Source organism: Catellatospora bangladeshensis (assembly GCF_016862575.1).
Lineage (GTDB): Bacteria > Actinomycetota > Actinomycetes > Mycobacteriales > Micromonosporaceae > Catellatospora > Catellatospora bangladeshensis.
This window is the reverse complement of the sequence record NZ_BONF01000009.1, coordinates 110672-163135: the sequence shown is the minus strand read 5'-3', so window position 1 is coordinate 163135 and position 52464 is coordinate 110672. Positions and strand designations below refer to the sequence as shown.

General features: G+C 73.4%; 64 protein-coding genes, 2 tRNA genes and 1 pseudogene (1 of these 67 running past the window's edge). 30 read left to right on the top strand and 37 right to left on the bottom strand.

Features of this window, described 5'->3' with window-relative positions:
* Positions 1–27: 27 nt before the first annotated feature.
* The 4 genes from Cba03nite_RS08080 to Cba03nite_RS08065 form a co-directional block, all read right to left on the bottom strand.
* Positions 28–100, bottom strand: a tRNA-Asp gene (locus Cba03nite_RS08080).
* A gap of 22 nt (positions 101–122) precedes the next feature.
* A tRNA-Trp gene (locus Cba03nite_RS08075) sits at positions 123–195 on the bottom strand.
* A gap of 202 nt (positions 196–397) precedes the next feature.
* The gene (gene yaaA / locus Cba03nite_RS08070; protein ID WP_203743664.1) at positions 398–1183 is read right to left on the bottom strand and encodes a peroxide stress protein YaaA; all 786 of its coding nucleotides are present in this window, start codon (positions 1181–1183) and stop codon (positions 398–400) included.
* 49 nt (positions 1184–1232) lie between these two features.
* Positions 1233–1655 carry a DUF1801 domain-containing protein gene (locus Cba03nite_RS08065; protein WP_203743662.1) on the bottom strand — a complete coding sequence of 141 codons (423 nt, stop codon included), beginning with the start codon at positions 1653–1655 and terminating at the stop codon, positions 1233–1235.
* Positions 1656–1731: 76 nt separating this feature from the next.
* Between Cba03nite_RS08065 and Cba03nite_RS08060 the strand changes: the two genes are divergently transcribed.
* From Cba03nite_RS08060 to Cba03nite_RS08050, 3 genes are all read left to right on the top strand, one after another.
* Positions 1732–2175, top strand: coding sequence for an NUDIX domain-containing protein (locus Cba03nite_RS08060; protein WP_203743660.1), 444 nt, complete (start codon positions 1732–1734; stop codon positions 2173–2175).
* Positions 2175–3131 (top strand): DUF1152 domain-containing protein, encoded by a 957-nt coding sequence (locus Cba03nite_RS08055; protein WP_203743658.1) that lies wholly within the window; start codon positions 2175–2177, stop codon positions 3129–3131. Before Cba03nite_RS08060 ends, Cba03nite_RS08055 begins: the two co-directional genes overlap by 1 nt.
* Positions 3132–3202: 71 nt before the next feature.
* The gene (locus tag Cba03nite_RS08050; RefSeq protein WP_203743656.1) at positions 3203–3457 is read left to right on the top strand and encodes a hypothetical protein; all 255 of its coding nucleotides are present in this window, start codon (positions 3203–3205) and stop codon (positions 3455–3457) included.
* A gap of 4 nt (positions 3458–3461) precedes the next feature.
* On the opposite strand, the gene Cba03nite_RS08045 is transcribed toward Cba03nite_RS08050, so the two are convergent.
* Positions 3462–3881 carry an HIT family protein gene (locus tag Cba03nite_RS08045; RefSeq protein ID WP_203743654.1) on the bottom strand — a complete coding sequence of 140 codons (420 nt, stop codon included), beginning with the start codon at positions 3879–3881 and terminating at the stop codon, positions 3462–3464.
* 42 nt (positions 3882–3923) lie between these two features.
* Here Cba03nite_RS08045 and Cba03nite_RS08040 point away from each other — a divergent pair, with 42 nt between their 5' ends.
* Complete coding sequence (locus Cba03nite_RS08040; protein WP_203743652.1) at positions 3924–4478, top strand: YbaK/EbsC family protein; 555 nt, start codon at positions 3924–3926, stop codon at positions 4476–4478.
* A gap of 5 nt (positions 4479–4483) precedes the next feature.
* On the opposite strand, the gene Cba03nite_RS08035 is transcribed toward Cba03nite_RS08040, so the two are convergent.
* Positions 4484–5200 carry a hypothetical protein gene (locus Cba03nite_RS08035; protein ID WP_203743650.1) on the bottom strand — a complete coding sequence of 239 codons (717 nt, stop codon included), beginning with the start codon at positions 5198–5200 and terminating at the stop codon, positions 4484–4486.
* A gap of 163 nt (positions 5201–5363) precedes the next feature.
* Here Cba03nite_RS08035 and Cba03nite_RS08030 point away from each other — a divergent pair, with 163 nt between their 5' ends.
* The 3 genes from Cba03nite_RS08030 to Cba03nite_RS08020 are packed head-to-tail and all read left to right on the top strand — an operon-like array spanning position 5364 to position 7873.
* Positions 5364–5813 carry a DUF3307 domain-containing protein gene (locus Cba03nite_RS08030; protein ID WP_203743648.1) on the top strand — a complete coding sequence of 150 codons (450 nt, stop codon included), beginning with the start codon at positions 5364–5366 and terminating at the stop codon, positions 5811–5813.
* A 49-nt stretch (positions 5814–5862) separates the two neighbouring features.
* The gene (locus Cba03nite_RS08025; RefSeq protein WP_203743646.1) at positions 5863–6816 is read left to right on the top strand and encodes an aminoglycoside phosphotransferase family protein; all 954 of its coding nucleotides are present in this window, start codon (positions 5863–5865) and stop codon (positions 6814–6816) included.
* 28 nt (positions 6817–6844) lie between these two features.
* Complete coding sequence (locus tag Cba03nite_RS08020) at positions 6845–7873, top strand: prenyltransferase (protein ID WP_203743644.1); 1029 nt, start codon at positions 6845–6847, stop codon at positions 7871–7873.
* Between the two features lies 1 nt (position 7874).
* On the opposite strand, the gene Cba03nite_RS08015 is transcribed toward Cba03nite_RS08020, so the two are convergent.
* The 5 genes from Cba03nite_RS08015 to Cba03nite_RS07995 all read right to left on the bottom strand — a co-directional run bounded on the left by Cba03nite_RS08015 (position 7875) and on the right by Cba03nite_RS07995 (position 12767).
* Positions 7875–8021, bottom strand: coding sequence for a hypothetical protein (locus Cba03nite_RS08015; RefSeq protein ID WP_203743642.1), 147 nt, complete (start codon positions 8019–8021; stop codon positions 7875–7877).
* 144 nt (positions 8022–8165) lie between these two features.
* Complete coding sequence (locus Cba03nite_RS08010) at positions 8166–8912, bottom strand: succinate dehydrogenase/fumarate reductase iron-sulfur subunit (RefSeq protein ID WP_203744133.1); 747 nt, start codon at positions 8910–8912, stop codon at positions 8166–8168.
* 11 nt (positions 8913–8923) lie between these two features.
* The gene (locus tag Cba03nite_RS08005) at positions 8924–10858 is read right to left on the bottom strand and encodes a fumarate reductase/succinate dehydrogenase flavoprotein subunit (protein WP_203744131.1); all 1935 of its coding nucleotides are present in this window, start codon (positions 10856–10858) and stop codon (positions 8924–8926) included.
* A 2-nt stretch (positions 10859–10860) separates the two neighbouring features.
* Positions 10861–11493, bottom strand: coding sequence for a succinate dehydrogenase cytochrome b subunit (locus Cba03nite_RS08000; protein WP_239125555.1), 633 nt, complete (start codon positions 11491–11493; stop codon positions 10861–10863).
* A 311-nt stretch (positions 11494–11804) separates the two neighbouring features.
* A complete protein-coding gene (locus Cba03nite_RS07995) occupies positions 11805–12767 on the bottom strand; it encodes a helix-turn-helix transcriptional regulator (protein ID WP_203743638.1) in 963 nt (320 codons plus the stop codon).
* Positions 12768–12830: 63 nt separating this feature from the next.
* Between Cba03nite_RS07995 and Cba03nite_RS07990 the strand changes: the two genes are divergently transcribed.
* From Cba03nite_RS07990 to Cba03nite_RS07980, 3 genes are all read left to right on the top strand, one after another.
* Positions 12831–13388, top strand: coding sequence for a DinB family protein (locus Cba03nite_RS07990; protein ID WP_346113948.1), 558 nt, complete (start codon positions 12831–12833; stop codon positions 13386–13388).
* 2 nt (positions 13389–13390) lie between these two features.
* The gene (locus Cba03nite_RS07985) at positions 13391–13822 is read left to right on the top strand and encodes a VOC family protein (RefSeq protein WP_203743636.1); all 432 of its coding nucleotides are present in this window, start codon (positions 13391–13393) and stop codon (positions 13820–13822) included.
* Between the two features lie 198 nt (positions 13823–14020).
* Positions 14021–14956, top strand: coding sequence for a LysR family transcriptional regulator (locus Cba03nite_RS07980; RefSeq protein WP_203744127.1), 936 nt, complete (start codon positions 14021–14023; stop codon positions 14954–14956).
* Positions 14957–15046: 90 nt separating this feature from the next.
* Here Cba03nite_RS07980 and Cba03nite_RS07975 read toward each other — a convergent pair whose 3' ends face one another.
* Complete coding sequence (locus Cba03nite_RS07975; RefSeq protein ID WP_239125554.1) at positions 15047–15859, bottom strand: GNAT family N-acetyltransferase; 813 nt, start codon at positions 15857–15859, stop codon at positions 15047–15049.
* A 130-nt stretch (positions 15860–15989) separates the two neighbouring features.
* Between Cba03nite_RS07975 and Cba03nite_RS07970 the strand changes: the two genes are divergently transcribed.
* Both Cba03nite_RS07970 and Cba03nite_RS07965 read left to right on the top strand, forming a co-directional pair.
* Positions 15990–16763 (top strand): hypothetical protein, encoded by a 774-nt coding sequence (locus Cba03nite_RS07970; protein WP_239125553.1) that lies wholly within the window; start codon positions 15990–15992, stop codon positions 16761–16763.
* A complete protein-coding gene (locus tag Cba03nite_RS07965) occupies positions 16760–17092 on the top strand; it encodes a winged helix-turn-helix domain-containing protein (protein ID WP_203743630.1) in 333 nt (110 codons plus the stop codon). Before Cba03nite_RS07970 ends, Cba03nite_RS07965 begins: the two co-directional genes overlap by 4 nt.
* A 140-nt stretch (positions 17093–17232) precedes the next feature.
* Here Cba03nite_RS07965 and Cba03nite_RS07960 read toward each other — a convergent pair whose 3' ends face one another.
* Together Cba03nite_RS07960 and Cba03nite_RS07955 are read right to left on the bottom strand one after the other, a co-directional pair.
* Positions 17233–17880, bottom strand: a complete 648-nt coding sequence (locus Cba03nite_RS07960; RefSeq protein ID WP_203743628.1) for a nucleotidyl transferase AbiEii/AbiGii toxin family protein — start codon at positions 17878–17880, stop codon at positions 17233–17235.
* Entirely contained in the window at positions 17877–18227 is a 351-nt protein-coding gene (locus tag Cba03nite_RS07955) for a hypothetical protein (RefSeq protein ID WP_203743626.1), read from the bottom strand. Before Cba03nite_RS07955 ends, Cba03nite_RS07960 begins: the two co-directional genes overlap by 4 nt.
* A gap of 79 nt (positions 18228–18306) precedes the next feature.
* On the opposite strand from Cba03nite_RS07955, the gene Cba03nite_RS07950 reads away from it, so the two are divergent.
* Positions 18307–18783: a GNAT family N-acetyltransferase gene (locus tag Cba03nite_RS07950; protein ID WP_203744125.1), complete on the top strand. Its 477-nt coding sequence runs from the start codon at positions 18307–18309 to the stop codon at positions 18781–18783.
* Between the two features lie 131 nt (positions 18784–18914).
* Here Cba03nite_RS07950 and Cba03nite_RS07945 read toward each other — a convergent pair whose 3' ends face one another.
* Both Cba03nite_RS07945 and Cba03nite_RS07940 read right to left on the bottom strand, forming a co-directional pair.
* Entirely contained in the window at positions 18915–19844 is a 930-nt protein-coding gene (locus Cba03nite_RS07945; RefSeq protein WP_239125552.1) for a pentapeptide repeat-containing protein, read from the bottom strand.
* A gap of 65 nt (positions 19845–19909) precedes the next feature.
* Positions 19910–20434, bottom strand: a complete 525-nt coding sequence (locus Cba03nite_RS07940) for a DinB family protein (RefSeq protein ID WP_203743624.1) — start codon at positions 20432–20434, stop codon at positions 19910–19912.
* Between the two features lie 68 nt (positions 20435–20502).
* Between Cba03nite_RS07940 and Cba03nite_RS07935 the strand changes: the two genes are divergently transcribed.
* Positions 20503–20964, top strand: a complete 462-nt coding sequence (locus Cba03nite_RS07935; RefSeq protein WP_203743622.1) for a GNAT family N-acetyltransferase — start codon at positions 20503–20505, stop codon at positions 20962–20964.
* Positions 20965–21031: 67 nt separating this feature from the next.
* Positions 21032–21220: a DUF1918 domain-containing protein gene (locus Cba03nite_RS07930; protein WP_203743620.1), complete on the top strand. Its 189-nt coding sequence runs from the start codon at positions 21032–21034 to the stop codon at positions 21218–21220.
* A gap of 118 nt (positions 21221–21338) precedes the next feature.
* Here Cba03nite_RS07930 and Cba03nite_RS07925 read toward each other — a convergent pair whose 3' ends face one another.
* The 3 genes from Cba03nite_RS07925 to Cba03nite_RS07915 are packed head-to-tail and all read right to left on the bottom strand — an operon-like array spanning position 21339 to position 23333.
* Positions 21339–22097: a MerR family transcriptional regulator gene (locus Cba03nite_RS07925; protein WP_203743618.1), complete on the bottom strand. Its 759-nt coding sequence runs from the start codon at positions 22095–22097 to the stop codon at positions 21339–21341.
* A gap of 49 nt (positions 22098–22146) precedes the next feature.
* Entirely contained in the window at positions 22147–23019 is an 873-nt protein-coding gene (locus Cba03nite_RS07920) for a hypothetical protein (protein ID WP_203743616.1), read from the bottom strand.
* A complete protein-coding gene (locus tag Cba03nite_RS07915; protein ID WP_203743614.1) occupies positions 23019–23333 on the bottom strand; it encodes a PadR family transcriptional regulator in 315 nt (104 codons plus the stop codon). The genes Cba03nite_RS07920 and Cba03nite_RS07915 overlap by 1 nt, the downstream gene beginning before the upstream one ends.
* Positions 23334–23424: 91 nt before the next feature.
* Here Cba03nite_RS07915 and Cba03nite_RS39575 point away from each other — a divergent pair.
* The 4 genes and pseudogenes from Cba03nite_RS39575 to Cba03nite_RS07900 form a co-directional block, all read left to right on the top strand.
* Positions 23425–23841: pseudogene (locus tag Cba03nite_RS39575) on the top strand (ASCH domain-containing protein); the annotation flags it as partial.
* Positions 23836–24519, top strand: a complete 684-nt coding sequence (locus Cba03nite_RS39570) for a maleylpyruvate isomerase family mycothiol-dependent enzyme (RefSeq protein ID WP_239125586.1) — start codon at positions 23836–23838, stop codon at positions 24517–24519. The pseudogene Cba03nite_RS39575 and the gene Cba03nite_RS39570, both read left to right, overlap by 6 nt.
* Before the next feature lie 135 nt (positions 24520–24654).
* Complete coding sequence (locus Cba03nite_RS07905) at positions 24655–25020, top strand: DUF4180 domain-containing protein (protein ID WP_203743611.1); 366 nt, start codon at positions 24655–24657, stop codon at positions 25018–25020.
* A gap of 1 nt (position 25021) precedes the next feature.
* On the top strand, positions 25022–25450 hold the full coding sequence (locus Cba03nite_RS07900; RefSeq protein ID WP_203743609.1) for a helix-turn-helix domain-containing protein: 429 nt from the start codon (positions 25022–25024) through the stop codon (positions 25448–25450).
* 1 nt (position 25451) lies between these two features.
* Here Cba03nite_RS07900 and Cba03nite_RS07895 read toward each other — a convergent pair whose 3' ends face one another.
* Positions 25452–26417, bottom strand: coding sequence for an NsdA family TPR-like regulatory protein (locus Cba03nite_RS07895; protein WP_203743607.1), 966 nt, complete (start codon positions 26415–26417; stop codon positions 25452–25454).
* A 10-nt stretch (positions 26418–26427) separates the two neighbouring features.
* Complete coding sequence (locus Cba03nite_RS07890; protein WP_203743605.1) at positions 26428–27915, bottom strand: peptide MFS transporter; 1488 nt, start codon at positions 27913–27915, stop codon at positions 26428–26430.
* 183 nt (positions 27916–28098) lie between these two features.
* Between Cba03nite_RS07890 and Cba03nite_RS07885 the strand changes: the two genes are divergently transcribed.
* Positions 28099–28437, top strand: coding sequence for an RNA polymerase-binding protein RbpA (locus tag Cba03nite_RS07885; protein WP_203743603.1), 339 nt, complete (start codon positions 28099–28101; stop codon positions 28435–28437).
* A 48-nt stretch (positions 28438–28485) separates the two neighbouring features.
* On the opposite strand, the gene Cba03nite_RS07880 is transcribed toward Cba03nite_RS07885, so the two are convergent.
* From Cba03nite_RS07880 to kdd, 9 genes are all read right to left on the bottom strand, one after another.
* A complete protein-coding gene (locus Cba03nite_RS07880) occupies positions 28486–29010 on the bottom strand; it encodes an FxsA family protein (RefSeq protein ID WP_203743601.1) in 525 nt (174 codons plus the stop codon).
* A gap of 35 nt (positions 29011–29045) precedes the next feature.
* Complete coding sequence (locus tag Cba03nite_RS07875; protein ID WP_239125551.1) at positions 29046–29834, bottom strand: polyprenol monophosphomannose synthase; 789 nt, start codon at positions 29832–29834, stop codon at positions 29046–29048.
* A gap of 12 nt (positions 29835–29846) precedes the next feature.
* A complete protein-coding gene (gene lnt / locus Cba03nite_RS07870; protein ID WP_203744121.1) occupies positions 29847–31457 on the bottom strand; it encodes an apolipoprotein N-acyltransferase in 1611 nt (536 codons plus the stop codon).
* A 520-nt stretch (positions 31458–31977) separates the two neighbouring features.
* The gene (locus Cba03nite_RS07865; RefSeq protein ID WP_203743597.1) at positions 31978–33321 is read right to left on the bottom strand and encodes a glutamate mutase L; all 1344 of its coding nucleotides are present in this window, start codon (positions 33319–33321) and stop codon (positions 31978–31980) included.
* Positions 33318–33722, bottom strand: a complete 405-nt coding sequence (gene kal, locus Cba03nite_RS07860; RefSeq protein WP_203743595.1) for a 3-aminobutyryl-CoA ammonia lyase — start codon at positions 33720–33722, stop codon at positions 33318–33320. The genes Cba03nite_RS07865 and kal overlap by 4 nt, the downstream gene beginning before the upstream one ends.
* Entirely contained in the window at positions 33719–34480 is a 762-nt protein-coding gene (gene kamE, locus Cba03nite_RS07855; RefSeq protein WP_275411562.1) for a lysine 5,6-aminomutase subunit beta, read from the bottom strand. The genes kal and kamE overlap by 4 nt, the downstream gene beginning before the upstream one ends.
* Positions 34477–36069: a lysine 5,6-aminomutase subunit alpha gene (gene kamD, locus Cba03nite_RS07850; protein ID WP_203743593.1), complete on the bottom strand. Its 1593-nt coding sequence runs from the start codon at positions 36067–36069 to the stop codon at positions 34477–34479. Before kamD ends, kamE begins: the two co-directional genes overlap by 4 nt.
* A complete protein-coding gene (locus Cba03nite_RS07845; RefSeq protein ID WP_239125550.1) occupies positions 36056–37600 on the bottom strand; it encodes an amidohydrolase in 1545 nt (514 codons plus the stop codon). The genes kamD and Cba03nite_RS07845 overlap by 14 nt, the downstream gene beginning before the upstream one ends.
* Before the next feature lie 4 nt (positions 37601–37604).
* Positions 37605–38669: an L-erythro-3,5-diaminohexanoate dehydrogenase gene (gene kdd, locus Cba03nite_RS07840; RefSeq protein ID WP_203743591.1), complete on the bottom strand. Its 1065-nt coding sequence runs from the start codon at positions 38667–38669 to the stop codon at positions 37605–37607.
* 157 nt (positions 38670–38826) lie between these two features.
* On the opposite strand from kdd, the gene Cba03nite_RS07835 reads away from it, so the two are divergent.
* Both Cba03nite_RS07835 and Cba03nite_RS07830 read left to right on the top strand, forming a co-directional pair.
* On the top strand, positions 38827–40191 hold the full coding sequence (locus Cba03nite_RS07835; protein ID WP_203743589.1) for a KamA family radical SAM protein: 1365 nt from the start codon (positions 38827–38829) through the stop codon (positions 40189–40191).
* 98 nt (positions 40192–40289) lie between these two features.
* Positions 40290–41045 carry a GNAT family N-acetyltransferase gene (locus Cba03nite_RS07830; protein ID WP_203743588.1) on the top strand — a complete coding sequence of 252 codons (756 nt, stop codon included), beginning with the start codon at positions 40290–40292 and terminating at the stop codon, positions 41043–41045.
* Positions 41046–41053: 8 nt separating this feature from the next.
* On the opposite strand, the gene Cba03nite_RS07825 is transcribed toward Cba03nite_RS07830, so the two are convergent.
* Positions 41054–41914 (bottom strand): methyltransferase domain-containing protein, encoded by an 861-nt coding sequence (locus Cba03nite_RS07825; RefSeq protein WP_203743586.1) that lies wholly within the window; start codon positions 41912–41914, stop codon positions 41054–41056.
* Positions 41915–42132: 218 nt separating this feature from the next.
* On the opposite strand from Cba03nite_RS07825, the gene Cba03nite_RS07820 reads away from it, so the two are divergent.
* The 4 genes from Cba03nite_RS07820 to Cba03nite_RS40220 all read left to right on the top strand — a co-directional run bounded on the left by Cba03nite_RS07820 (position 42133) and on the right by Cba03nite_RS40220 (position 44407).
* Positions 42133–42702, top strand: coding sequence for a histidine phosphatase family protein (locus tag Cba03nite_RS07820; RefSeq protein ID WP_203743584.1), 570 nt, complete (start codon positions 42133–42135; stop codon positions 42700–42702).
* Between the two features lie 19 nt (positions 42703–42721).
* Positions 42722–43363, top strand: a complete 642-nt coding sequence (locus Cba03nite_RS07815; RefSeq protein WP_203743582.1) for an MBL fold metallo-hydrolase — start codon at positions 42722–42724, stop codon at positions 43361–43363.
* Between the two features lie 112 nt (positions 43364–43475).
* A complete protein-coding gene (locus Cba03nite_RS40225; RefSeq protein WP_203743580.1) occupies positions 43476–44138 on the top strand; it encodes a fructosamine kinase family protein in 663 nt (220 codons plus the stop codon).
* Positions 44075–44407 (top strand): fructosamine kinase family protein, encoded by a 333-nt coding sequence (locus Cba03nite_RS40220; protein ID WP_203743578.1) that lies wholly within the window; start codon positions 44075–44077, stop codon positions 44405–44407. The genes Cba03nite_RS40225 and Cba03nite_RS40220 overlap by 64 nt, the downstream gene beginning before the upstream one ends.
* A gap of 55 nt (positions 44408–44462) precedes the next feature.
* Here the strand turns inward: Cba03nite_RS40220 and Cba03nite_RS07800 are convergent, their stop codons facing one another.
* Entirely contained in the window at positions 44463–44987 is a 525-nt protein-coding gene (locus tag Cba03nite_RS07800) for a carboxymuconolactone decarboxylase family protein (RefSeq protein WP_203743575.1), read from the bottom strand.
* Positions 44988–45105: 118 nt separating this feature from the next.
* On the opposite strand from Cba03nite_RS07800, the gene Cba03nite_RS07795 reads away from it, so the two are divergent.
* The 3 genes from Cba03nite_RS07795 to Cba03nite_RS07785 are packed head-to-tail and all read left to right on the top strand — an operon-like array spanning position 45106 to position 47678.
* Positions 45106–46491: a ferredoxin reductase family protein gene (locus Cba03nite_RS07795; RefSeq protein WP_239125549.1), complete on the top strand. Its 1386-nt coding sequence runs from the start codon at positions 45106–45108 to the stop codon at positions 46489–46491.
* Positions 46492–46494: 3 nt separating this feature from the next.
* A complete protein-coding gene (locus tag Cba03nite_RS07790) occupies positions 46495–46917 on the top strand; it encodes an FMN-binding protein (protein ID WP_203743573.1) in 423 nt (140 codons plus the stop codon).
* Positions 46914–47678 carry an FAD:protein FMN transferase gene (locus Cba03nite_RS07785; protein ID WP_203743571.1) on the top strand — a complete coding sequence of 255 codons (765 nt, stop codon included), beginning with the start codon at positions 46914–46916 and terminating at the stop codon, positions 47676–47678. The genes Cba03nite_RS07790 and Cba03nite_RS07785 overlap by 4 nt, the downstream gene beginning before the upstream one ends.
* A 10-nt stretch (positions 47679–47688) precedes the next feature.
* On the opposite strand, the gene Cba03nite_RS07780 is transcribed toward Cba03nite_RS07785, so the two are convergent.
* Genes Cba03nite_RS07780 through Cba03nite_RS07770 form a run of 3 tightly spaced genes read right to left on the bottom strand, consistent with a single transcriptional unit; the run spans position 47689 to position 49615 of the window.
* Entirely contained in the window at positions 47689–48141 is a 453-nt protein-coding gene (locus Cba03nite_RS07780) for an Lrp/AsnC family transcriptional regulator (RefSeq protein ID WP_203743569.1), read from the bottom strand.
* Positions 48142–48151: 10 nt separating this feature from the next.
* Positions 48152–49204, bottom strand: coding sequence for a zinc-dependent alcohol dehydrogenase family protein (locus Cba03nite_RS07775; protein ID WP_203743567.1), 1053 nt, complete (start codon positions 49202–49204; stop codon positions 48152–48154).
* 51 nt (positions 49205–49255) lie between these two features.
* Complete coding sequence (locus Cba03nite_RS07770) at positions 49256–49615, bottom strand: VOC family protein (protein WP_203743565.1); 360 nt, start codon at positions 49613–49615, stop codon at positions 49256–49258.
* 145 nt (positions 49616–49760) lie between these two features.
* On the opposite strand from Cba03nite_RS07770, the gene Cba03nite_RS07765 reads away from it, so the two are divergent.
* Entirely contained in the window at positions 49761–50858 is a 1098-nt protein-coding gene (locus Cba03nite_RS07765) for a LacI family DNA-binding transcriptional regulator (protein ID WP_203743563.1), read from the top strand.
* A 10-nt stretch (positions 50859–50868) separates the two neighbouring features.
* On the opposite strand, the gene Cba03nite_RS07760 is transcribed toward Cba03nite_RS07765, so the two are convergent.
* The gene (locus Cba03nite_RS07760) at positions 50869–51732 is read right to left on the bottom strand and encodes an ATP-grasp domain-containing protein (protein WP_203743561.1); all 864 of its coding nucleotides are present in this window, start codon (positions 51730–51732) and stop codon (positions 50869–50871) included.
* A 67-nt stretch (positions 51733–51799) separates the two neighbouring features.
* Positions 51800–52464: the 3' portion of a hypothetical protein gene (locus Cba03nite_RS07755; protein ID WP_203743560.1), read on the bottom strand. Its footprint extends 331 nt past the window's final position; only the last 665 of its 996 coding nucleotides appear in the window; the start codon falls outside the window, past its right edge — the gene reads right to left on this strand; it ends in the stop codon at positions 51800–51802.

Below are 52464 nucleotides of genomic sequence, written 5' to 3'. Positions count from 1 at the left end.
TTCGCGGCGGTAAACCGTGCGATCTCGCGCCGGTGACGGGAATCGAACCCGCGGCCCCCCGCTCGACAGGCGGGTGCTCTCACCACTGAGCCACACCGGCAGTGCGTATGAAGTTGTGGGAGCACGGGCGGCAGGATTCGAACCCGCAACCGCCGGATTTGGAGGCCGGTGCTCTGACCGTTGAGCTACACCCGCGTGCTCGTGCAAAGCAGAACGCCGCCCGTCCCCGGTGTGCGGGGCGGACGGCGTCGGCCGTTCACGTGGCGCTCAGCGGCGCCGGTCACCCCGGGCAGGCGGATCGGTGTCGCGCCACATGCCTGCCTCCTCGGGATGTTCGTCGTGCTCGCTGACCGGCATACCGTAACGGGGCGGCCCCGGCCGCCACAAAGGATTTTCGCTACAGCTCGGTGACGACGACGTCTAGCTGCCACGGGCGGCCCGCGCGGGCCGGGGCCTGCGTCTCCACGGTGTACTTCAGGTCCCGCAGCGCGCTGGCCAGCTCCGCCGGGTCGCGCGGGGTGCCGCCGTCGGCGAGCAGGTCCCGTACCAGCCGGCCCTTGGTGGCCTTGTTGAAGTGGCTGACCACGGTGCGGGCGCCGTTGCGTTCGTGCAGCACCCGCACGGTCGCGGTGCGGGCGGCGACGTCCCCGCGCGGGGTCCACGCGGGGGTGTACATCGACGAGCGCAGGTCCAGGACCAGGCCGCGTCCGGCGGCCTCGGGCAGCGCCTGGGCCATGGGCTCGCGCCAGTGCGCCGACAGCAGGCCCACCCCGGGCAGGCGTACGCCCATGGCGCAGCGGTACGGCGGGACGCGGTCGTCGATGCGCAGCGCACCCCACAGCCCGGAGAAGATCAGCAGGGTGCGGCGGGCGCGGGTGCGGGCCGCCGGGGGCAGGTCGGCCAGGCCGAGGTTGTCGTAGAGGACGCCGGTGTAGAGCTTGGCGGCGGGCAGCGCGGGCGCGGTGCGCAGCGCGGCGTTGCGTGCCGTCTCCCCCGCCAGGCCGGGGCTGAGGCCGAGCACCTCGGCGGCCTGCACCGCGTCGCCGGAGCACAGGCCGACCAGCGCGGCCAGGGCCTGCTCGCGGGCGGTGCGCAGCGCGGGCAGCGACAGGGCGTCCAGGTCGAGCGGTTTGCCGGAGCCGGACGCGGCCTTGCCCTCCGACGGCGGCAGCAGGATCAGCACCGCCACACCATAGGCGACCGGGCCGCCCCGCCCGGCGGCGGCACGGCGCTCAGCTCGTGATCGTCCTGCCGTGGACCAGGGCGAACCCGGACGAGACCAGCTCCCGCAGCGCGGCGGTGTCGACGCCGTCCAGGCGCTTGACGTACAGGCACGCCTTGCCGGTGGTGACCGGGCCCAGCCGGGCGAGCAGGGCGGCGTCGTCGGCGAAGCCCTCGGCGAGGTAGACGACCAGGTTCTGCTTACGCGGCGAGAACGCCACCGCGGGCCAGTCGCCGGTGCGGCCGGAGGCGTACTCGTAGCGGTACTGCCCGAAACCGACGATGGCGGCGCCCCACATCACCGGCGGCTGCCCGGTGACCTGCTCCATCAGCTCGCACAGGGCCTGGGCGTCGGCACGGCGGCGCGGGTCGGCGACGGCGGCGAGGAACTCCTCGACGCTCGCGTCGTTCCTGGTGGTCTTGGGCTCGGCCATGCGGACAGCCTAAGCCGACCGTACGACGGCGGGCGGGGACAGCGCGGGGGTGACGCGGCGAAGTACGCTTCGCCACATGAGCACCCGTATCGCGCTGACCGCCCTGGTGGGCCGGACCGGTGCCGTGCTGCTGCGCATGCGCGACGAGCAGTCGGCGGTGCGGGCCAACCGGTGGAGCCTGCCCGGTGGTGCGATCCGGCCGGGCGAGACGCCCGTCAACGCGGCCAAGCGGCACATCGCCGAGCAGACGGGCCTGCCCGTCGACGGCGAGCCGGACCTGTTCTGGCACGGCTTCCTGCCCGGCACCCGCGTCGACGTGTACTGCTTCGCCGTCGGCACCCCCGCGTGGGGCCCCGACATCGTGCCGCAGCAGGGGGTGCTGGCCGAGTTCGTGCCCGGCGAGGACGTGCTGTCCGGGCGGGCGTTCACGCCCGCGTCCGGGTTCGTGCTGGGCCGGTTCCTCGACTCGAACGAGTACCTGACGCTGTCCGGCCGGTTCTTCCCCTCCGACCCCGTCTGATGCCTTCGCTGCGCACACCGGGCCTGTTCGAGGCCCTGGCCGGCTGCGAGCGGGTCCTGATCGCCGGGGCGGGCGGCGGGTTCGACGTGTACGCGGGCCTGCCGCTGGCGCTGCAGCTGCACGCCGACGGGGTCGAGGTGCACCTGGCGAACCTGTCGTTCGCCGACCTGACCGCGCTGGACCCCGCCGTGTGGGTGGCCGAGGACGTGGCCGCGATCGGCCCGGACACGAAGGGCCTGGACGGGTACTTCCCGGAGCGGACCCTCGCGCAGTGGCTGGCCCTGCGCGGGCTGCCCGCGACGGTGTACGCGTTCCCGAAGACCGGCGTGCAGCCGCTGCGGCAGGCCTACCGGGAGCTGCTCGGCCGGCTGCGCGCCGACGCGGTCGTGCTCGTCGACGGCGGCACCGACATCCTCATGCGCGGCGACGAGACCGGCCTTGGCACCCCCGAGGAGGACATGACCAGCCTCGCCGCCGTCAACGGCCTGGACGTGCCCGTGCGGCTGGTCACCTGCCTCGGGTTCGGCATCGACGCCCACCACGGCGTCAACCACGTGCAGGTGCTGGAGAACCTCGCCGAGCTGGAACACGCCGGGGCGTACCTGGGGGCGCTGTCCATCCCGGGCGGCTCGCCGCAGGCCCGTGACTACGTCGAGGCGGTCGTGCACGCGCGGGCGCTGACCCCGGGCTGGCCCAGCATCGTCAACGGGCAGATCGCCGCCGCGCTGCAGGGCCTGCACGGCGACGTCCGGTTCACCGCCCGCACCGCCGGCAGCAGGCTGTTCGTCAACCCGCTGATGGCGGTGTACTTCACCGTGGACCTGGCCGGGCTGGCCGCCCGCAACCTGCTGCTGCCCCGGATAGAGGACACGCACCTCATGCGGCAGGTCAGCCGTGCCATCGAGGAGTTCCGCGCCCAGACCGACACCCGCATCCCCCGGATGTTCCCGCACTGAGCGCAGGCCGCACGCCCAATGTGGATGAATGAGCTATCGCCCGCCGGTGGTGCAGCGGCTAGGTTCGGGACATGTCCGGGGACGCGTTGATGATCGGCATCATCGGGGTGCTGCTGGGGCTGTTCGTCGGCCGCCGGTGGCTGAAGATGCAGCAGGCACGCGCCGGATACAAGGGCGCCGTCGCGGGCGTGCCCAAGGCCAAGGCGGCGGTGAAGTCGGCGCGTGCCGCATGGCTGCTGGCCACCCGTGGCGCGATGCTCGCCGCGGTGCTGCTCATCGTGTACTTCCTGGCCACCACCACCGCCGTGTTCCAGACGGCCCGCTGAGCGCTCAGGCTTCGGCCAGCGCGGCCGCGATCGCGTCGGCGTGCTCGCGGGCCTGCGCGTCGTCGGCGTACTTGGTGCGGGGCCAGAAGAAACCACGCAGCCCGTCGCCCTTGCGCCGGGGCACCACATGCGTGTGCAGGTGCGGCACGCTCTGGCTGATCCGGTTGTTCAGCGCCACGAACGTGCCCTGTGCCTGCAGCGCCGACTCGACCGCCCCGGCGATGGCCTGCACCCGCTGGAAGTAGCCGCCGACCGCGTCGGCGGGCAGGTCGTGCAGGGTCGGCACGTGCGTGCGGGGCACCACCAGGGTGTGCCCGGGGAACACCGGGCGGGTGTCCAGGAACGCGACGATGTGCTCGTCGGCGTGCACCACGAACGCCGGCTTGTCGCCGGCGGCGATCTCGCAGAACAGGCAGCCGTCCATCTGATCGCCGAGCCTATCGCGGCCGTGGGTAGCATCGGGCCCATGTCTGCCGCACCGATCGGGAACTTCGAGGCGGCCTGGCCCGCCGTGGACCGCGCCGACCTGCTCGCCGCGCCGGTGGCCCAGGCCCTGGCCGCCTGGACCGGCGCCGAGCCCGTCACCTCGGTGCTGGTCGTCGACACCGATCCCGACCTGGCCGACACCGGCAACTTCGGGCAGGCGTACGCCGTCGCGCCCGAGCTGTCGGCCAACTGCGTCATCGTCGCCGCCAAACGCGGCCAGGACGTGACCTACGCCGCGTGCCTGGTGCTGGCCAGCACCCGCGCCGACGTCAACGGCCTGGTGCGCAAGCACCTCGGGGCGCGTAAGGCGTCGTTCGCGCCGATGGACGAGGCCGTGGCGCTGACCGGGATGCAGTACGGCGGCATCACCCCGATCGGCCTGCCCGAGGACTGGCCGGTCCTGGTCGACGCCGCCGTCGCGGACACCCCGTACGTGGTCATCGGCTCCGGCAACCGGCGCGGCAAGATCCTCGTCCCGGGCAAGGTCCTGGCCGGGCTGCCCGGCGCCACCGTCCTGGAGTCCCTCGGCGTCTGAGCCGCTCAGCCCGGCAGCGCCGCGAGCAGCGCCAGGAACTCCCAGCGCTGCGCCTCGGTGAGCGCCTCGTAGACGGGGGCGTCGCGGCGGTTCGTGTCGTCCTCGACCGCCGCGCGCAGCGGGTCGGCGGCGTCCAGGGCGCGCAGCTCGTCCAGGGTGAGCCCGGCCGCGGCCCACGCGGCCCGGTGCGCGTCGCCGCGGTGGTGGCGCAGCGCCCCCATCCGGGTGCTGACCCGCAGCGCGTACGACGCACCGGCCGGCTCGTACACCGGCGCCGCCGCCGCGAACGCGGGACCGCCGGTGGCCTGTCCCGCCTCCAGCAGCACCGCGAGCAGCTCCGCCAGGCGCGGCAGCGCGGCCAGGCCCGGCATCGTCGCGATGTGGGCGCGCCCCCAGTGCTCCTGCGCGCCGTCGGCGACCGCCTGCTGCAGCGCCAGGGTGAAGTCCCGGCCCCGCGGCGTCAGCGACCAGGTGCCGTGCCCGTCGACGGCCATCACGCCCTGCGCCAGCTCGTCGCTCATGTCGCCGCCGCTGTAGGCGGTGACCGCCGCGAACGCCGCCGCGGGCATCGGCCGGGCCAGCAGCCCGAAGTAGAAGCTGGTGTTCAGGCCGGGCCGCAGGCCCGTCTGCTCGCTGACGCGGCGGCACTGCTCCCGGGCGGCCATCCGCATGGCGCTGTAGACCCGGTCGAGGGCGGGGCGGACGAGCGCGGCGTACTGCATCGACGGACTCCCCGTGTGTCGTGATCCGGACCGGCCCGACACACTACCGAGCGCGCAGGGCGAGAACCAGGTCACATTCCACGCTCACCCCGTAGTGGACGACACATCGAAACTGTCGGCTGGATCGCAGCACCGCAGGCTTCGGCGAGCAACGATGGACGGCATGTCCTCCGTACCCGATCCGCTGGTCGTCGCGCGCGCGGCGACGTTCGCCGTGGTGCTGCTCGTCCTGTACGTCGGGCACCAGCTCGGCGACCACGTCGCGCAGACCGACCGGCAGGCGGAGGGCAAGTCCGCGCCCGGCCGGGGCGGCTGGGCGGCGATGGCCGGGCACCTGGCCGGCTACCACCTGACCGTGACGGTGCTGCTGATCGCCACGACCGCGCTGCTGGAACTGCCGCTGTCGCCGTGGGGCATCGCCGCCGGGCTCGCGTTCTCGGCGGGCACCCACGCGATCCTGGACCGGCGCTGGCCGGTGCGGGCGATCCTGCGGGCCACCGGCTCGCCCCGCTTCGCCGAGCTGACCACCCCCGTATGCGGCATGTACGCCGCCGACCAGGCCCTGCACCTGCTGGCGCTGCTGGTGTCGGCGCTGCTGATAGTCGCGATCTGAGCCGGAACCCGCAGGCGGCCGTGGCAGCCGCGCCGGTAGCCTGCCCGCCATGGACTCCACCGTGGTACCCGACTGGTCACAGGCGCTGGCCTGGATCGACGACACGCTGACCACGGCGGGGCTGCGCCCGACCGGGACGGTCGAGCAGACCCGGGTGCGGCCCTGGTCGGTGCTGGCGAAGGTCCCCGTCGGCGCCGCCACGGTCTGGTTCAAGGCCAACGGGCACTGCTCGACGTACGAGGCGCGGCTGCTGGACGCCCTGGCCCGGTGGGCGCCGGGGCGGGTGCTGGAGCCGATCGCGATCGACGCGCAACGCGGCTGGTCGCTGCTGCCCGACGGCGGGCAGACCCTGCGCGCGGCCGCGCCCGACGACCCCGGCCACTGGGAGCAGCTGCTGTCGCGCCACGCCGAGCTGCAGCGCGACCTCGCCCCCCACGCGGGCGACATGATCGCCCTCGGCGTGCCCGACATGAGCGCGGCCGTGCTGCCGGGCCACTTCGCCGCGCTGCTCGACGACCCGGGCGTGGCCGCCGCGCTGGGTGAGGACCTGGCCCGGCTGCGCGCCCACGAGCCACGCTACGCGGCGCTGTGCGAGCAGCTGGCGGCGAGCGCGGTGCCGTTGTCGGTGCAGCACGACGACCTGCACGACGACAACGTCCTGGTCGGCGACGGGTACCGGTTCTTCGACTGGGGCGACGCGTCGGTCGCGCACCCGTTCGCGGTGCTGCTCGTCGCGCTGCGGGTGGCCGCCGAACGGTACGGGCTCAAGCCCGGCGACCCGGTCCTGGCCCGGCTGCGCGACGCCTACCTGGAACCGTGGGCCGGCCACGGCACCCGCGCCGAGCTGGCCGCCGAAGTCGAACCGGCGATCCAGGCCGCGAAGGTGAGCCGGGCCCTGTCCTGGCAGCGCTCCCTGGCCGACGGCGACGAGCAGGAGCTGGCCAAGTGGGGGCAGGCCGTGCCCGGCTGGCTGGCCGAGCTGCTGGCGCCGAACGTGCTGTGAGCACCGGCGGCGGCGTACAGTCCGGGCCGTGAGCGCCGAATCATCCTCGCTGACGATCCAGGCACGGCTGGCCGCATGGCGGTACGCGTTCATCACCACCAACCCGCCCGAGCAGGGCGTGGTGGACCAGGTGACGCGCTGGCTGGTGGTGACCCGGGCCGGGGTGCTGCCGATGACGCTGACCTCGGGCCTGCTGGCGGTGCTGCTGGCCGCGATCGCCGAGACAGCCGTCGACTGGCTCAACGTCGCCCTGGCCGTGGCCGGCATCGTGGTGGCGCACCTGGCCAACAACCTGATGAACGACCTGGCCGACACGCAGACCGGCAACGACACCGAGGACTATCCGCGGGCCCTGTACGCCCCGCACCCGATCCTGGCCGGGCTGGTCACCAAACGCCAGCTCGTGGCCGGGATCCTGCTGTGCCAGGTCGTGGACCTGGTGATCATGGCGGTGCTGGTGGCGCGGCAGGACTGGTGGATCGTCGCGTTCGCGCTCGGCGGGCTCTTCCTGTCGTGGGCGTACACCGCGCCGCCGCTGCGGCTGAAGCGGATCGGCCTGGGCGAGCTGGACGTGCTGCTCACCTGGGGCCCGCTGATGGTCGGCGGGGTGTACTACGCGGGCACCGGCACGCTGCCGTGGCAGGTGCTCGCCGCGGCGACGGTGTACGCGCTGCTGCCCACCACCGTGCTGATGGCCAAGCACATCGACAAGCTGCCCTACGACGGCCCGGCGGGCACCCGGACGCTGCCGGTGCTGCTCGGCGAGCACGCCGCCAAGCGCCTCACCCAGGCCATGATGATCGCGTTCTACGCGGGGGTGGCCGTGCTCGTGGCGGTGCGGGCGCTGCCGTGGCCCGCGCTGCTGGTCGTGTTCGCGCTGCCGATGCTGGTCAAGGTCGTGCGCGCGTTCGGGCAGCCGGTGCCGGCCGAACCGCCGCCGCAGAACCCGGTGTGGCCGCTGTGGTGGGCGCCGATCGCGTTCCTGCACACCCGCCGCGCCGGCGGGCTGCTGCTGGGGGGCCTGCTCGGCTGGGCGGTGTGGCTGGCGGCGCGCTGACTCAGCGCAGGCTGTGCGGGACCTCGCCGCCCAGGTCGGACAGGCCGCCGATCAGCTCGCGGGCCAGCAGGCACAGCCCCACGGCGAGCAGGGCGGTGAGCAGCGCGGTCAGGATCGCGGCGATCGGGGACATCCGTGGTCGGCTCATACCCGCCCTTCCGGGTCGAGGGGCAACGAACCCGGCACACGGTAGTCAAACCCCGCGCCGCGCACCGCCCCGGACGGCGTACAGCTGCGAAACGGCCCGCTGTTTCGGTCTGAGCCGAAACAGCGGGCCGTGCCTCGTGCAGGGTCAGGACGCCGCGTGCAGGGCCTTGCGGTAGTCCTTGTTGAGCCGGGAGATGGTCTCCAGCGGGATGCCCTTCGGGCACACCGAGGTGCACTCGCCGGTGTTGGTGCAGCCGCCGAAGCCCGCCTCGTCGTGGGCGTGCAGCATGTCGATCACGCGGGTGTCGCGCTCGGGCTGGCCCTGCGGCAGCAGGCCCAGGTGCGTGATCTTCGCGGCGGTGAACAGCATGCCGGACCCGTTCGGGCACGCCGCGACGCACGCGCCGCAGCCGATGCAGGTCGCGGCCTCGAACGCGGCGTCGGCGTCGGCCTTGGGCACCGGCGCGGCGTGCGCGTCGGGGGCCGAGCCGGTCGGCGCGGAGATGAACCCGCCCGCCTGGATGATCTTGTCGAAGGCGCGGCGGTCCACGACCAGGTCCTTCACGACCGGGAACGCGGCGGCCCGCCACGGCTCGATGTCGATCGTCTCGCCGTCGGAGAAGTGCCGCATGTGCAGCTGGCAGGTGGTGGTCGCCTTCTCCGGGCCGTGCGGCACACCGTTGATGACCAGGCTGCACATGCCGCAGATGCCCTCACGGCAGTCGTGGTCGAACGCGACCGGGTCCTCCCCGTCCAGCGTCAGGCGCTCGTTGAGCACGTCGAGCATCTCCAGGAACGACATGTCCGGGGAGACGTTCTGCAGCTGGTACGTGACCATGCTGCCCTTGTCCCGCGCGTCGGCCTGCCGCCAGATGCGCAGCTTCAGGCTCATCAGCTTCTCGGTCACTTGTAGCTCCGCTGGCTCGGGTGTACGTACTCGAAGGTCAGGTCCTCCTTGTGGAGGACCGGGGCGTCGCCGGTGAACTCCCACGCGGCGACGTAGCTGTAGCGCTCGTCGTCGCGCTGGGCCTCGCCGTCCTCGGTCTGGCTCTCGGCCCGGAAGTGGCCGCCGCAGGACTCCTCGCGGTGCAGCGCGTCGATGCACATCAGCTCGGCCAGCTCGAAGAAGTCGGCCACCCGGCCGGCCCGCTCCAGGGACTGGTTGAGGCCCTCGCCGTCGCCGGGCACCTTGACCCGCTGCCAGAACTCGGCCTTCAGCTCACGGATCTCGCTGATCGCCTTGCGCAGGCCCGCGTCGGTGCGCTCCATGCCGCAGTACTCCCACATGATGCGGCCCAGCTCGCGGTGGAACGAGTCGACGGTCCGGTCCCCGTCGATCGACAGCAGCTTCTCGATTCGGTCCTCGACCTGCTTACGCGCCGCGGCGACCTCGGCGTTCTCGCCGTCGAGCTTCGGGAACGGGCCCGCGGCCAGGTAGTCGCCGATGGTGTTGGGCAGCACGAAGTAGCCGTCGGCCAGGCCCTGCATCAGCGCCGACGCGCCCAGGCGGTTGGCGCCGTGGTCGGAGAAGTTCGCCTCACCGATCACGAACAGGCCCGGGATGCTCGACTGCAGGTCGTAGTCGACCCACAGCCCGCCCATCGTGTAGTGCACGGCCGGGTAGATGCGCATCGGCGTGGTGTACGGGTCCTCGCCGGTGATGCGCTGGTACATGTCGAACAGGTTGCCGTACTTGGCCTCGACCGCGTCGCGGCCAAGGCGGCCGATCGCGGCGGCGAAGTCCAGGTAGACGCCCAGGCCGCCGGGGCCGACGCCGCGTCCCTCGTCGCACACGTTCTTCGCCGCGCGCGAGGCGATGTCCCGGGGCACCAGGTTGCCGAACGCCGGGTAGATGCGCTCCAGGTAGTAGTCGCGCTCGTCCTCGGGGATGTCGGCCGGGATCCGGGTGTCGCCCTTGGCCTTGGGCACCCACACCCGGCCGTCGTTGCGCAGCGACTCCGACATCAGCGTCAGCTTCGACTGGTGGTCGCCGGACACCGGGATACACGTCGGGTGGATCTGCGTGTAGCACGGGTTGGCGAACAGCGCGCCCTTGCGGTGCGCCCGCCACGACGCCGTGACGTTGCAGCCCTTGGCGTTGGTGGACAGGAAGAACACGTTGCCGTAGCCGCCGGAGGCGAGCACGACCGCGTCGGCGAACTCGGTGGTGATCTCACCGGTGACCAGGTCGCGCACGACGATGCCACGGGCCCGCCCGTCGACGATGATCAGCTCCAGCATCTCGTGCCGGTCGTGCATCGTCACGGTCCCGGCGGCGATCTGCCGCTCCAGGGCCTGGTACGCGCCCAGCAGCAGCTGCTGGCCCGTTTGGCCCCGGGCGTAGAAGGTGCGCGACACCTGCGCGCCGCCGAAGGAGCGGGTGTCGAGCAGGCCGCCGTACTCGCGGGCGAACGGCACGCCCTGCGCCACGCACTGGTCGATGATCTGCACCGAGATCTGCGCCAGGCGGTGCACGTTCGACTCGCGGCTGCGGAAGTCGCCGCCCTTGACCGTGTCGTAGAACAGCCGGTGCACCGAGTCGCCGTCGTTGCGGTAGTTCTTGGCCGCGTTGATGCCGCCCTGGGCCGCGATCGAGTGCGCCCGGCGCGGGGAGTCCTGGTAGCAGTACGACTTGACCTGGTAGCCCAGCTCACCGAGGGTCGCGGCGGCGGAGCCGCCGGCCAGGCCGGTGCCGACCACGATCACCGACAGCTTGCGCTTGTTGGCCGGGTTGACCAGCTTCGCGCCGAAGCGGCGGCGCTCCCAGCGGGTCTCGATCGGGCCGTCGGGGGCCTTGGTGTCGGCGACCGGGTCGCCGAGGCTGTAGTAGTCCGTCATGGTCACTTCACCAACCCTGTGAGTACGGCGAACGGAACGGCGAGGAAGCCCGCGCAGATCACGAAGGCGACGGCGAACGCGACGGCCTTGAGGACGCGCTCGCGGCGCGCGTTGCTGACCCCGAGGGTCTGCAGCGCGCTCCAGATGCCGTGGCGCAGGTGGAACCCGAGGGTGACCACGGCGAGGGTGTAGAAGGCGGTGACGTACCAGCGGTCGGGGCCGAAGTCGGCGGCGACGGCGGCGTGCGCCTTGCTGGTGTCGGCGACCGGGTTCAGGTGCCGGGTGGTCAGGTCCAGGATGTGGTAGACCACGAACAGGAAGACGATCACGCCGCCCCAGCGCATGGTGCGCGCGGCGTAGCTGCCCTGGACCGGCTTGCGGTGGGCGTACTTGACCGGGCGGGCCTTGCGGGCGCGGATCGTCAGGACGGCGGCCGACCAGATGTGCAGCACGAGCGCGACCAGCAGGCCCACGCGCTGGATCCAGAGGAAGCCGGAGTGCGGCAGCATCGGGGCGCCGATGTCGCGCAGCCAGTGCGCGTAGTGGTCGAACGCGTCGGCGCCGAAGAAGATCTTGAGATTGCCGATCATATGAGCGAGCAGGAACAGCACGAGAGCTGCACCGGAGATCGCCATGATGACCTTTTGGCCGACCGTGGAACGGAAAAGTCCAGGTCGGGAGAGGGTCTGAGTCGCTACTGCCACGTCACGGAGGCTAGGACGAAGTGGATCAGGCGTCCAATGCATCGCTGCGCCGCTCACCATAGCTGCCGACTATGTTGAAGGACCCTGAAGACCTGAACACACGCTGTAAACCCGCACCGACCAGCGGCGGCGTGCCCCACACCACCCCCTGACCTGTGATGCATCACTCACGGCGTGGTCAAACTCACTGCCCGAAAGCAAGGGCACCTTCTTAACGCTTTCCGTAGTAAAAGGTGCCCTTCTTAACCTTCCGCTGCGACGGACGCCCGGTGGGCGGCGGCCAGGTGATCGGCGAGCACGGCCAGCTCGCCGATCAGGTCCGCGGGCTCCAGCACGGTGAACGGATGGCCGAGCAGTGCCAGGTGCAGGGCGATGTGGCCGGGCGTGTGCGCGCCGGTCAGCAGCAGGCAGGTGCCGGCGCTGACGGCCTCCACCACCCCGGCCGACGGCGGCACCTGCGCGGCGACCACCTCGGCCGGGGCGTGCACCAGCACCCGCGCCCGCACCGGATAGGGCGCGGTGGTGACCGCCTCCGCGACGAACGCCGCCGCGTCCGGCGGATCGACGGGCACGAACCCCATCCCGGCCCGGCGTACGTCCTCGATCCGGTCGGCCCGGAAGGTACGCCACGCGTCGCGGTCCCGGTCGCGGGCCACCAGATACCAGCGGCGCCCCGCGTGCACGAGCCGGTGCGGCTCCACGTGCCGCCCGGTCACCGCCCCGTCCCGGCCGCGGTAGCCGAACGCCAGCACCTGCCGTTCCTGGCAGGCCTCGGCGAGCACCGTCAGCACCTCGGCGCCCACCGCCGGGGCGCCGCCGGGCAGCGGCACGGTGGCCTGCCGCAGCGCGGCCGCCCGGCGGCGCAGCCGCGCCGGCAGGATCCGCTCCAGCTTGGCCAGCGCCGCCGCCGCGGTCTCCGCCGGGCCCGCACTGCCCGCCGCGGTACGCAGACTCAGCACCACCGCCACCGCCTCGTCGTCCTCCAGCAGCAGCGGCGGCAGCACCGACCCGGCGCCCATCCGGTAACCGCCCGCGACCCCCGGCGTGGCCTGCACCGGATACCCCAGCTCACGCAGCCGGGCGATGTCGCGGCGCAGCGTGCGCCCCGTGACGTCGAGCCGCTCGGCCAGCTCCGGGCCGGTCCACGCGGCGCGGGTGGGCAACAGTGACAGCAGGCGCAGCAGCCTGGCCGACGTGTCGAGCATGAAACCGATTCTCGCAGCGATTGCGGACCGGAACTGTCCTCGATACGCGTTAGCGTCGAGCCCATGAGCATCGACTGGAACGCTCAGCTCGCCGAGCAGCTCGACTGGCACTGGCAGCAGCAGGCCCGCCCCCGGCTGGACGGCCTGACCGACGCCGAGTACCTGTGGGAGCCGGTCGCCGGATGCTGGAGCGTGCGCCGCCGCGCCGACGCCGGCGCCACCCCGGTGCACGGCGGCGGCGAGTACGGCATCGAGTTCGCCTGGCCCGAGCCCGACCCGCCGCCGGTCACCACGATCGCGTGGCGGCTGGCGCACCTCATCGTCGGCGTGTTCGGGCAGCGCACCGCGAACCACTTCGGCGGCCCGCCGTGCCACCCTGACCGGTTCGACTACGCCGGGTCCGCCAAGCGGGCGCTCGAGCAGCTCGACGAGGCGTACGCCGGCTGGTCGGCGGGCATGCGCGAGCTGGGCGAGGACGGCCTGGCCCGACCGTGCGGCCCGGCTGAGGGCCCGTTCGCCGACTACCCCATGGCCGCGCTGGTCCTGCACATCAACCGCGAGGCGATCCACCACGCGGCCGAGATCTCCCTGCTCCGCGACCTCTACCGAAATCGAGGATGACCATGGCATACGAATTCCAGGTGGTGGTGGACGCCGCCGACCCGCACACCCTCGCCGACTGGTGGGCCGAGACGCTCGGCTGGCAGGTCGAACCCTCCGACGAGGACTTCATCCGCCGCATGATCGCCCAGGGCCACGCGAGCGAGGCCGACACCACCGTCCACCACGGCGTCCTGGTCTGGCGGGAGGGCCAGGCGATCCGGCACCCCGGCGGGCTGGAGCGCGCCCCCCGGGTGCTGTTCCAGCTCGTCCCCGAGGGCAAGACGGTCAAGAACCGGATGCACCTGGACGTGCGCACCGGCGGCGGGGACGTCGCCGAGGTCGTGGCCGCGCTGACCGCCCGCGGCGCGAAGTTCCAGCACGACGGCCGCCAGGGACCGCACACCTGGACCACCATGACCGACCCCGAAGGCAACGAGTTCTGCGTCTCGTAGCGGCGCGGCGATCGGGCGCGGCCGCTGGCCCGCGGCCCGGTGATCGCGGTCTCGCGTCGAAAGCTACGGCCTGACCTCAGCTTTCGACACGAGACCGCGATCGTTGCGCTCGGACCGCACCCACTGGCGAACCGGCAACCTCGCCGCCTCCGTCCCCCGCTCGGGACATCATCGCCGGTGAGTCGATGGCGATAGGCTATCGCCGTGCAGTTGCAGCAGCTCCGGTATTTCGTGGCCGTCGCCGAGACCCGGCACTTCACCCAGGCCGCCGAGCAGGCCGGAGTGACCCAGCCGTCGCTGAGCAAGCAGATCAGCGTGCTGGAGACCGAGCTGGGCGCGCCGCTGTTCACCCGCTCGCGGGGCAACATCATGCTCACCCCCGCCGGGGAGGCGCTGCTGCCCCGCGCCCGGCGCATCCTCGCCGACGTCGAGACCGCACGCCTGGAGGTCCAGGAGCTGATCGGCGTACGCCGTGGCCGCCTGCGCCTGGGCGCCACCCCGAGCCTGTGCACCAGCCTGGTCGCCCCGGTGCTGCGCCGCTACCAGGAGGGCTACCCGGGGGTGCGGCTGCTGCTGGAGGAGGGCGGCTCGCAGGACCTGGTCGGCAAGCTCGCCCGCGGCGGCCTCGACCTGGCCCTGATCGTGCTGCCCGAGCAGGGCACCGACCCGGCGTTGCGGGCCGAGCCGATCCTGCGCGAGAGCCTGGTCGTCGCGTCGGCCGCGACGCTGCCCGCCCCGACCGAGGCCGCCGAGCTGAGCCTGTCCGAGCTGGACGGGCAGCCCTTGGTCATGTTCCGGCCCGGCTACGACCTGCGCGACACCACCCTGGAGGCGTGCCGCCGGGCCGGGTTCGCGCCCACCTTCGCCATCGAGGGCGGCGAGATGGACGCCGTGCTCGGCTTCGTCGAGGCCGGGCTGGGCGTCGCGCTGGTCCCGTCGCTGGTGCTGTCGGGCCGCCCCCGGCTGCGGGCCACCCCGCTCGCCCCACCCGGCGTGCAGCGCACCATCGCCCTCGCACACCGCCGCGACGTCACCCCGACCCACGCCGCCCGCGCCCTGCGCGAGGTGCTGCTCGCGTACGTACACGAGGAGTCGGCCTGGTCCCGCCTGCCCGCCGGCGTCGAACCCATCTGAAGGAAGGGCACCTTCCTCGGCACGCGAAGCGTGACGAGCAGCAGCTCAGCGCGCTATGCGTAGAGGAAGGCGCCCTTCCTCACGCGGCGGTCAGGCGGCCGGCTCCGCGATGCAGGCCGTGGCGACGCGGTCGAAGCCCTGCCGCTCGTACACCCGGGCCACGTCGTCGGAGGCGGCGGACAGGAACACCGTGCGCACGCCGTGCTCCAGCGCCTGGCGGGCGAGCAGCGCGGTGACCGCGCCGGCCAGGCCGCGGCGGCGCGCGGCGGGCAGTGTGGCCACGCCGGCGATCTCGGCGACGTCGCCCGCGCGCTGGGAGATGCCGCTGGCCACGATGCCTTGACCGGGCAGCTCGGCGTAGGCGTACGCGCGTACGCCGCTGCGGATGTCGTCCAGCTGCCTGGCCAGCGCGCTCTCATCCGGGAGCTTCAGGGCGGCGTCGCGTTCGGCCGGTCCGCCGTCGCCCGTGGTGGTGCCCGGCGCCCCGAAGCCGACCTGCGCCACGGCCGCGACGGCGGCGAGCAGCGCGGCCGCGTCGGGCGCTGCGGCGGCCACGATGCGGGCCGTGTCGCCGGGATCGGCCAGCCGTGCCGGGTCGAGCACCAGCAGCGGCGCGCGCAGCACGGACAGGCCCGCGGCCTCGGCGATCGGCAGCAGGCCGGGGGTGGTCTGGTCGACCCACTCGAACGACTCGGGCTGGCCGAGTTCGCGCTGGCGGGCGCGTACCGCGGCCAGGTCGGCGGCGGTCGGCGGGGGCCCGCCGAGCACGGGGCGGGCGTAGAACGGGTACGGCGTGCCCTGGTTGAGGAACAGCTCGAACGTGCCGTGCCGCTCGACGGCGGCCCGGTCGCGCGGCACCGCGTCGTAGAAGCGTTCCAGGCGGCTCAGCAAGTCTTCGGTCACGCCGGGCAGGCTACCGGCTGCCCGGTCCGGGGTCGCCCGGTTTAACGCGGCACGCCCCGGCACTTGCTGTACGCGTGTACTTTGCGCTACAAAGTTGGTGCCGCGCACATACACGAGGGGAGATCTTCCGATGACGACACCCGTGACCGCCGACCCCGGCGCGATGCTCGACGAGGTACGCCGCCTGCGCGAGCAGGCCCGCCGCCGCGCCCGGGCCGGCGCCTGGTTCCCGGTGGCCGCCCTCGCCGCGCTGCTGCTGGCCAGCATCGCCCTCTACCGGGTGCCATTCGCGCAGGCCGACCTGATCATCACGGACGCGCCCTGGGCCGGGCTGCCCGACATGCAGCGCAGCACGCTCGCGTCCTACCTGTTCTGGTTCATCGGCACGCCGCTGACCATCGCCCTGATCGGAGCCTGGTACCGGCTCCGCGCCCGGCGCGTCGGCGTACGCGTGCCGTGGCGCTGGTTCGCGATCACCGCGCTGGGCGCGCTGCTCGCGCTCGCGGTGCTGGCCGCACTGCCGGTCGACCGGCCCGCCGACGCGGACGTGGTCAAGATGTACGTCGACCCGCCGCTGCTGGACCAGGTGCGCTGGGGCCTGTACACGCCGCTGCTGCCGATCGCGCTGGCCGTGATCGTGCTGGGCTGGGCCGAGCGCAGCCGCGCCCTGATCCTGTCCGGGCTCTGGGTCGGGCTGGTCACGTTCTGGCAGTGCTCGCAGGGCATGGGCTACCTGCCCGGCTGGGCCACGTGGGTGCTGGGCGGATTCGAGGGTCCCGCACTCGGCGGGACGTGGACCCTGTTCGGCCTCAACCGGCCGGGCCCTACGCTGATCCTCATGGCGCTGCCGCTGCTGGTGTTCGCCGCCGTCCGGGCTGTACGCACCGGCGGCGGCCTGCGATGACCGACGGACCGCCGGCGCATCCGGCGCTCGCCCTGGACGAGACGGTGCACCAGCGCATCCGGCTGGGCATCCTGACGGTGCTGGCCGAGACCGCCGAGTGCGCGTTCACCACGCTGCGCGACCAGCTTCAGCTCAGCGACGGCAACCTCAGCCGCCACCTGCGGGTCCTGGAGGAGGCGGGCCTGGTCGAGATCCGCAAGGGGTATGAGGGCCGCAAGCCGTGCACCTGGCTGAAACTCACCCGCCAGGGCGGCGCCGCGCTGCGCCGGGAGATCGCCGCACTGGAGCAGCTGCTGGAGCGCATGCGCACCACCGACGCGCTGGAGTAGCACCGTGGCCGCCCGCGCTGCGGGCCCCGGTCGCGAAGGGCACCTTCGCCGGTTCGCATCCGCCGGACGGGCTCGGCGCCCAGCTGGCGTTAACAAGGGCACCTTCCTCTACGGAAAGCGTTAAGAAGGTGCCCTTGCTTTCAGCGGGGCCAGTCGGTGAAGGCCTGACGGACGGCGGCGCAGGCCTGCGGGGTGAGGCCGTACAGCTGTCGCCAGACGATGTCGTCGAGGCGGTCCAGGCGGGTCATTGCGGCGGCGAAGTCCTCGTCGGCCAGCAGCGGGTCGGCGCGGCGGCCCAGTTCGAGCAGCTGCTCGCGGCTGTAGCGGCGCAGCGCCCCGGCGACGTCGACGTAGTCGCGCGGCTCGGCCCGGTTGGCCAGCGCCGCGACCTTGCCGCCGAGCACGTCCTCGACGTGCAGCACCGGGCCCACGTCCATGACGACCGTGCCCCGGTTGCGGTCGAACCTGGCCAGGGTCAGCCGCATCACCGACTCGCCGCGCGCGATCTGGAACTCGACCAGCTCGTCGTCGAACCCGCCGAACACCTCGCCGAGGTCGTCGCCGTATCCGGTGACGTCGAGCCCGGCCGCGCGCAGCGCCCGCACCACCAGGTCACCGGCGGCGCGCACCCCGCCGTCCACATCGGTGAACAGGTCGACGTCCTCGGTGGCGCGGTGCACGATGCCGTACAGGTTGAGCGCGTGCCCGCCGCCGAGGGCGAACCCGTGCGCCTGCGCCACACCGAGCGCGATCCGGGCGACCTCGGCCTGCAGCTCCTCGACGGTCATCCGACGGGCACGGCCGTACGCAGCGCCGGGTGGCGTTCCTCCCACGCCGAGCGCAGCGCGCGCGGCAGGAACAGCTCTGGCCACAGCCGCACCAGTGTCGGGCCGTCGAGCCAGCTGCGCAGCTCGTCCAGGGTGCCGGCCTCGCGCAGGACCGTCTCGTACACCCAGCGCAGCAGGTGCGGGTTGTCGAGGTCGACGCGCCGGTCGGCCTGCCAGAACAGCCGGTGCGGCAGCACGGCGGTGCCGGCGGTCGGCCCGTGCAGCGCGGTCAGGTCCGGCGCGACGAGCGCACGGCGGCCGGGCCGCGCGCTGGAGGGCGCGGCGCTGCGGCGGTCGCGGCGGTCCACATGTCAAGAGTAAGGGCTGGTGTGTCCGCGCCGACAGCGGCGGCGTCCCTACGATCACCCCGTGGTGGAGATCAGACCGATGACCGAGGCCGACGCGGACGCCGTGCTGGCCATCTACCAGGCCGGGATCGACACCGGCGACGCCACGTTCGAGACGGCCGCGCCCACGTGGGCGGCGTTCGACGCGTCGCGCCTGCCCGCGCACCGGCTGGTCGCCGACGGCGCCGCTGGCGTGCTGGGCTGGGTCGCGGTGACGGCGGTGTCGACCCGGCCCGCGTACGCCGGGGTCGTCGAGCACGGCGTGTACGTCTCCCCCGCCGCCCGCGGCCGCGGTGTGGGCCTGGCGCTGATGCGGGCGCTGATCGAGTCGACGGAGGCGGCCGGGGTGTGGACGCTGCAGTCGGCGGTGTTCCCCGAGAACCTGGCCAGTGTGGCGCTGCACCGCCGGTGCGGCTTCCGCATCGTGGGCACCCGCGAGCGCATCGGCCGCCGCGACGGCCACTGGCGCGACGTCCTCCTCCTAGAACGCCGCAGCACCATCACCGGCACGGACTGACCGGCGCGCCGCGCCAAGGTCATCCGACTTGCCAGGCACATGGGGGTATGGGCGGCCAAGATACGCCCACCTGCCAGGCAAGTCGAACGATCTTGGACGTCGCGGGCGCGGCGGGCGGGGTGCGGTGGAGGTCAGCGGCGGGTGGCGCGGGGTGGGCGGGGCCGGCGCGCGGGGCGCGGGGGTCCGGCGGGGCGGGCCGGGCCGGCGGCGGCGCCGGTGGTGGCGTGGGTGGCGGGCCAGTGGGCGGGGCGGGTCAGCACCGGCGGCACGCGGGTGCCGAGGTCGCCGCGGGCGGCGTCGAGCTGCGACTGGAGCAGGAACAGGCAGCCGGTCAGGTCCGCGCCCCGCACGTCGGCGCCGCGCAGGTCCGCACCCAGCAGGTCCGCCCCGCTCAGATCCGCTCCGCGCAGGTCGGCGCCGATCAGGTACGCCCCGCGCAGGCTCGCCCGGCGCAGCCCGGCCTCACGCAGGTCCGCGCCCGTCAGGTCGGCGCCGGAACGATCCGGGCCGGGCCGGCCGCCGCGGGCACGCACCAGGGCGCTGGTGCGGCGCAGCAGCCCGGCGGCCTCACCCCGCAGCGTCCCTACGTCGATCGCGGCCAGCTCCGCCGGCGTGCCCCGGGTCAGCTCCTCGGTCTGCGCCTGAGCCCGCGCCAGCTCGACGTCCAGGGACGCGTCCGGGCGCAGCGACCGGGCCTCGGCGAGGTAGTACAGCAGCTCGTGCAGGTGCCGCATGACCGTGAACGAGGCGAACATGTCCCGCGCCGACGCCGGCTCGGCCCGCCAGTCCCGCCCGCCGAAGGTCACCTGCGCGACCTGCTGACCGGCGCCGAAGCAGTCGAACACGGTGCACCCGGCGAAGCCCCGTTCGCGCAGCCGCGTGTGGATCCCGCAGCGGAAGTCGGCCTGCAGGTTCGGGCAGGGCTGACCGGCGGGCTTGTCGATGGCGAAGTCGGACGAGCGCGCGAACGCGGGCGCGGCGCAGCACAGCGCGAAGCAGCGGGAGCAGTCGGCGTGCAGCCGCTCGCGCCAGCCGGCCGGCTGCGGAGTCTGCTCGGACACGAGCGGTGGAACCCCCGTACGCGAAAGAAGGCAGGTGCGGGTCCGAGCCTATCGGCTGGGGCGGATCACTCGCCGGTGGCGCCGTCGATGCGCTCGCGGATCAGGTCGGCGTGGCCGTTGTGGCGGGCGTACTCCTCGATCATGTGCACGTACACCCAGCGCAGGGACATCGTCTCGCCGGTGCGGTCGTGGCGGAACGTGTGCTCCAGCGGCACCCCGGCGACGGCGGCCCGGCACGCGTCCACCTCGGCGGCCAGGATCGCGAAGTCCTCCTCGGCCCGCGCGGGGTCGGCCAGGTCGAACGCGGCGCCGGAACGGCCGTCGGGGTGGCTGTACAGCGGGGCGACCTGCTCGCCGAGGACCCGGCTGCGGAACCAGGTGCGCTCCACGTCGGCCATGTGCCGGACCAGCCCGAGCAGGCTCAGGCCCGACGGCGGCACCGGCGCCTGCGCGAGCTGCTCGCCGGTGAGCCCGGCGCACTTGTGCAGCAGCGTGCCGCGGTGCCAGTCGAGCCAGCCTTCGAGCATGGCGCGTTCGTCGGCGACGTACGGTTCGCTGCTGCGCTGCGCCTGCGGCGCGGTCCACGTCATGGCGACCATGATGCCGGTCGCGGCCGCCGGGTGCACGGCCGGGCGGCAGCGGGTACGCTGCCCGTTCTGTGATCGAGACCGAGCGCCTGGTGTTGCGGCCGTACCGGCCGATCCTGGCGGCGCGCATCGCCGACGGCGCGCCGCGGGACCCGCGCTGGGCCGACGGCTTTCCCGGCGACGGCGAGCAGCTCGCGGCCCGGATGTTCCTGCAGGCCGGCGCTCCGGCGGGGCCGTGGGTGCCGTACACGGTCGAGCTGCGCGCCACCGGGCAGGTGGTCGGCGGCGCCGGTTTCCACGGCCCGCCGGATCGGGCGGGCACGGTCGAGATCGGCTACGGGCTGGTGCCCGGCGCCCGCGGCCACGGCTACGCGACGGAGGCGGCGCTGGCGCTGGTCGAGTTCGCCGCGCACCTCGGGGCGAGGTGTGTGGTGGCCGAGCTGGCCCACGACAACCCGCCGAGCGCGAACGTGCTGCGCCGGGCCGGTTTCACGCAGACCGCGCCGCTGTGCTGGGCGCGGCCGCTGACCTGAGCCCGGTTCGGCGAAACGTGCACCTCGCGGGGATTCGTCCGGACAATGGACGAGGAGGTGTTCAGCAATGAAGGCGAAAGTCGGAGACACCATCGTCGTCGAGGGCACGCGGGTGGGTGACCACCGCCGCATCGGCGTGATCACGGCGGTCCCGCACGAGGACGGCAGCCCGCCGTACACCGTGCGCTGGGAGGACGACCAGCACGAGGGAATCCTCTACCCCGGCCCCGACACCCATCTCAAGACGGACCACTGACCCGGCCGCCACGCGGCCCCGAGACCACGGCGATCTTGCGCGAACTGTTAGGGATATGCCCGATAGGGGCGTGTCATCCCCGCAGTCCACGCAAGATCGCCGCGTTGTGGGGTGGGGGTTACGCGCGGGAGATGGCGTTGGCGTGGATGGCGGTGTTGAGGTACTGGGTCATGCCGGGGTGGATCGCTTCATAGGTGGCGGTGAAGCGGGGGTCGGCGAGGTACATGTCGGCGAGGCCGGTGTGGATCTCGTAGTGGCACTCGTAGAACCAGCGGCTGATGAGCCGGCGGTGCTCCTCGGCCAGGTCCATGGCCTCGGGGCTGTCGGGGGCGGCGCCCGAGTCCATCAGGGCGGTGAAGCGGCGGCCCCAGTCCTCGTTCTCCTGCTTGTGGCGCAGCCAGTCGTCCTTGGTGTAGCGGGCGGTGCGTCTGCTCGACTCCTTGTAGGCGTCCGTGCCGCCCCAGCGCTGCTCCGCCTCCTCCGCGTGGTCGTCGGGGTCGAAGTCCCCGAACACCTCGAAACGCTCCTCGGGGGTGAGGTTGATGCCCACTTTTGTCGCCTCCATCGCGAACTCGATCGCGGTGACCATCTCCTGCAGGCGCTTGATGCGCCCGGTGAGCAGCTCGTGCTGGCGGCGCATGTGCGTCGCCGGCTCGGCCTGCGGGTCGTCGAGGATGGCCGCGATCTCTTCCAGTGAGAACCCCAGCTCCCGGTAGAACAGGATCTGCTGCAGCCGCTCCAGGTCGGCGTCGTCGTAGCGGCGGTAGCCGCTGTGCGAGCGCTCGCTGGGCGACAGCAGGCCGATCTCGTCGTAGTGGTGCAGTGTCCGCACGGTCACTCCGGCCAGGTCGGCGACCTTGCCCACGGTGTATGCCACGGTTCTCTCCCTTCCGAGAACCAGGTTCGAGTCTGCCGTTACGTGAGAGTCAAGCCGATAACGGCGCCTGCTGCGGCCGGGTCCGGGTGACGGCGGTCACGGTCAGCGCGAACACGGTGCACACGGCCAGCATCGCGGGCAGGAACTTGATCGCGTCGGACAGCTGCAGGTAGGCCCCGTCGACCAGGCCGGGGTCGACGCCGGAGATCGCCGACGGGAACCACCAGGCGGCGAGGTGGCGCGGGGCCCGGACGGGTGCGAGCGCGGTGAGCACGTACGCGATCGTGGCCGCCTCGAGCAGCAGCACCGTCCCGAACACCCGCGCTGCGGCGGCCCGGACCCGGCTCAGCGTCGCTGACCAGCGGGCGAGGGCGGCTGCGCCCGCGCACCAGACGGCGATCGCGGCGGCCGCGCCGGGCAGGCTCTCCCCCAGCACCATGCCGACGCCGGGCACGGCCGCGATCGCGAGCAGCCCGAGCGCCAGCGTGACCGGCACCGCCAGCCACGGCGCGGCCAGCCTGGTGGAGCGGCCGAGCAGCAGGCCCGCGGGCCAGGCCAGCAGGGCGGCGGGCAGGACCATCAGCGCGTACGCCACGGACGCGCCGCGCTCGGCGTCGACCCACCGGTCGGCCAGGAACAGCACCGGCCCGGTCGCCGCCATCAGCGCGACCAGGACCACGGTGAGCGCCGCGGGCATGAGCATCAGCCGGACCAGGTGCCACAGCACGGTCCGGGCCCGCGCCTGCGCCAGGGCGGCCCGGCCGCCGGACAGGCGCTCGCCGAGCGCGGCGCGTGCCACGTCGGCCAGGTCCCGCCACGGGCGGGGCGAGTTCGCGAGCAGGCCGGCGATCTCGTCGCCGTAGCGCTCACGGACCCGGCGCGGGTACAGCGCCAGCACGGCGCGGGCCAGCCGGGCGCGCATCAGGCCACCGCCAGGCGGCGCAGGCCGGTCGCGGCCAGCGAGCGCATCCGCTGCAGCTCGGCGCCGAGCGCGGCGCGGCCGGCGTCGGTGAGCCGGTACGGCTTACGGCGGTCCTGCTCGGGCAGGGCCTCGATGTAGGCGTGCTCCTCCAGGCGCCGGATCGCGCCGTAGAGGGTGCCGGGCCCGGGGCGGGCGCCGGTCAGCTCGCCGATGTCGTCCTGCATCGCGTAGCCGTGCCTGGGCCCGGCGGCGAGGCTGATCAGGATGTGCAGTGCGGGTTCGGAGAACCTGCCGAGGTCGGCGAGTCCGGCCATCGAACCTCCCTTACTACGTTGTACGTAGCATCGCAGCGCGTAGTAAATGTGTCAACGGGCGGGGGCGGCCACCGGCGTCTAGGGTGGCGTCATGATCTACGACGGGCTGTCGGACTACGAGTTCGCGTTTCCCGGGCCGCTGCGCGACAAGCTCACCGGCGCCGTCCTGGCCGGGCACAAGACCTCCACCACGGGCCTGCTCATCGGCTACGAGCACGACGGCGAGCCGCTGCCGCCGGCCGGTGAGCGCAGCACGATGATCGGCTCGGCCGGACAGCCCCTGGCGATCCTGGAGCTGACCGAGGTGCGGCTGGTGCCAGTGGGCGAGGTCGACCTCGCCCACGCCCTCGACGAGGGCGAGGACTACACGACCGTCGCCGGGTGGCGTGCCGCGCACGAGCGGTTCTGGCACTCCGCCGAGATGCGCGACTGGCTCGGCGACCCGGACTTCACCGTGGACGACGACACCGTGGCGGTGGCCGAGCGGTTCCGGGTCGCCTCGGTGATCCCCGCCGCCCCCGCGGTGAACGCGGCCCTGGCGGCCGAGGCCGCCGCGCTGGTCGCGGGGCTGCGTGCCGTGCCCGAGGCCGACCTGGACCGGCCGACGTGCTGCCCGCCGTGGACGGTGCGGGACGAGTTCGCGCACGCCGCGATCGCGGTGTCACGCACCCTGGACATGCTGGATGCCGCGCCGCCGCCCGGCCCGCCGGTCGACACCGCCCGCTACTACGCGCCCGACCACCGCTTCGCCCCGCAGGCCGACCAGGCCCGGGTCGACCTGGCGGCGCAGTTCGCCGCGGCACGCTCCGGCCCGGAGCTGATCGGCTGGTTCGAGCAGCAGGCCGAGCAGGTCGCCGGCCGGGTCGCGGCGAGCCCGGAGCGGCTGGTCGCGACCCGGCACGGCGACCCGATGCGGCTGACCGACTTCCAGGTCACCCGGGTGGTGGAGCTGGCCGTGCACGGCCTGGACCTGGCCGACGCGCTCGGCGTCGCGCCGTGGCTGACCGCCGAGGCCGCCGCCGTGGTCGAGGGCCTGCTGTTCGGGCTGGGCGCGCCCGCGGCCCGCGCCGCGCTCGGCGTGGACGCGGCGGGGCTGCTGCGCCGGGCCACCGGCCGGGTCGCGCTGACCGGAACGGAGCGCGAGCGCCTGGACGAGCTCGGCGTCACCTGGCTGACCCTGGGCTGAGCCGTGCGGGTCCCGGAGCCGGCCGGGCGGTGTCGCGGTGGGGCACCGTGATCAGGACGACCCGATCCTTCCCCAATCTTCCCTGAAACGGAGTGATACGGTGGCCTCCTCGCGCCATGAGGGGAAGGAAACGCCGTGCCCGACCGTATCGAGGAGCACCACGGGGTCACCGTGCTCGTCGCCGACCCCGGCGGACCGCCCGTCACCACCGTGCAGGACAGCCTCGACCTGATCGGTGCGGCGTTCCAGGGCGCCGAGGTCGTCGCGCTGCCCGCCGCGCGGCTCACCGGCGACTTCTTCACCCTGAGCACCGGCCTGGCCGGGGAGATCATGCAGAAGTTCGTCAACTACCGCATCCGGCTCGCCGTCGTCGGCGACATCACCGCCTGGTTGGACGCCAGCTCCGCGCTGCGCGCGCTGGTGCTGGAGTCCAACCGCGGTCGCCAGATCTGGTTCACCGCGGACCTGGCCGAGCTGGCCGCACGCCTCAAGGACGGCTGACATGTCCGAGCTGTACTCCGTCGAGCAGGTCGCCGAACGCCTCGGCCTGCACGTCAAGACCGTGCGCAACTACGTACGCGACGGGCGGCTCAAGGCCGTGCGCATCGGCAAGCAGTACCGCATCGCCGCCGAGGACCTGGCCGCACTCACCGGAGGGCCGGTCCCGGCCGTCCCGCGCGAGGACGCCCGCCGCACCCAGCACGTCGAGGTGTCCACGGTGGTCGCCGTCGACGCGGTGTCGCGCCACGACGCCGACCGGGTCACCACCCTGGTCACCGCCGCGATCAGCGGCCCCCGCGACGGCGAGCCGATCCGGGTGCAGGCCGCCTACGACGAGCAGCGGGCCCGGCTGCGCGTGATGCTGCTCGGCGGCCCGCAGGACACCGCCGAGCTGCTGCGCCTCATCGACGCGATCCTCGAGCCGCGCTGAGTCACGACGCCAGCGCCGACGCGGGCCGCTGACCGAACCACTCGACCTGCTCACGGAGGTCACGGGCGTCCGGGTCGGCGGCCACGCGCGGGTCGCGCAGCGCGGCCGCGACCCGGTTCACCCCGCCCATCACCTCGGTGACCCGGCGCGGCAGGTCCAGGGCCAGCACCGGCCGCAGCGTGTCCCGCGCCGCGCCGGGCTGCCCGGCTCGCACCTGCGCCAGCGCCAGCACGCACCGCGCCCCGGCCTCGTCGGCGAACGAGCGCAGCTCCGGCGGGCTCGCGGCGTACAGGGCCAGGGCGCGGGTCGCCTCGTGCACGGACCGCTCCCCCATGCCGTCCAGGCAGCCGTACACATCGGCGGCGTAGTAGTGCTGGCGCGGCGGCGGGAACACGAACAGCCCTCCGATCGCGTCCAGCTCGTCACGTTCGTGGCGCTCGCGCAGGTCTTCGGCGCGGACCAGGGCCAGCCGGGCCGGTTCGGCCGCGCCCAGCCGCGCCAGCGCCCGGGCCTGCGCGCACGCCAGCCACGACGCCACCGACCCGGTGTGCTCCCCGGCGAGCGCGACGCCGCAGTCGGCGAACGCGGCGGCCTCCTGCGGCCGGTCGGCCCAGTACGCCAGCTGGCTCTGCAGGCCGCGGATCCAGGCCCGCAGCGGGTGGTGGCCGATGTTGTCGGCGCACTCGAACGCCATCCGGGCCAGGGTCATCGCCTGATGCCCGCGGCCCAGGTCGTGGTTGGCGCGGGCCAGCGCCGCCGACACCAGCGCGGCCAGCAGGTGCAGCTGCTCGGAGTGCTCGGGCCGCGGGTCGGTCTCCAGCTTCGCGAAGACCCGCTCCTGGGCCTCCAGCAGCGGCCCGAACAGCTCGGTGACCGGGTCGCACAGGCAGCGGCGGGCCAGCTGCTCGACGTCGTCGCGCAGCTGCTCGACGGTGAGCTGCTCGGCGACGGTGGTGGTCGGTGCCATGGGTGTCCTCTCAGTGCACGCCGGCCATCAGCTGCCCGATCCTGCGGGCGCCGATCCAGAAGCAGATGCCGACTCCGATGGCCAGCAGGCCGAGGCCGCCGTAGTAGACCCCGGCGGGCACCTTCGCGCTCAGCGGGGTGACCCAGGTGTTCAGCGCGTTGCCGGCGGCGGTGGCCAGGAACCACAGGCCCATGACCTGGCTGGCGTAGCGCAGCGGGGCGAGTTTGGTGGTGACGGACAGGCCGACCGGCGACAGCAGCAGCTCGGCGCAGGTCTGGATGAAGTACACCAGCACGATCCACAGCGGGGAGATCAGCCCGCGCCCGGCCAGCGCCCCGGCCACGCCCATGACCAGGAACGAGATGCCGATGCCGACCAGGGCCATGGAGAACTTGACCGGGGTGGTGGGCTGGCGGCGGTCCAGCCTCGTCCACAGCCACGCGAACACCGGCGCGAGCAGCAGGATCAGCACCGGGTTGATGGACTGGAACCAGGCGGTGGGGATCTCGAAGCTGCCGACGGTCCGGTCGACGTCGTTCTCGGTGAACAGGTTGACCAGGCTGCCGGCCTGGTCGTAGATCATCCAGAACAGCATCGCGCCGACGAAGATCCACACGTAGGCGCTGATCCGGGACCGTTCCTGATGGGTCAGCGTATGGTCGCGGAACATCGTGACGAAGTACAGCGCGGGCACGACCAGCGCCATCACGGTCAGCGCGGTGATGACGTGCTCGGCACGGTAGGTTCCGGCGGCGATGTCGGCGATCAGCAGCACCAGCACGATCGCCAGCACGATCCCGCCGGTGCGCAGGATCCTGTTGCGCTCGTGGGCCTGCAGCGGCTTGTGCGCCTTGAGCCCGACGCCCTCCAGCCGCCGCCCGCCGAGCACGTACTGGATGACGGCGACGGTCATGCCGACCGCGGCGATGCCGAACGCCACATGCCAGTCGTTCTTCGCCGCGAAGTAGCCGGTCAGCAGCGGCGCGATGAACGCGCCCAGGTTGATGCCGAGGTAGAACAGGGTGAACCCGGCGTCGCGGCGCGACTCGTGCATCTCGGGGTGCTTGTCGTACAGCTCGCCGACCATCGCGGAGATGTTCGGCTTGAGCAGTCCGGTGCCGAGCACGATGAGGACCAGGCCGAGGTAGAACATGGCGTGGCTGGAGAAGGCCAGCGCATAGTGGCCCAGCGCGATGACGATGCCGCCCCACAGCACGCTGCGGCGGGTGCCGATGAGCCGGTCGGCGATCCAGCCGCCGGGCAGCGCCATGAAGTACACCATCGAGTTGTAGATGGAGTAGAGGGCCGCGGCGGCGACGTCGGTCATGCCGAAGCCGCCGTCGGTCAGCTCGGCGGCCAGGAACAGGGTGAGGATGGCCCGCATGCCGTAGAAGCTGAACCGCTCCCACATCTCGGTGAGGAACAGCACGACCAGACCGCCGGGGTGCCCCATCCAGGTCTTGACGGGCGGGCCCTGCGGTGCCGTCGTGGTGGCCATCGGCGTACCCCCGGATGTGATGTTCCCCGCAAAGAAGGTCCAATCGGACGATATCGCCCTATGGGGTGGTGGGTGAGCGGCTCTCACGAATCCGCCCGGAGGGCGGCGTGGGTCACGCCGGGGAATCGTCGGGCCCGCCGGGTCGTTTCAATCACCGAGGCCATACGACGTGAGGGAGCTGATATGGGCGATCGGATGCTGCGGGGAAGCCGTCTGGGGGCCGTCAGCTACGAATCGGAGCGCAACACCGAACTCGCGCCGCGGCAGATGCGCGAGTTCCTGTGCGCCCACGGCCACCGGTTCGAGGTGCCGTTCGCCGTCGACGCCGAGGCGCCCGCCACCTGGGAGTGCAAGTTCGACGGCAGCGTGGCGCGGCTGGTCGACGGCACGGAGCCCGAGCAGAAGAAGGTCAAGCCGCCGCGTACGCACTGGGACATGCTGCTGGAGCGGCGCTCGATCGAGGAGCTCGACGAGATCCTCAACGAGCGCCTGGCCGACGTGCGGGCCCGCCGCGGCCGCTGACGCAACACGAAGGCGCCCCACCCGTGCCGGGTGGGGCGCCTTCGTGTGTCAGTCGACGATCTCGCCTTCGATGACCTCGGGCGGGCCCTGCGGCGGCTGCTGCGCGCCGGGCGGCGGCACGCCCTGGCCGGGTGGGGTGCGGTGACCGGGCGGGGTGTCCACCCTTACCCGCTTGGGCCCGAACACGCTGTTGGCGGTCGACGCGGGGATGCGTTTCTCGGTCGCGGCACGGATGCGCCCGCGGGCCAGCCGCCGCACGGGCGGGATCAGCAGCAGCAGCCCCACCGCGGCGGTGAGCAGGCCCGGGATGAGCAGCAGCAGCGCCGCGGCCAGCCCGACGACCCCGTCGAGGGCCTGGTCGCCGCGGGCCTGCCCGGCGAGCCTCGCCTCGCGCAGCCGCCGCCACGCCGACAGGCCCTCCCGGCGCAGCAGCACCGCGCCGAGCAGCATCAGCAGCACCGCGATCAGCAGCGTCAGGGGCAGCCCGATCAGCCGCGCCACCCCGACGAACACGCCGAACTCGACGAGCCCGAGCAGCAGCACGACCGCCGGAACCCAGCGCAGCCTGCGCACACCGTCACCTCCAGCCGGGCCGGCCGGAGTTCAGCTCACGGCCAGCGGTCCTCGTTCGGCTTGAACATACGCCGGATCGAGTCACGCCGGGACTGCGCACCCCACACGGTGACCTTCCACAGCGCCTCCTTGATGATGGAGCCGCTCATCTTCGACACGCCGTGCTCGCGCTCGGCGAACGTGATCGGGACCTCCACGATGCGGAAGCCGTGGCGGTGCGTGCGATGGGTCAGCTCGACCTGGAAGCTGTAGCCGCGCGAGGTGACCGTGTCGACGTCGATCTTGCGCAGGACGGGGAGCCGGTAGGCGCGGTAGCCGCCGGTGGCGTCCTTGACGCCCATGCCCATGACGACGCGGGTGTAGAAGTTCGCGCCGCGGGACAGGATCAGGCGCCGCACCGGCCAGTTGATGACCTTGCCGCCGCGCACCCAGCGCGACCCGATGACCGCGTCGGCGCCGCGCAGCGCGTCCAGCAGCCGGGGCAGCTCCTCGGGGGCGTGGGAGCCGTCGGCGTCCATCTCGACGACGGCGTCGTAGCCGTGCTCGTGGGCCCAGTTGAAGCCCGCGATGTACGCCGCGCCCAGGCCCTGCTTGCCCTCGCGGTGCAGGACCTTGATGCGCGGGTCGGCGGCGGCCATCTCGTCGGCGATGGCGCCGGTGCCGTCGGGGCTGTTGTCGTCGGCGATGAGAATGTCGACCTGCGGGGTGCTCTTGCGCACCCGGGGCACGATCAGGCGGACGTTCTCCGACTCGTTGTACGTCGGGATGATCACCAGTACCCGGCCTACGCCCGGGTACCCGCTGTCCGCCTCGTTGCCGCTCACGGGGGCCTCCACTTATGCCGCTCCTGCCTGTTCAGTGTCTCGCACCTGGATGGCGCGGCGCCTGCGCGCCACGCCTGCCGCGACCAGCAACCCGGCCGCCGCGAAGGTCAGCACGGCCTCCGGCCACGGTCCCAGGCTCGTGGCAAGGGTAGCCGTGTCGCCCAGGTGCAGCTCGCGCACCAGCACCGCACCGGTGTTGAAACCAGATGCATCATGCACAGTCCCGTCAGCAGTTACAAACCCGGACACACCGACGGTCGACGCCATGAGGCTGTCGCGGCCGTGCTCGACGGCCCGCAACCGGACCATCGCCATCTGCTGTAACGCTTCAGACTCGTCGAAGGTCGCGTTGTTGGTCTGTACGGCCAGCAGCTGCGCGCCGGAGCGTACGGTGTCGCGCACGACGTCGTCGTAGGCGACCTCGAAGCAGATGACGTCACCGACCCGGGCGGGGCCGAGGGTGAGCACGCCGGGGGCGGTGCCGGCGACGAAGTCGGTGCGCAGCAGTTTCGCCTGGTTCGTGATGGCCTGCGCGATGGGCTCGACGATCGGCCGCAGCGGCAGGTACTCGGCGAACGGGACGGGGTGCTGCTTGAGGTACATCTGCTGCGGCGCGGCCCCGGGGCTGCGGCCGGGGGGCCAGACGATGCCGGCGTTGCGGGACTGGCCCGCTTCGGGCCCGGACAGGACCGCGCCGACGAGGATGGGCGCGCCGATGGCACGGGCGGCGGTGTCGATGGCCTCGGCGGCGCCGCTGTTGCGCAGCGGGTCGATGTCGGAGGCGTTCTCGGGCCACACGACCAGGTCGGGGCGGGGCCGGCGCCCGGCGTCGACGTCACGGGCCAGGGCGACGGTCGCGGACACGTGGTTGTTGAGGACGGCCTGGCGCTGGGCGTTGAAGTCCAGGCCGAGGCGGGGCACGTTGCCCTGCACGATCGCGACGGTGACGGCCTGCCCGGTGGGGGTGGCGGTGGGCACGGCGAGCCCGGCGAGGGTGACCACGGCCGCGCCGGCGAGGGCGGCGGCGGGGCGGCGCCAGGCGCGCCGGTCGGTGATCAGGTCACCGGCGGCCCAGGCGAGCAGCCCGCCGGTGGCGGCGACGGCGAGGGTGACCAGCGGCGCGCCGCCGAGCAGGGCCAGGGTTAGGCCGGGGGCGTCGGCCTGGCTGAACGCGAGCCGCCCCCACGGGAACCCGCCGAACGGGGCCCGGTCGCGCAGCGCCTCCTGCGCGACCCACAGCAGCGCGATCGCGGCCGGCCACACCCACGGCCGCCGGGCGGCCAGGGGGCTGACCCAGGCCAGGGCGAGGCCGAGCAGCGCGAGGTAGCCGGCCTGGAACAGGGTGAGCAGCACCCACGGTGTGATGCCGACGTGCAGGTTCGTCCACGCGAGCAGCGGCCCGAAGAACACGGTCCCGGCGAGCAGGCCGAGCCCGGCCCCGGCGCGCAGCCGCCGCCCGCGTACGGCCACGGCCAGCAGCGCCACCCCGATCGGGGCGGCCCACCAGAGCCCGTACGGCGGGAACGCGGCCAGCAGCGCGAGCCCGGCGGCCGCGGCCAGCGCCGTCGCGGCGGGCAGCCGCAGCGGTGCCGCGGTACCGGGCGCGGCGGTCTCACCGGCCACGAGCGTGTCACCTGGCGCGGCCGTGTCTCCGGGCGCGGCCGTGTCTCCGGGCGCGGCCGTGGCGGGCGGTGTGCCCTGGCCGGGTCCGGTGGTGCCGCCGGCGGCCGGGGCCGGGTCGGCGGTGTCGCCGGGCGCGGCGGTCTGCGGCGTCTGTGCCTGCACGGTCACCGGTCCACCCCATCTCACAAGCACTATGGTGCGCCGCGCGGGCGCGCGGCGCGGCCCACGCCGAGAGATCTTGGCCGGGGGCGGTGCAAGGTTACAAGAATCGGGGCGCGGCCAGACGGCCGCGCCCCGCACTCCCAACTCCACGGCACGGACCTGCGATCTTCGGGCCGATCGGCGTCGGTCTGCAGCCCACCGCCGGTCGTTTTCTACTGATCGCGGACCCCGCCTGCCGCGCACGACCGCCGGTCGGCGACGGCACGGTGGAGGACCCTACGACGGTACCGGCGGCGTGCGGGCACGGTCAATTTCACGGCCCGGCCACGCAGCGTGACGATCACCGCATGCGGTGGCGTCAGCGCAGCTCAGCGGCCAGCAGCGCGGCCGCGGCGGCGGGATGTTCGGCGGCGAGCAGCCCGGCGGCGGCCAGAATGTAGGACGCGTCGACGACCACGCGCGGGTGACGTGGCAGCGGCCATCCACCGGCGGTGTCGCCCAGGCCCGCGCCTAGCACCGCCTGCGCGACGTCGGGCGGGCTGTGCCGCAGCACCCCACCGGACCCGATGACCAGCGCGACGTCGCGCAGGTCCCGGCCGCCGCGGCGGGGCCCGCCCGCGACGGCGGCCTCACCGCGGGCGTGGCGGCGCAGCGCGACGGTGACGGCGAGTTCGGCCAGGCGCCGGTCGGCGGCCCGTTCGGTCCCGTCGTCGGCGACGTACCCCGGGTGCGCCGCCCGTGCCTCGGCCGCCGCGTCCAGCGCCGCGGCCTCGCCGGGGACGAGGAGTTTCTCCGCCTGGGCCGCGGCGACGACCCCGGGCGCCGACCAGCGCATACCGAGGTCCCCTTCGACGGTGCGGGCGGCCCACATCGTCCCGGCGACGTCGTCGCGGACCCCGGCGAGCTGCTCGGCGTCGGGGACCAGCACCGAGTACACGTCGGTGGTGGCCCCGCCGACGTCGACGACGAGCAGGTCGTGGCCGGTGTGCCCGGCCAGCAGCTCGACACCGGTCAGGACCGCGTCGGGGGTCGCGGCCCGGACCAGCGACGCGAACCGGGGCCCCCGGGACAGTTTCTTGCCGCCGATGACGTGCTGCAGGAACATCTGCCGGATCGCCGCGCGGGCCGGGCCGGGGTCGAGGACCCCGATCGCGGGCAGCACATTACCCACCGCGACCACGGGCACACCCGCTCCGGCGAGCAGCGTTTCGAGCTGCTCGCGGCAGTCGGCGTTGCCGGCGAGGACGGTGGGGACCCGCCAGCGGGCGGCGGCGAGCCGGGCCGCGTTGTGGCTGATCGTGTCGGTGTCGCCGCCGTCGGTGCCGCCGACGAGCAGCACCACGTCGGGCCGCGCCGCGCGCAGCTGCGCGAGCCCGGCCCGGTCCAGGGGCCCGGCGGCGACGTGCACGACCTTCGCCCCGGCCGACAGGCCGACCCGGTGCCCGGCCTGCGCGGTGACGAGGCGCTCGTAGCCGACGACGGCCAGGCGCAGGCCGCCGCCGGCCGACGAGCACACCAGCACCCCGTCGGGGGTGTGGCCGGTCGCGGCGACGGCCGCGTCGAGGCCGTGCAGCACGTCGGACCCGACGGTGGTGCGGTGCGCGCCGGTGGCGACCAGCCGTCCGCTGCCGGTGTCGACGAGGGCCGCCTTGGTGAACGTCGACCCGACGTCGACACAGCAGAGCAGGCTCGTGCGGCTCAAGCTCGCGGAGCCGATCCGGGGCTCTGCGGCGGGACGACCACGGTGCCGGTCGCGGTCACGGCGACGACCGGCGGGTCGAGGACGTCGGCGGCGGACTCGGACCTGTCCGGCCGGCCCCGGCACACGACCCGGGCCTCGAAGTCGATGGTCCGCGACCGGGTGCCCATCCGGGACACGGTCGCGACGACCTCCAGCACGTCCCCGGCCCGCATGGGGGCCTTGAACTGCACGTCGGAGTACGACGCGAACAGGCCCTCGTCGCCGTCGAGCCGGATGCACACCTCCGTGGCCACATCCCCGAACGCCGCCAGGGCGTACGCGCCGTCGACGAGGTTGCCCGCGTAGTGCGCGTGGCTGTACGGCACATACTTGCGGTGCACGACCGTGAACCCGACACTCATGCCGCCATCGCCTTCTTCCGCTCGGCCTTGTTGGTGATCAGCGCGTGGACCAGGTAACTGGCGACCTCACGCGGGGTGGTGCCCCGGCCGAAGATCCGGTCGACGCCCAGCTCGCCGGTCATCAGCTCGTCGAAGCGGGGCCCGCCGACGATCAGCAGCGGCCGCCTGTCGGCGGGCAGCGCCTCCCGGAACGCCGCCGACATCTCCCGCGTGTTGTGCAGGTGCGCGTCGCGCTGCGTCACGACCTGCGACACCAGCACCGCGTCGGCCTTCTCCGCCTTCGCCGCCGCGACCAGCTCCGGCACGGTGACCTGCGCGCCCATGTTGACGACCTTCAGCTCGCGGTAGTACTCCAGGCCCTTCTCGCCGGCGATGCCCTTGACGTTGAGGATCGCGTCGATGCCGACGGTGTGCGCGTCGGTGCCGATGCACGCCCCGACGACCGACAGCTTGCGGCGCATCTTCTGCTTGACCAGGGTGTTGACCTCCTTGGCCGACAGCAGCGGGAAGTCCCGCTCGACGACCTGGACCTTGTCGAGCTCGACCAGGTGCCGGACGCTGCCGTAGACGACGAAGAAGGTGAACCCGTCGCCCATCTGCTTGGCGTGCACCAGCATCGCCGGTTCCAGGCCCATCTTCGCGGCCAGCTGCAGCGCCGCGCCTTCGGCCTTCTTGTCGTGCGGCAGCGGCAGCGTGAAACTGACCTGGGTCATGCCGTCGCCGGTGGTGTCGCCGTACGGGCGCACGACGCTCTTCACAGGTCCTCCTCGTGCTTGGCGGGGGTCTCGAGGATGTCGGTGGCCGGGTTGTAGTACCCGTCGTCGTGCCGGGCGACGCCGTCGAGGCCCTTGCCCCGGTCCGCGGGCCGCTTCATGATCCCGAACGTGCCGTCGGCGATCGCGTTGAGCAGCGTGTCGTTCTCGATCCGCTCCAGCAGCGAAATGGCCTCGTCGAGGACCTGGTGGGCGCGGCGCTGGATGAACCCGTCCGGCGCGGGCACGAAGTCCTCGTGCAGGTTCCCGGCCGCGCCCAGCACATACCGCACGTTCTGCAGGGCGATGTCCCGGTCGGACAGCCACGGCGTCACCACGGCCTCGGTCATCATCCCGACCAGCAGGATGCCCTGCCCGGTCAGCGCCCCGACCAGGTTGAAGAACCCGTCGAGCAGGTTGCCCCGGAACACGTCACCGGTCATGTGCTTGGTCGGCGGCATCCACTTCAGCGGCGCGTCCGGGAACAGCTCCCGCGCCAGCAGCGCATGCGCCAGCTCGAGCCGGAACGACTCCGGCAGGTCCGGGTTGATCTCGAACGCGTGCCCCAGCCCCAGCTGCCAGTCCGCGAGCCCGGCCTCGTGCGCGAAGTACTCGTTGAGCAGCTGCGACACCGTCACCGTGTGCGCGGCCTCGACCGCGTCGGCGGTGGTCAGGTAGTTGTCCTCACCGGTGTTGATGATGATCCCCGCCCGGGCGTGGATCTGCCGCGAGAACCGCTGGTCGACGAACGTGCGGATCGGGTTGATGTCGCGGAACAGGATCCCGTACATCGAGTCGTTGAGCATCATGTCCAGCCGTTGCAACCCGGCCAGCGTCGCGATCTCCGGCATGCACAGGCCCGACGCGTAGTTCGTCAGCCGCACATACCGGCCCAGCTCGCGGCTGGACTCGTCCAGCGCCGCCCGCATCAGCCGGAAGTTCTCCTGCGTCGCGTACGTGCCCGCGAACCCCTCCCGGGTCGCGCCCTCGGGCACGTAGTCCAGCAGCGACTGGCCCGTCGACCGGATCACCGCGATCACGTCCGCGCCCGCCCGCGCCGCGGCCTGCGCCTGCGGGATGTCCTCGAAGATGTCACCCGTCGCCACGATCAGGTAGATCCACGGCCGCTGCTTCGGGTCGCCGTAGCGCTTGACCATCCGGTCGCGTTCGGCGCGGTTGCGGTCGATCTGCCGGATCCCGGCCGCCGCCATCCGCTTCGCCGCCCGCTTCGCCGCGGTCGCGGCCCTGCCCGTGGGCAGCTCGAACCGCACCGACCCCGACGCGGCCTTCTGCGCCAGCAGGGTCAGGTCGGCGGCCGAATACTCCAGGCCGTGCTGGGCGAGGCTGTGGAACACCGGCAGCGCCACCCCGTGCCCCAGGCCCACGTCCTCGCGTACCGCGTCGACGAGGCGGTTCACCCACGGGATCCCGTCGGGGTCGGCGCCGATCATCCCGGACAGGCGCAGGACGGCCCGCTCCACCGACACGGTGGTGTGGGAACGGGCCAGGTCCACCACCGGACGCCCGGCCCGTGCGGCCAGCGCCCGAGCCCGGTGCACCAGCGCCGGGTCCAGACCGAGTTTACTGCTGCTCATAAATGCAATCTCCACGCAGAACCGTACGTACACATACCGGCAGCTCATCGTGCTGCTCAAGACTCGGCAGGGTCCCCGAGACCCCCGCCGGGGTGCGCCACACCGCGAACGTCGCCGGCGCACCGGGCACCAGGACGCCCTCGTCGTCGCGGTGCACCGCACGCCACCCGCCCCGCGTGTGCGCGGCGAACGCCGACTTCGCGCTCATCCGCTGCTGCGGGTTGAAATGCCACATCGCCGCCCGGACACTGCCCCACGGGTCCAGCGGCGTCACCGGGCTGTCCGACCCGAACGCCAGAGCCACCCCCGTGTGGTGCATCTGCCCCATCGGGTTCGACGCCAGACTCCGCGCCACCCCCAGCCGCTGGGCGTACATCTGCTGCTCGCCGCCCCACAGCCGGTCGAACGCCGGCTGCATGCTCGCCACGATGCCGTACTCCACGAACCCGGCGATCAGCCGCTTGTCCATGATCTCGGCATGCTCGACCCGGTGCCGCGCGTCACGGATCGCGTCCACCCCGAGGACCTTCTCCGCCATCGCGAACCCGTCCACCACCGTCGAGATCGCCGCGTCGCCGATCGCGTGGAACCCGCCCTGCATCCGGTGCCGGTGACAGTCCAGCAGATGATCACGCACCTGCTCGGCCGACACGTAACCGTGGCCGCAGCCGCGCTCGCCGTCCAGGTACTCCCCCGACAGAAACGCCGTACGCGAACCCAGCGCACCGTCGGCATACAGGTCACCGCCCGCGCCGACCGCGCCCAGCTCCCGCGCCTTCGCAGCGCCCATCAGCTCGCCCCAGAACCCGAAGATCTCCGGCAGCCCCTGCCCCGACAGGCGCAGCAGCTCCGTGAAGTCCTCCTCGCTGGACGTGCCCGGCCCGCCGCACTCGTGCACCGCCGCGATACCCAGGCTCGCGGCGTGCCGCAGCATCCGCATCTGCGCGTCCCGCCGCTGCACGATCGTGATCTGCCCGAACGCCGCCTCCCGGACCACGTGGTGCGCGTCGCGCCGCACCCAGCCCGACTCGTCGTAACCCGGCGTGCCCTGCGCCAGGGCCAGCAGGTCAGGCGACACCAGCGCCGAGTGGATCGACGCCTGCGACAGGTACACGCTGCGCCCACCCGCGGCCCGCGACAGCTCGCCCGCCTCCGGCGGGGTCTGCGCCGCGCCCCAGGTGCTCTCGTCGAACCCGTGCCCCAGCACCACCGCGTCCGGGCCCAGCCCCGCGGCGAACTCGGCCACCGCCTTCAGCAGCTCCGCGGCACCGCGCACCCCCGACAGGTCCAGGCCCGCCAGGGCCAGACCCGTGTCGGTGGCGTGCACGTGCGCGTCGACGAACGCCGGGGTCACCAGCGCACCGCCCAGGTCGATGCGCACGTCGGCGCTGGGCGCCTCGGCCACCGGGCCGAGCCACACGATGTGCTGCCCACGCGTCAGCAGCGCGGTCGCGCCCGGATCGGCGGGGCTGCGGACGACGGCGTTGTGCCAGAGCGTCGTGCGCTCGGCAGGCATGGCGGAGATCTGCATGACGTCAGTCTGCCGTGCCGGAAGCAGGCCGCGCGGCCTCGTGCGCCAGCCGGGACTCGAACATCGCCCGCACCGCCGGCACCTGCCGCAGCAGATCCAGGGCATAGGCGGCATGACCCGGCACGTACCCGTTGCCGACCAGCATCGTCACATCCGCGGCCAGGCCCTCCGCGCCCAGCGCCGCCGCCGCGAAGCTCGTCGCCATCGAGAAGAAGACCACCGTGCCGCCGTCGGCGGTCGACAGGATCGCGCCGTGCTCGCAGCCGGGCACGTCCACGCACACCACGGTCACGTCCGCGGCCCGGCCGCCCAGCGCCTCGCGTACGGCATCGGCCAGCGCGACCGGGTCACGGGCGTCGGCCAGCGCCACCACGTCGGCCAGGCCCGCCTGCGCCAGAGCGGCGCGCTCGCGCTCGACCGGCACGACGCCCACGGTGCGGGCGGCGCCTGCCTTGCGGGCGGCGGCCAGCGACAGCGAGCCGCTCTTGCCCGCGCCGCCGATCACCGCGACCGTCGGGTCGTCGTACCGCGCCACGACACGGGCGGTCAGCGCCGGGGCGCCGCACACGTCCATCACCGCCAGGGCCAGCTCCGGATCCAGGTCGGCGGGCAGCACCGCGGCGATGGAACGCGCGAACAGGATCGCGTGACCCTCGCAGGGGACCTGCTCGCCGCCGCCGTCCCAGTGCTTGAGCCCGTCGGTGATCTTCAGGGGGGTGAGGGTGAGGGAGACCAGGGTGGCGACGCGGTCGCCGACGCGCAGCCCCAGCGGGGACTCGGGGCCGACTGCCTCGACGGTGCCGATGAGCATGCCGCCGGAGCCGGTCACCGGGTTCTGCATCTTGCCGCGGCTGCCGATGATCTCCAGGACCTCGGCGCGGACCGCGGCGCCGTCGCCGGCGTGCTTGGTGGCGAGCTGGCGGTAGCTGGCCGCGTCGAGGTTGAGCCGCTCCACCGCGATCCGCACCTCGTCCGCCCCGATTTCAGGCGAATTGTCCAGTTGTTGGGCCGCCTGGGGCAGCACCCCGGCCGGCTCCAGCACGCGGTGCAGCCCGATCGGTGACGTCATTGTCCGGTTCTCCCTCAAAAAGTGCCGTCTCCCCAGGGAAGCCAGAACCAAATCTGCGGTTAGATCTGTACTCCGCGGGAAATCCTACGGCAGACTAGTTGGTACGCCGGAGAACTTCCAGTATGGTCAACGGCGACCGCAAAGGAGAGGGCCACCGATGAACGCTGGGCAACCCTACGAATACCGACGCGTCGAGCTCATCGAGCCCGACTGGACCCGGTTCCCGGGCTGGCGCGACGTCACCCCCGCACAGTGGGACTCGGCCCAGTGGCAGCGCGTCAACTGCATCAAGAACGCCAAGCAGCTGCGCGCCGTCCTCGGCGACACCGTCGACGAGACCTTCTACACCGACCTCGAGGCCGACCAGAAAGCCCTGGCCACGATGTCCATGCTGGTCCCCCCGCAGATGCTCAACACCATGGCGCGCGAGGCACTGACCACCGAGGCGTTCTACGCCGACCCGGTCCGCCGCTACATGATCCCCGTAGCCAGCGACCGGCTCACCGAATGGGCCAGCCACCCCCACGCCAGCCGCGACAGCCTCCACGAGCACGACATGTGGGTCGCCGAAGGCCTCACCCACCGCTACCCCACCAAGGTGCTCGCCGAGCTCCTGTCCACCTGCCCGCAGTACTGCGGCCACTGCACCCGCATGGACCTCGTCGGCAACAGCACCCCCGCCGTCGAGAAGCTCAAACTCAGCCTCAAGCCCGTCGACCGCTACGACGCGCACATCAGCTACCTCAAGGCCCACCCCGGCGTCCGTGACGTCGTCGTCTCCGGCGGCGACGTGGCCAACGTCCCGTGGAAGAACCTCGAGTCCTACCTGATGCGCCTGCTCGAGATCGACACCATCCGCGACATCCGGCTCGCCACCAAGGCCCTCATGGGCCTGCCCCAGCACTGGCTGCAGCCCGAGGTCGTCGAAGGCCTCGAACGCGTCGCCCGCACCGCCCGCCGCCGCGGCGTCAACCTCGCCATCCACACCCACGTCAACCACGCCAACTCGATCACGCCGACCGTGGCCAAGGCCGCCAAGACCGCACTCGAAGTCGGCGTCCGCGACGTACGCAACCAGGGCGTCCTCATGCGCGGCGTCAACGCCACCTCGCCCGACCTGCTCGACCTCTGCTTCGCACTCCAGGGCGAGGCCAACATCCTGCCGTACTACTTCTACATGTGCGACATGATCCCCAACGCCGAACACTGGCGCGTCTCCGTCGCCCACGCCCAGGCACTCCAGCACGACATCATGGGCTACCTGCCCGGATACGCCACCCCGCGCATCGTCTGCGACGTGCCCTTCGTCGGCAAGCGCTGGGTCCACATGGTCACCGAATACGACCGCGAGAACGGCATCTCGTACTGGACCAAGAACTACCGCACCTCCATCGAGGCCGACCACGACGCCGACGTGCTCACCAAGCGCTACGCCTACTACGACCCGATCGACACCCTCCCCGAGTCCGGCCAGAAGTGGTGGCGCAAGCAGCTCGAAGAGCAGCAGGCCGACCAGTCCTGACCCGAACGACCAGGCCCCGGCCGCGCTGCGCCCCAGCCGGCCGGGGCCTTTCGCATATCCCCGCGCGCCCACCCCCGAAGAACACATAAGGTGCCCGGATGCCCCTGCACCCCGACGCCGACCACACCATCCTCACCGGCACCGACGGCACCCCGCTCGCCCGCCTCCGGCTCCGCGACGACGACGGCACTCCGCTCGCCGACGACGTCCGGCCGCTGCCCGGCGCTCCACTACCGCTGATCGCCGCCCAGGCCCGCCGGGACCTCGCCGGGCGACGCCTGCAGACCCCGGACGACCAGCTCGCCCTCGCCGTCGTGCACACCGGCCTGAAACTCCGCCGTGCCGCCACCGACATGCGCCACGACCTCGCCGACCTGCCCGCCATGCCCCAGCTGCCCGACGGCTGGACCCTCGCCCCCGCCGGCTGGGACGACGACCTCGCCGAAGGCCTGGCCGCCGCCTACCGCCCACCCCACCCCGACGGCGGCTGGACCGACAACGACACCCGCGAGGTCCGCGGCATGTTCGAACGCGGCGAACCCGTGCCGCCGCTGGCCGAAGCCTCCGCCCGCGTCGTCGGGCCCGACGGCCGCAGCGCCGGGCACGTGCTCTGCGCCGGACCCGCCCCGTGGACCGACGACCTGTGCGCCTGGATCCTCAACATCGGCGTCGCGCCCCACGCCCAGGGCCGCGGCCTCGGCCGTGCCCTGCTCGTCCACGCGCTCCACGGCGCCCGCGCCGCCGGCCTGCCCCGCCTCGGCCTGGAAGTGGTCGACGGCAACCCCGCCCGCCGCCTGTACGACGCCGCCGGCTTCCACGTCCGCACCCGCGTCCTCAGCATCGACCTACCCTGACCCGCCCGTCAGGCGGGCACCGTGCCGGCGACCACCCACAGCGTCAGCGCCATCAGGAAGTCCTCCCGGTCCGCGGCGTCGGCCACCGCGTCCAGCCACCGGTCCACCGTCGACGTCGCGTCACCGTCCTCCTCCCCCACGATGTGCAGCAGCAGGTCCCGCTCGAAGTACGGCACCACGTGCTGCGCCTGCGCCGGCTCGGTGAAACACACCGTCAGCGGATGGCACTCCAGCTCCCGCACCCCCGCCCGGCGCAGGCGGCTGCGCAGCGTACGGCCCATCGCCGGGTTGCTCATCACGCTGTGGTGCCGCAACCGCCACAGCATCGGCGTCATCACCTCGGCGGGCAGCCCGTCGAAGACCAGCGACTCCCAGTCCGTGTCCACCAGGCAGATCCGGCCCTGCGGGCGCGTCACCCGCACCAGCTCGGCGATCACGCGCTCGGCGTCGAGCAGGTGCTGCAGCGTGCGCTCGCACCGCACCGCGTCGAACGTGCCCGCGGGATAGTCCAGCCGGGCCAGGTCGCCGGCCGTGAAGCGCACGTCGCCCGCGTCCGGATGGGTCTCGCGCCAGCGCGCGTGGCGGTGCGCCGCCAGCGCCAGCATGCTGCGCGAGTTGTCCACGCCCTCGACCCGCCCCTCGGGCCCGACCAGCAGCGCCAGCGAGCAGGCCTCCTCCCCCAGCCCGCAGCCGCCGTCGAGCACGCGGTGACCGGGTTTGACATGCATCGCCTCGGCGGCCAGGGCCCGCGCCTCGGCGATGGCCGGCTGCACCGCGGCGCGGTCCAGATACGCGACCAGCCGGGCCTGCATCTGCGGCGGGCTCTGGTCGACCCGTGCGTAGTGCGGCATGAGCGGGTCGTCCGTCATACCTCAATTCTGTGAGCTGCCGGGCTGCCGCGTCGCGAGCCGTCCATGATCAACAAACTTGCCCGCGTCGGCGCTGGCTGTCGGCTTGTCGCGGACCGCACACGCTCTACGGAGTCCTAGGACGCTAGGAATTGAACTGCGGGGCGGAAAACGCCCGGGAAGGCCGTGACCACCGCTAACGTGGCCGTGGAGACCGCCGAGCTGGGAGGATCAGCGCCATGCGTGAGATCGTGCTGGTCCGTCACGGGCAGACCGAGTGGAGCGCGGCAGGCCGGCACACCTCGTTCACCGACCTGCCGCTGACCCCCGAGGGCGAGCGGCAGGCGGCCCGGCTCGCCGAGCTGCTCGCCGGGCGCGCGTTCGCCGCCGTGCTGTGCAGTCCCCTCCAGCGCGCCGTACGCACCGCGCAGCTCGCCGGGCTGGACGTCACCGCGCTCGACGACGACCTCCTGGAGTGGAACTACGGCGCGTACGAGGGCCGCACCACCCCCGACATCCGCGAGCAGCGCGCCGACTGGAGCCTGTGGGACCAGGGCTGCCCCGGTCCCGGCGGCGAGACCGCCCAGCTGGTGGGCGCCCGCGCCGACCGGGTCCTGGAGCGCGCCCGCACCATGCTGACCGCCGGGGACGTGGCGTTGGTCGGCCACGCGCACCAGCTGCGCGTGCTCACCGCGCGCTGGCTGGGCCTGCCGCCGCAGGGCGGGGCGCTGTTCCGGCTGGAGACGGGCACCCTGAGCGTGCTGGGCTTCGAGCGGGAGACCCCCGTCCTGCTGCGCTGGAACCTCTGACCGCCGGTAAGGTGAGCGCGTGCAGTTGATCAAATTCACCCATGCCTGCGTACGCCTCGAGGACGGCGCGCGCCGTCTGCTGATCGACCCGGGTGTCTGGACGGAGCCGGCGGCGTACGAGGGCGTCACCGACATCCTGGTCACCCACGAGCACTACGACCACGTGGACTTCGCCCACCTGGAGTCCCTGCTGAAGTCCCGCGAGCTGCGGGTGTACGCGCCTGCGGCGGTGCGGGACGTGGCCGCGGCCGAGGACGCGCCCGCGGTCGCCGCCGCGATCACGCCGGTGGCCACCGGGGACGCGTTCACCGCGGGCGGCTTCGCGGTGAACGCCGTCGGCGGCGCGCACGCCGAGATCTACGACGGCCTTCCCGGCTGCGCCAACCTGGGGTACGTCGTCGAGGGCGTCTACCACCCCGGCGACTCGTTCTTCGTCCCCGAGCAGCCGGTGACCACGCTGCTCGTGCCGGCGGGCGCGCCGTGGTTCAAGCTGCGGGAGGCGCTGGACTTCACCCGGGCCGTGGCCCCGGCGCGCGCCTTCCCGATCCACGACCGGATGCTGTCGCCGGACGTCGGCTACGACAACTTCGACCGCTGGATGGGCTTCAAGGGCGACACCGACTACGCCCGCATCCCCCTCGGCGAGGCGATCACTCTCTGACTCGCCTGCGGGCGGAGATCGCTGGTTCGTGTCGGAACATGTGGTCCAGCCGCAGCTCCTGACACGAACCAGCGATCTTCACGCGTCCGGGACGGTCCGTAGGATCGGCCGGGTGGTGACGCATCCGTTGTGGGAGCCCGGGGTGCGGGCGGTGGTCGAGCGGGCCGCTTCCGGCCATCGTGGACGGCCCTGGTCGGCGACCGGCTTCACCGACCTGGACGAGCGCGCCTCGCACCGGTGCGGGATCCTGCACGGCACGCCGTTCTCCGTGTTCGCCAAGCTCGACGGCTCGGCGGGCGGCGCGGACCGGTTCGGCGTGGAGCTGCGCGGGCACCGGCTGCTGCGCGAGCGCGGCGGAGTCCGCACACCCCTGCCCGTCGGGCCGGGCACGGCCGGCTCCCCCGCCGGGACGCTACTGCTGCTGGAGGCGCTGCCCGAGGTGCCGGCGCAGCGGCGTACCCCCGAGCAGTGGCGCGCGATCGGCCGCACCCTGGCCATCCTGCACAGCGCCCGCGGGGACCGGTTCGGCCTGGCCGAGTTCGACGGGTACTTCGGCCCGCTGGCCCAGGACAACCGCCCGACCGGCACGGGCTGGGCAGGCTTCTACGCGCAGCGGCGGCTGCTGCCCCGGCTGCGCGACGCCGTCGCCTCCGGGAACCTGCCCGCTGAGCTGGCCACCGGGGTGGAGCGGCTGGCCGCCGACCTGCCCCGGTGTGCGGGCCCGAGCCGGTCCCCTCCCTGCTGCACGGCGACGCGCAGCAGAACAACTTCCTGACCACCGCCGACACGGCGTACCTGCTGGACACCGGCCCCTACTACGGGCACCCCGAACTGGACCTGGCCCTGCTCGACTACTTCGCCCCCGTGCCCGAGACGGTGTTCGACGGATACCGCGAGGTGCTGCCGAACGACCCCGGGTTCGCGCAGCGCCGCGAGCTGTGGCGGCTGCACGGCTACCTGGCCGTGGTCGCGGTGGACGGCACGTCCGCCTTCGGCCGCCCCTTCCTCGCCCGCATCGCCGCCACCCTGGCCCGCTACCGCTAGGTGATCACGGTACCAGGGTCGTGACACGCCGTCGAACACGCCCCTAAGTTCATGATCAACGCAGATCGGGGGTGGGGGTCAGGAGGGCGGGGTCGGGGGTGGCGGCTACGGCGGAGAGGACGCCGCTGAAGAAGCGGCGGATGCAGACGGCCAGGACGATCTGGAAGATGTCCTGGTCGGACAGGCCGTGGGCGCGCAGGGGGGCGGCGTGCTCGTCGGTGATGGCGGTGGGGTCGGCGGCGACCTGGTCGGCGAAGTCCATGATGGCGACGTCGAGCGGGGACAGCCCGGCGTTGCGGTGGTCGTCGACGATGGCGCGCAGGCGGTCGGCGTCGTAGAAGCGGTCGCGCAGCACCTTGCTGTGGGCCAGGGTGCAGTAGTCCGAGCCCAGGCGGCGGGCCGCGGCGAGGGTGACCAGCTCGTACCGGTGCAGGTCCATGCCGTCGCGGACGCTGGCGGACAGCTGCTCCCAGGCCGCGTACGCGCCCGGCTGCAGCGCGAACACCCTCAGGTAGTTCGGGATGTGGCCGGTCTGGTTCGCGAACAGCGGGGAGTCGGCGGGGGTGGCGAGGTAGGTCATGCGGCGAGGTTAAACGGATCACGGCACCCGGCAACAGGGCTGTCCCCCATCCGTCAGCACGCCGCGGATTTCCCGGCCCCGGCGGGAACCGGGCGGCGTCCCCCGGACTCGCCGTGGCGTGACCCCTGACCGCTCTCCCCTCCCCCGCCGCCGCGACGGCGCCCTCGGCCGCGTGCTCACCGGCGCGCTCGCGGCGGCCTCCGTGCTGGTCGTGCTCGTGCTGTGGACCGCCGCGGGCGGCCCGGCCGCGCTGCTGACCGAGGGCACGGCAATCCTGGCCGCGGCCCGGCTGACCGGTCTGGTCGCCGCCGACCTGCTGCTGTTGCAGGTGCTCGCGATGGCGCGGGTGCCGTGGCTGGAGCACGCCTGGGGCCAGGACCGGCTCGCCCGCGGCCACCGGCTGCTCGGCTTCACCTCGTTCTGGTTGATGGCCGGGCACGTGGTGCTGGTGGGGTACGGGTACGCCGCGCCCGCCGGCACCGGGGTGTTCGCCCAGCTCGCCGACCTGGTCGTGCGCTACCCGGGCATGCTGCTCGCCGCAGCGGGCACCACGCTGCTGGTGCTGGTGGTGGGACTGTCGGTGCGGGCGGCGCGGCGGCGGGTGCGCTACGAGAACTGGCACCTGCTGCACCTGTACGCGTACCTCGGCGTCGGGCTGGCCGTGCCGCACCAGCTGTGGAACGGCGCGCACTTCGTCACCTCGCCCGCGGCGTCGGTGTACTGGTGGACGCTGTGGGGTGCCGCGTTCGCCGCGCTGCTGGTGTTCCGGGTCGGGCGGCCGCTGTGGCTGAGCCGCCGCCATCGGCTCACCGTCACCGAGGTGCGCCACGAGGTGTCCGACGTGTACTCGGTCTACCTCGGCGGGCAGCGGCTGGACCGGCTGGCGGCCCGGCCGGGGCAGTTCCTGACCTGGCGGCTGCGCACCGGGCGGGGCTGGAGCCGGGCACACCCGTTCTCGCTGTCCGAGGCGCCGCGCGCCGACCGGCTGCGGTTCACCTTCCGGGCCGCGGGCGACGACGGCGCCCGGCTCGCCGGGGCTGTTGCGGGCACGGCCGTGCTGATCGAGGGTCCGTTCGGGACGCTCACCGAGAGCCGCCGCCGCGGCGAGCGGGTGCTGCTGATGGCCGCCGGGATCGGCATCACCCCGCTGCGGGCGCTGCTGGAGGGCATGCGGTACGCCCCGGACGAGGTGACCCTGATCTACCGGGCGCGCAGTGATGAGGAGCTGGTGCTGCGCGACGAGATCGACGGCATCGCCCGCGAACGCGGCGCACAGGTGATCTACCTACCGGGACCGCCGCCCGCGGGGCGGGTGTCCTGGCTGACCGCCGACCTGGCCGCGCGGTTCGCCGACGACGAGGCGCTCGCGCACCTGGTCCCGGAGCTGGCCGGGCGGGACGTGTTCCTGTGCGGGCCGCCGCCGTGGATGGCCGCGGCCCGCGCGGCGCTGCGCGCGGCCGGGGTGCCCGCCCGGCAGGTCCACGACGAGCGGTTCGGGTGGTGAGCGATGCGTAGGATCACGTTCTTCCTGCTGGCGACGCTGGCGGGCCTGGTCGGGCTGTTCAGCTACCGCACCAGCCTCGGCGCGGCGATCCCGAGACCGGGCCAGGCCCTGGCCTCTCCGGCTCCGCAGCCCACGCGGTTCGCCGACGGCCAGGTCGTCGACGGCAGCGCGGTGACCACCGACTACGGCGTGGTGCAGGTGCGGGTCGTCTTCGCCGGCGGCCGGATCGCCGACGTGGTCACCCTCCAGGTGCACACCGTGCACGAGCACTCCCTGGTGCTCAACGACTTCGCGCTGCCGGAGCTGAAGCAGCGGGTGCTGGCCGCCCAGTCGGCCGACGTGGACACCGTCACCGGCGCGACCGCCACCAGCCGGGCGTACCTGGACTCGCTGCAGTACGCCATCGACCAGGCGCACCGGGCATGAGCACGCTGCCCCGCCGGGCCTGGGTCGAGCAGCTCATGGGTATGCCGGTCAGCCTGCACCTGCGCGGCCCCGGCCTGGCCGCGCCACCCGTCGCGGCTGCGGTGGAGGCGGTGTTCGCGCTGCTCCGGCAGGTGGACGCGGTGTTCAGCACCTACCGCGCGGACAGCGACGTGAGCCGGGTGCGGCGCGGGGAGCTGGCGGCGGGCGGCGCACACCCCTGGGTGGCCGAGGTGGCGGAGCTGTGCGAGCAGGCCCGCGAGCGCACCGGCGGCTGGTTCGACGCGATGCTGCCCGGCCCCGGCGGCGCGCCGCGCTGGGACCCGACGGGACTGGTCAAAGGCTGGGCCGTGGAGGCGGCCGCGCGGCTGCTGTCCGGGCACGACTTCTGCCTGAACGCGGGCGGTGACGTGGTCGTGGCCACGCTGCCGGGCCGTCCGCCGTGGCGGGTCGGCGTGGAGGACCCGCTCGACCCGTCCCGGCTGGCCGGGGTGCTGCCCCTGGCGGCTGGGGCGGCGGCCACGTCCGGCACCGCGCGGCGCGGAGCGCACCTGTTCGACCCGTACCACGGCACGGCCGCCACCGAGGTCGCGGGGGTGACCGTCACCGGGCCGTCGCTGCTGTGGGCCGACGTCTACGCCACCGCCGTCGCCGCGAAGGGCGCCACCGGCCTCACCCTGCTGTCCGGCACGGGCTACGAGGCGCTGCTCATCGAGCCCGGCGGGCGGCGGCACACCACCGGCCGCTTCCCGGGCGCCGTGTGACCAGCAGACCTCAGTCGGCCAGGTGGATCTTCGGGGCGCGCTGCTCGAAGGGGGTGGACAGGACGACCGTGGTGCGGGTGGTCACGTTGGCCCCGGTGCGGATCTCCTGCAGGAGGCGCTCCAGGTCCGCCGGGGACGCGACGCGGACCAGCAGGATGTAGAAGTCCTCACCGGCCACCGAGAAGCACGACTCGATCTCGGACAGGTGGGCCAGGCGCTCGGGGGCGTCGTCGGGCTGCGCCGGGTCGAACGGGCGGATCGCCACGAACGCCGTCAGCGGCAGGCCGATCGCGTTGTAGTCCACCCGCGCGCCGTAGCCGGTGATCACGCCGCGCTGCTCCAGCCTGCGTACCCGCTGGTGGACGGCGGACACGGACAGCCCGACCTTCTCGGCCAGGTCCGTGTACGACATACGCCCGTCGGCGGTGAGGGCCGAAACGATGGCCTGGTCGGTCTCTTCCACGGCGCTCAAGCTACACCGCCGCCGTGTTCGGGCGCACCAGCACTTTCAGCGCCTTACGATCGTTCATCGCGGCATATCCGCCAGGCACCCCGTCCAGCCCGACGGACACGTCGAAGACCGGCGACGGGTCCAGCGTCCCGGCCAGCACATCCGCGAGCAGCTCCGGGATGTACGCCCGCGCCGGGGCCACCCCGCCGCGCAGCGCGACGTTGCGGCCGAACATGTCCCCGAGGTCGACGCCGGCCGAGCCGCCGTGGGGCACCCCGACGAACCCGACCGCTCCGCCGTCGCGGGCCGCGCCGATCGCGGTGCGCATCGACTGCTCGGTGCCGACCGCCTCGATGACGGCGTGCGCGCCCTGCCCGCCGGTCAGCTCGCGGACCACGGCGATCGCCTCGTCGCCGCGCTCGGGCACCACGTCGGTCGCGCCGAAGCGCCGGGCCAGCGCGGTGCGCGCGTCGTGGCGGCCCAGCGCGATGATGCGCTCGGCGCCCAGCCGGTGTGCGGCCAGCACCCCGCACAGGCCCACGGCCCCGTCGCCGACCACGGCGACCGTGCCACCCTTGCGCACCCCGGCGGCGAGCGCGGCGTGGTGGCCGGTGGACATCACATCGGACAGTGCCAGGATCTTCACCAGCTCGGCGTCGGAGAGCCCGGCCGGGAGCTTGACCAGGGTGCCGTCGGCCCACGGGACGCGCACCGCCTCGCCCTGGCCGCCGTCGGAGCCGGGCTGCCCCCAGAAGCCGCCCACCGGGCAGGACGTGTGCAGGCCCTCGCGGCAGAAGTCGCAGGTGCCGTCCGACCACACGAACGGGGCCACCACCACGTCGCCCGCGCGCAGGCCGGTCACGTCGGCGCCGACCGCCTCGACCACGCCGAGGAACTCGTGCCCGATGCGCTGGCCCGGCTCGCGCTTGGCGACGCCCTGGTACGCCCACAGGTCGCTGCCGCAGATGCAGGCGTGCGTCACCCGGACCACGGCGTCGGTGGGGTGCTGCAGGACCGGGTCCGGCACGTCCTCGATGCGGACGTCGTGCGGAGCGTGGATCACCGTGGCGCGCATGTGCATGATCCTAGTCGGGCGGATGCGCCGGGTCAGCGCGATGCCCGGTGCTCAGTGACGCTCGTGCAGCAGGCAGAACTCGTTGCCCTCGGGGTCGGTGTAGACCGACAGATCCTCCTGCTCGCGCACCAGCGTCGCACCGGCCGCGACGATCGCCGCCCGCTCTGCCGCGTCGGCGACGACGTCGAGGTGGATCCGGCCGACCGGGAGCAGCTCCCGCGCCTGGGCGATCCACACGTCGGGCCCGGCGCCGGGGTGGCGCAGCAGCACCGACTCGCCGTCGGCCAGCGAGCGCTCGGCCAGCGCGACCCGGTCCCCCTCGACCGGCGGCAGGCCGGTGACCAGGCTCCAGAACGGCGCCATCAGGTACGGGTCGCGGCAGTGGATGACGACCGAGGAGATGAACGGCATGGGCGACACCGTAGCCGGGTAGGCGGGCACGGCCGACCGAATAACCGATCGGCCTTGACATGACGCCTTGGCGGCCGCTTACCGTGTGTAGCCGCTACCGGTCCCGGAACCGGTTCCGTGAGGCGGCAGTGCTGCGGAGGTCCACATGCGCGTGACGATCGCGGACATCGCCCGCCTGGCCGGGGTGAGCAAGGCGACGGTGTCGCGGGTGCTCAACGGCCGGCCCGACGTCGACCAGGCCACCCAGGCCCGTATCCAGGAGATCATGGCCGAGACCGGGTACGTGCCCAGCGCCCGCGCGGTCGGCCTGGCCAGCGGCCGCAGCCGCACCGTCGGCGTGCTGGCGCCGTCGCTGCACACCCCGTGGATGCCGGAGCTGCTGCAGGGCGTCGCCGACGGGCTGGCGCCGACCGGTTACGGGCTGCTGCTGCACGCCGCCGCCGGGGACGGCCCGGCGCTGGAGCGCTTCGCGGCGAGCGTACGCGCCCACGCGGTGGACGGCGTGCTCGCCGTGGACCCCGGCGAGGCCGTCGCCGAGCTGCGTGAGCTGCACGATCACGGCCTGCCGGTGGTCGTGGTGGAGACCGGCGGGCGGCCCAGCGGGCTGCCGTCCGTCGGCGCCGACTACCCCGGCGGCGGCGCGGGCGCGGCGGATCTGCTGCTGGCCGCGGGCCGGCTGCGCATCGCCATGATCACAGGACCCGCGGCGGACGGGTTCGGCAACGCGTGCGCGGAGGGTTTCACCGACCGGCTGACCGGCACCGGCGCGGTGCTCCGGGCCAGCCACGTGACCGAGGCCGACGGCTCCGAGCAGGGCGGATACGACGCGGTGCAGCGGCTGCTGCGGGCCCGGCTGTTCTTCGACGGGCTGTTCGTGCACGGCGACGCGATGGCGGCCGGGGCGCTGCGGGCGCTGTACGAGTCGGGGCGGCAGGTGCCCGGCGAAGTGGCGGTGGTCGGGCTCGGCGACGTCGCGCCCGCCGCGTACACGTCGCCGCCGCTGACCACGGTCCGGGTGCCCTGGGCCGAACTCGGCGCCGCCGCGGCCCGTGACCTGGTCACCCGGCTTGACGGCGGGCGCCCGGCCGCGCCCGCCGCGCCGCTGGCGACGACGCTGGTGGTGCGCGGCAGCACCCCGCCGGTGGGCCGGATCCCGGGTCAGCGCAGCCGCCGGGTGCGCGCCGAGCAGCTGCCGGCGATCGCCGTCGCGGCACCGTTCCCGGAACCGGTTCCGGAGCGCTGACCTGCGGCGATCAGGCCAGACCGGCGATCAGGGCAGCCGGGTCCAGCCCGGACGGCAGATCGCTGACCTGTCCGTCGCCCAGCTCGACCACCCGCCACGCGCCGTCGTCACGCAGCGCGACATCGGTGGTGACGAACGGATGCCCGAACGCCGCCACGAGCGGCGCGATCGCCGCCAGGCCGGGCGCGGCCGCCAGGTCCGGGGTGTCCGGGTGCGGGCCGGTCAGGACCGGCTCGCCGTGCACCCACCACACGCGGGCCTCGACCGTGCGGCCGTCCCGGCGCGCGAAGTGCTCGAACCGGCGTACCACCAGACCGCCCTGCAGGGTGTCCTCCTGCAGCTCGACCAGCCGGGCCAGCACCCGCCGCAGGTGCGCGGTGTCGGCGAGGTCGGGCACGAAGCAGGCCTCGTCCCACTCGTGCTTGCGGGACTTCACGTAGTCCTTGACCACGGCCGGGCCGCTGCCCAGCGGCGCGGCCAGCGCTGCGGCCTGCTCCGTCGTCGGCGCCACGCCGGGCTCCCACGGCGTCCACACGCTGCGCGGCGTCACCTCGGCCAGCGCGGCGTACCAGCCAGGCAGCTCGTGCGCGGCACGGTATGCCTCCGGAGAGACGCGCAGGATCACGCCCCGCGCGGCGAGCGCCCCGGCCAGCTCGGCGTAGCGGCCGGTGGGGATCATCCAGCCGCGATACCAGACCTCACCGAGGTCGCGCGGGACGCGGCGGACCGCACCGGCGACGTCCCCGGCGAGCAGCGCGTCGTGGTCGAGCAGCGCGACGGTGCCGCCCGCCTCGCGCGCCGCCCGAGCCTGCCCCGCGAAGTGCGGGTCGACACGGCCGGGGGTGAGCGGATCGGCGCAGAACACAAAGGACACAGCCGCCCAGCCTAGGTGATCGAGGCTCCCGCCACGCCGTCGGCGGGAGCTTCGATCACCGGAGGGTTCAGTGCGTCCAGAGCACGGCGTGGTAGTCGCCCGTGGTGGTGTTGAGGTTGCCCTGGCCGACGGCCTGCCCGTGCTTGTTCACCGCGTGCGCCCGCGACTGCGCGCCCGGGGCCAGGCCCGGCAGCAGGTGCGGGGTGCCCGTGGGCGACCAGAACACGGCACGGACCCCGGACGCGTCCTGCCGCCAGCCGACGACGTGGCGCGCCTCGTTGATGTCGGTGGTGCCCGCGAACTGGGTGGCCGCCGGCGTGAACAGCGGGTCGTTCATGTCGCTCGCGCGCCACACGAACGGCACGTAGTACGGGTAGCCGGTGACCGCGGCGACGTCGCCGTAGTCGTTGAGCGCGGTGCCCTCGGCGCCGAGCAGGCCGTACAGCCGCACCGTGCCCGCCTGCCACGTCGCGGGCTGGTCCTCGGCGGTGCCGGAGACCATGCCGTAGCGGTTGATCCCGGACGGCACGAACGGATGGCCGGACGTGGTGGTGAGCTGCGTCAGCACGCCGTTCGCCCAGCGGAAGCCGCGCAGCGTGCCGCTGTCGACGTAGTACCCGACGACGACGCCCGCGTCGTTGACGTCCACGGCGACGCTGTCGGCCCCGAGCGAGCCGAGGTCGAGCATGCCCAGCGCGGGCCGCCACAGGAAAGCGTGCGTGGTGACGCCGT

Excerpts from the sequence above, each read along its gene's own strand:
- Cba03nite_RS08045 (WP_203743654.1), bottom strand. The coding sequence starts at position 3,881 with ATGGACGGCTGCCTGTTCTGCGAGATCGCCGCCGGCGACAAGCCGGCG.
- Cba03nite_RS08065 (WP_203743662.1), bottom strand. The coding sequence starts at position 1,655 with ATGGCCGAGCCCAAGACCACCAGGAACGACGCGAGCGTCGAGGAGTTC.
- Cba03nite_RS08050 (WP_203743656.1), top strand. The coding sequence starts at position 3,203 with ATGTCCGGGGACGCGTTGATGATCGGCATCATCGGGGTGCTGCTGGGG.
- Cba03nite_RS07785 (WP_203743571.1), top strand. The coding sequence starts at position 46,914 with ATGAGCACGCTGCCCCGCCGGGCCTGGGTCGAGCAGCTCATGGGTATG.
- Cba03nite_RS07995 (WP_203743638.1), bottom strand. The coding sequence starts at position 12,767 with ATGCTCGACACGTCGGCCAGGCTGCTGCGCCTGCTGTCACTGTTGCCC.
- kal (WP_203743595.1), bottom strand. The coding sequence starts at position 33,722 with ATGAGTGTCGGGTTCACGGTCGTGCACCGCAAGTATGTGCCGTACAGC.
- Cba03nite_RS08060 (WP_203743660.1), top strand. The coding sequence starts at position 1,732 with ATGAGCACCCGTATCGCGCTGACCGCCCTGGTGGGCCGGACCGGTGCC.
- Cba03nite_RS08040 (WP_203743652.1), top strand. The coding sequence starts at position 3,924 with ATGTCTGCCGCACCGATCGGGAACTTCGAGGCGGCCTGGCCCGCCGTG.
- Cba03nite_RS07820 (WP_203743584.1), top strand. The coding sequence starts at position 42,133 with ATGCGTGAGATCGTGCTGGTCCGTCACGGGCAGACCGAGTGGAGCGCG.
- Cba03nite_RS07835 (WP_203743589.1), top strand. The coding sequence starts at position 38,827 with ATGAACGCTGGGCAACCCTACGAATACCGACGCGTCGAGCTCATCGAG.
- Cba03nite_RS07990 (WP_346113948.1), top strand. The coding sequence starts at position 12,831 with ATGAGCATCGACTGGAACGCTCAGCTCGCCGAGCAGCTCGACTGGCAC.
- Cba03nite_RS08005 (WP_203744131.1), bottom strand. The coding sequence starts at position 10,858 with ATGACGGACTACTACAGCCTCGGCGACCCGGTCGCCGACACCAAGGCC.
- Cba03nite_RS07965 (WP_203743630.1), top strand. The coding sequence starts at position 16,760 with ATGACCGACGGACCGCCGGCGCATCCGGCGCTCGCCCTGGACGAGACG.
- Cba03nite_RS07985 (WP_203743636.1), top strand. The coding sequence starts at position 13,391 with ATGGCATACGAATTCCAGGTGGTGGTGGACGCCGCCGACCCGCACACC.
- Cba03nite_RS08035 (WP_203743650.1), bottom strand. The coding sequence starts at position 5,200 with ATGCAGTACGCCGCGCTCGTCCGCCCCGCCCTCGACCGGGTCTACAGC.
- Cba03nite_RS07960 (WP_203743628.1), bottom strand. The coding sequence starts at position 17,880 with ATGACCGTCGAGGAGCTGCAGGCCGAGGTCGCCCGGATCGCGCTCGGT.
- Cba03nite_RS07950 (WP_203744125.1), top strand. The coding sequence starts at position 18,307 with ATGACCGAGGCCGACGCGGACGCCGTGCTGGCCATCTACCAGGCCGGG.
- Cba03nite_RS07825 (WP_203743586.1), bottom strand. The coding sequence starts at position 41,914 with ATGACGGACGACCCGCTCATGCCGCACTACGCACGGGTCGACCAGAGC.
- Cba03nite_RS07770 (WP_203743565.1), bottom strand. The coding sequence starts at position 49,615 with ATGCCGTTCATCTCCTCGGTCGTCATCCACTGCCGCGACCCGTACCTG.
- kamD (WP_203743593.1), bottom strand. The coding sequence starts at position 36,069 with ATGAGCAGCAGTAAACTCGGTCTGGACCCGGCGCTGGTGCACCGGGCT.
- Cba03nite_RS07830 (WP_203743588.1), top strand. The coding sequence starts at position 40,290 with ATGCCCCTGCACCCCGACGCCGACCACACCATCCTCACCGGCACCGAC.
- Cba03nite_RS07930 (WP_203743620.1), top strand. The coding sequence starts at position 21,032 with ATGAAGGCGAAAGTCGGAGACACCATCGTCGTCGAGGGCACGCGGGTG.
- Cba03nite_RS08055 (WP_203743658.1), top strand. The coding sequence starts at position 2,175 with ATGCCTTCGCTGCGCACACCGGGCCTGTTCGAGGCCCTGGCCGGCTGC.
- Cba03nite_RS07970 (WP_239125553.1), top strand. The coding sequence starts at position 15,990 with ATGACGACACCCGTGACCGCCGACCCCGGCGCGATGCTCGACGAGGTA.
- Cba03nite_RS07765 (WP_203743563.1), top strand. The coding sequence starts at position 49,761 with ATGCGCGTGACGATCGCGGACATCGCCCGCCTGGCCGGGGTGAGCAAG.
- Cba03nite_RS07845 (WP_239125550.1), bottom strand. The coding sequence starts at position 37,600 with ATGCAGATCTCCGCCATGCCTGCCGAGCGCACGACGCTCTGGCACAAC.
- Cba03nite_RS08015 (WP_203743642.1), bottom strand. The coding sequence starts at position 8,021 with ATGAGCCGACCACGGATGTCCCCGATCGCCGCGATCCTGACCGCGCTG.
- Cba03nite_RS08010 (WP_203744133.1), bottom strand. The coding sequence starts at position 8,912 with ATGAGCCTGAAGCTGCGCATCTGGCGGCAGGCCGACGCGCGGGACAAG.
- Cba03nite_RS07900 (WP_203743609.1), top strand. The coding sequence starts at position 25,022 with ATGTCCGAGCTGTACTCCGTCGAGCAGGTCGCCGAACGCCTCGGCCTG.
- Cba03nite_RS08025 (WP_203743646.1), top strand. The coding sequence starts at position 5,863 with ATGGACTCCACCGTGGTACCCGACTGGTCACAGGCGCTGGCCTGGATC.
- kdd (WP_203743591.1), bottom strand. The coding sequence starts at position 38,669 with ATGACGTCACCGATCGGGCTGCACCGCGTGCTGGAGCCGGCCGGGGTG.
- Cba03nite_RS07790 (WP_203743573.1), top strand. The coding sequence starts at position 46,495 with ATGCGTAGGATCACGTTCTTCCTGCTGGCGACGCTGGCGGGCCTGGTC.
- Cba03nite_RS07940 (WP_203743624.1), bottom strand. The coding sequence starts at position 20,434 with ATGACGTGGACCGCGCCGCAGGCGCAGCGCAGCAGCGAACCGTACGTC.
- Cba03nite_RS07915 (WP_203743614.1), bottom strand. The coding sequence starts at position 23,333 with ATGGCCGGACTCGCCGACCTCGGCAGGTTCTCCGAACCCGCACTGCAC.
- Cba03nite_RS08000 (WP_239125555.1), bottom strand. The coding sequence starts at position 11,493 with ATGGCGATCTCCGGTGCAGCTCTCGTGCTGTTCCTGCTCGCTCATATG.
- Cba03nite_RS07885 (WP_203743603.1), top strand. The coding sequence starts at position 28,099 with ATGGGCGATCGGATGCTGCGGGGAAGCCGTCTGGGGGCCGTCAGCTAC.
- Cba03nite_RS08030 (WP_203743648.1), top strand. The coding sequence starts at position 5,364 with ATGTCCTCCGTACCCGATCCGCTGGTCGTCGCGCGCGCGGCGACGTTC.
- Cba03nite_RS07895 (WP_203743607.1), bottom strand. The coding sequence starts at position 26,417 with ATGGCACCGACCACCACCGTCGCCGAGCAGCTCACCGTCGAGCAGCTG.
- Cba03nite_RS07775 (WP_203743567.1), bottom strand. The coding sequence starts at position 49,204 with ATGCGCGCCACGGTGATCCACGCTCCGCACGACGTCCGCATCGAGGAC.
- Cba03nite_RS07890 (WP_203743605.1), bottom strand. The coding sequence starts at position 27,915 with ATGGCCACCACGACGGCACCGCAGGGCCCGCCCGTCAAGACCTGGATG.
- Cba03nite_RS07920 (WP_203743616.1), bottom strand. The coding sequence starts at position 23,019 with ATGCGCGCCCGGCTGGCCCGCGCCGTGCTGGCGCTGTACCCGCGCCGG.
- Cba03nite_RS07800 (WP_203743575.1), bottom strand. The coding sequence starts at position 44,987 with ATGACCTACCTCGCCACCCCCGCCGACTCCCCGCTGTTCGCGAACCAG.